51 protein-coding genes and 3 tRNA genes (2 of these 54 only partly in view) are annotated in these 56277 nt (G+C 71.4%); 29 read left to right on the plus strand and 25 right to left on the minus strand.

Translation table 11 applies throughout. The features are described 5' to 3' along the window. From recF to ACZ4SF_RS22285, 6 genes are all read left to right on the plus strand, one after another. On the plus strand, positions 1-635 hold the 3' portion of the coding sequence (gene recF, locus ACZ4SF_RS22260; RefSeq protein ID WP_468387092.1) for a DNA replication/repair protein RecF. Its footprint begins 487 nt before the window's first position; only the last 635 of its 1122 coding nucleotides appear in the window; its start codon lies beyond the left edge, outside the window; its stop codon occupies positions 633-635. Next, positions 632-1189 (plus strand): DciA family protein, encoded by a 558-nt coding sequence (locus ACZ4SF_RS22265; RefSeq protein WP_468387095.1) that lies wholly within the window; start codon positions 632-634, stop codon positions 1187-1189. Before recF ends, ACZ4SF_RS22265 begins: the two co-directional genes overlap by 4 nt. A 440-nt stretch (positions 1190-1629) precedes the next feature. Further along, positions 1630-3711 carry a DNA topoisomerase (ATP-hydrolyzing) subunit B gene (gyrB, locus tag ACZ4SF_RS22270; RefSeq protein ID WP_468387098.1) on the plus strand — a complete coding sequence of 694 codons (2082 nt, stop codon included), beginning with the start codon at positions 1630-1632 and terminating at the stop codon, positions 3709-3711. A 42-nt stretch (positions 3712-3753) separates the two neighbouring features. After that, the gene (gene gyrA / locus ACZ4SF_RS22275; RefSeq protein ID WP_468387101.1) at positions 3754-6348 is read left to right on the plus strand and encodes a DNA gyrase subunit A; all 2595 of its coding nucleotides are present in this window, start codon (positions 3754-3756) and stop codon (positions 6346-6348) included. Between the two features lie 18 nt (positions 6349-6366). After that, entirely contained in the window at positions 6367-7101 is a 735-nt protein-coding gene (locus ACZ4SF_RS22280) for a DUF3566 domain-containing protein (RefSeq protein ID WP_468387104.1), read from the plus strand. A 123-nt stretch (positions 7102-7224) separates the two neighbouring features. After that, positions 7225-7301: transfer RNA gene (locus ACZ4SF_RS22285), tRNA-Ile, on the plus strand. A 269-nt stretch (positions 7302-7570) separates the two neighbouring features. On the opposite strand, the gene ACZ4SF_RS22290 is transcribed toward ACZ4SF_RS22285, so the two are convergent. Further along, positions 7571-11740: an nSTAND1 domain-containing NTPase gene (locus tag ACZ4SF_RS22290; protein WP_468387107.1), complete on the minus strand. Its 4170-nt coding sequence runs from the start codon at positions 11738-11740 to the stop codon at positions 7571-7573. Positions 11741-12158: 418 nt separating this feature from the next. After that, positions 12159-12650: a hypothetical protein gene (locus ACZ4SF_RS22295; protein ID WP_468387109.1), complete on the minus strand. Its 492-nt coding sequence runs from the start codon at positions 12648-12650 to the stop codon at positions 12159-12161. 235 nt (positions 12651-12885) lie between these two features. Between ACZ4SF_RS22295 and ACZ4SF_RS22300 the strand changes: the two genes are divergently transcribed. Further along, a complete protein-coding gene (locus ACZ4SF_RS22300) occupies positions 12886-13299 on the plus strand; it encodes a hypothetical protein (protein WP_468387111.1) in 414 nt (137 codons plus the stop codon). A 213-nt stretch (positions 13300-13512) separates the two neighbouring features. Here the strand turns inward: ACZ4SF_RS22300 and ACZ4SF_RS22305 are convergent, their stop codons facing one another. Together ACZ4SF_RS22305 and ACZ4SF_RS22310 are read right to left on the minus strand one after the other, a co-directional pair. Continuing rightward, a complete protein-coding gene (locus ACZ4SF_RS22305; RefSeq protein WP_468387113.1) occupies positions 13513-14313 on the minus strand; it encodes a glycosyltransferase family 2 protein in 801 nt (266 codons plus the stop codon). 177 nt (positions 14314-14490) lie between these two features. Then, the gene (locus ACZ4SF_RS22310) at positions 14491-14832 is read right to left on the minus strand and encodes a DUF6344 domain-containing protein (RefSeq protein ID WP_468387116.1); all 342 of its coding nucleotides are present in this window, start codon (positions 14830-14832) and stop codon (positions 14491-14493) included. A 348-nt stretch (positions 14833-15180) separates the two neighbouring features. Here ACZ4SF_RS22310 and ACZ4SF_RS22315 point away from each other — a divergent pair, with 348 nt between their 5' ends. Together ACZ4SF_RS22315 and ACZ4SF_RS22320 are read left to right on the plus strand one after the other, a co-directional pair. Further along, positions 15181-15309, plus strand: a complete 129-nt coding sequence (locus tag ACZ4SF_RS22315) for a DLW-39 family protein (RefSeq protein ID WP_003999697.1) — start codon at positions 15181-15183, stop codon at positions 15307-15309. A gap of 448 nt (positions 15310-15757) precedes the next feature. Further along, entirely contained in the window at positions 15758-17026 is a 1269-nt protein-coding gene (locus ACZ4SF_RS22320) for a hypothetical protein (RefSeq protein ID WP_468387119.1), read from the plus strand. On the opposite strand, the gene ACZ4SF_RS22325 is transcribed toward ACZ4SF_RS22320, so the two are convergent. Continuing rightward, positions 16990-18471, minus strand: coding sequence for a serine/threonine-protein kinase (locus tag ACZ4SF_RS22325; protein ID WP_468387122.1), 1482 nt, complete (start codon positions 18469-18471; stop codon positions 16990-16992). The two genes, ACZ4SF_RS22320 and ACZ4SF_RS22325, sit on opposite strands and share 37 nt — an antisense overlap. A gap of 194 nt (positions 18472-18665) precedes the next feature. Beyond that, positions 18666-19217, minus strand: a complete 552-nt coding sequence (locus tag ACZ4SF_RS22330) for a DNA-binding protein (RefSeq protein ID WP_468387124.1) — start codon at positions 19215-19217, stop codon at positions 18666-18668. Positions 19218-19398: 181 nt separating this feature from the next. Between ACZ4SF_RS22330 and ACZ4SF_RS22335 the strand changes: the two genes are divergently transcribed. Then, positions 19399-19471: transfer RNA gene (locus tag ACZ4SF_RS22335), tRNA-Ala, on the plus strand. A gap of 97 nt (positions 19472-19568) precedes the next feature. Here the strand turns inward: ACZ4SF_RS22335 and ACZ4SF_RS22340 are convergent. Both ACZ4SF_RS22340 and ACZ4SF_RS22345 read right to left on the minus strand, forming a co-directional pair. Beyond that, positions 19569-19880, minus strand: a complete 312-nt coding sequence (locus ACZ4SF_RS22340) for a hypothetical protein (protein WP_468387127.1) — start codon at positions 19878-19880, stop codon at positions 19569-19571. A gap of 96 nt (positions 19881-19976) precedes the next feature. Next, the gene (locus tag ACZ4SF_RS22345) at positions 19977-20675 is read right to left on the minus strand and encodes a DUF5324 family protein (RefSeq protein ID WP_468387129.1); all 699 of its coding nucleotides are present in this window, start codon (positions 20673-20675) and stop codon (positions 19977-19979) included. A gap of 273 nt (positions 20676-20948) precedes the next feature. On the opposite strand from ACZ4SF_RS22345, the gene ACZ4SF_RS22350 reads away from it, so the two are divergent. Both ACZ4SF_RS22350 and ACZ4SF_RS22355 read left to right on the plus strand, forming a co-directional pair. Further along, positions 20949-21479 (plus strand): peptidylprolyl isomerase, encoded by a 531-nt coding sequence (locus ACZ4SF_RS22350; RefSeq protein ID WP_468387132.1) that lies wholly within the window; start codon positions 20949-20951, stop codon positions 21477-21479. A gap of 262 nt (positions 21480-21741) precedes the next feature. Continuing rightward, entirely contained in the window at positions 21742-22626 is an 885-nt protein-coding gene (locus tag ACZ4SF_RS22355) for a rhomboid family intramembrane serine protease (RefSeq protein WP_468387134.1), read from the plus strand. A 282-nt stretch (positions 22627-22908) separates the two neighbouring features. Here ACZ4SF_RS22355 and crgA read toward each other — a convergent pair whose 3' ends face one another. Then, positions 22909-23163, minus strand: a complete 255-nt coding sequence (gene crgA / locus ACZ4SF_RS22360) for a cell division protein CrgA (RefSeq protein ID WP_468387137.1) — start codon at positions 23161-23163, stop codon at positions 22909-22911. 152 nt (positions 23164-23315) lie between these two features. Between crgA and ACZ4SF_RS22365 the strand changes: the two genes are divergently transcribed. The 6 genes from ACZ4SF_RS22365 (at position 23316) to ACZ4SF_RS22390 (ending at position 27568) form a co-directional block, all read left to right on the plus strand. After that, entirely contained in the window at positions 23316-24167 is an 852-nt protein-coding gene (locus ACZ4SF_RS22365) for a DUF881 domain-containing protein (RefSeq protein WP_468387140.1), read from the plus strand. A 21-nt stretch (positions 24168-24188) separates the two neighbouring features. Further along, complete coding sequence (locus ACZ4SF_RS22370) at positions 24189-24878, plus strand: class E sortase (protein ID WP_468387143.1); 690 nt, start codon at positions 24189-24191, stop codon at positions 24876-24878. A 61-nt stretch (positions 24879-24939) separates the two neighbouring features. Continuing rightward, positions 24940-25101, plus strand: a complete 162-nt coding sequence (locus tag ACZ4SF_RS22375) for a hypothetical protein (protein WP_468387145.1) — start codon at positions 24940-24942, stop codon at positions 25099-25101. Continuing rightward, a complete protein-coding gene (locus ACZ4SF_RS22380) occupies positions 25098-25736 on the plus strand; it encodes an aminodeoxychorismate/anthranilate synthase component II (protein WP_468387147.1) in 639 nt (212 codons plus the stop codon). Before ACZ4SF_RS22375 ends, ACZ4SF_RS22380 begins: the two co-directional genes overlap by 4 nt. Then, on the plus strand, positions 25667-26785 hold the full coding sequence (locus ACZ4SF_RS22385; RefSeq protein ID WP_468387150.1) for a class E sortase: 1119 nt from the start codon (positions 25667-25669) through the stop codon (positions 26783-26785). The genes ACZ4SF_RS22380 and ACZ4SF_RS22385 overlap by 70 nt, the downstream gene beginning before the upstream one ends. A 27-nt stretch (positions 26786-26812) precedes the next feature. After that, the gene (locus ACZ4SF_RS22390) at positions 26813-27568 is read left to right on the plus strand and encodes a class E sortase (RefSeq protein ID WP_468387153.1); all 756 of its coding nucleotides are present in this window, start codon (positions 26813-26815) and stop codon (positions 27566-27568) included. Positions 27569-27678: 110 nt separating this feature from the next. Here the strand turns inward: ACZ4SF_RS22390 and pknB are convergent, their stop codons facing one another. The 6 genes from pknB to ACZ4SF_RS22420 form a co-directional block, all read right to left on the minus strand. After that, on the minus strand, positions 27679-29682 hold the full coding sequence (gene pknB / locus ACZ4SF_RS22395; RefSeq protein ID WP_468387156.1) for a Stk1 family PASTA domain-containing Ser/Thr kinase: 2004 nt from the start codon (positions 29680-29682) through the stop codon (positions 27679-27681). 195 nt (positions 29683-29877) lie between these two features. Beyond that, positions 29878-31362 carry a peptidoglycan D,D-transpeptidase FtsI family protein gene (locus ACZ4SF_RS22400; RefSeq protein ID WP_468387159.1) on the minus strand — a complete coding sequence of 495 codons (1485 nt, stop codon included), beginning with the start codon at positions 31360-31362 and terminating at the stop codon, positions 29878-29880. Next, the gene (locus ACZ4SF_RS22405) at positions 31359-32798 is read right to left on the minus strand and encodes an FtsW/RodA/SpoVE family cell cycle protein (protein WP_468387161.1); all 1440 of its coding nucleotides are present in this window, start codon (positions 32796-32798) and stop codon (positions 31359-31361) included. Before ACZ4SF_RS22405 ends, ACZ4SF_RS22400 begins: the two co-directional genes overlap by 4 nt. Before the next feature lie 27 nt (positions 32799-32825). Further along, positions 32826-34490, minus strand: a complete 1665-nt coding sequence (locus ACZ4SF_RS22410) for a Stp1/IreP family PP2C-type Ser/Thr phosphatase (protein ID WP_468387591.1) — start codon at positions 34488-34490, stop codon at positions 32826-32828. A gap of 140 nt (positions 34491-34630) precedes the next feature. Beyond that, positions 34631-35158, minus strand: coding sequence for an FHA domain-containing protein FhaB/FipA (locus tag ACZ4SF_RS22415; protein ID WP_468387164.1), 528 nt, complete (start codon positions 35156-35158; stop codon positions 34631-34633). Between the two features lie 10 nt (positions 35159-35168). Then, on the minus strand, positions 35169-36035 hold the full coding sequence (locus ACZ4SF_RS22420) for an FhaA domain-containing protein (protein ID WP_468387167.1): 867 nt from the start codon (positions 36033-36035) through the stop codon (positions 35169-35171). A gap of 442 nt (positions 36036-36477) precedes the next feature. Here ACZ4SF_RS22420 and ACZ4SF_RS22425 point away from each other — a divergent pair. Continuing rightward, positions 36478-36561, plus strand: a tRNA-Leu gene (locus tag ACZ4SF_RS22425). Between the two features lie 154 nt (positions 36562-36715). Here the strand turns inward: ACZ4SF_RS22425 and ACZ4SF_RS22430 are convergent. From ACZ4SF_RS22430 to ACZ4SF_RS22440, 3 genes are all read right to left on the minus strand, one after another. Continuing rightward, on the minus strand, positions 36716-37180 hold the full coding sequence (locus ACZ4SF_RS22430) for a hypothetical protein (protein ID WP_468387170.1): 465 nt from the start codon (positions 37178-37180) through the stop codon (positions 36716-36718). Between the two features lie 41 nt (positions 37181-37221). Next, entirely contained in the window at positions 37222-38406 is a 1185-nt protein-coding gene (locus tag ACZ4SF_RS22435; protein WP_468387173.1) for an amidase domain-containing protein, read from the minus strand. A gap of 112 nt (positions 38407-38518) precedes the next feature. Further along, positions 38519-39160, minus strand: a complete 642-nt coding sequence (locus tag ACZ4SF_RS22440) for a TetR/AcrR family transcriptional regulator (RefSeq protein WP_468387176.1) — start codon at positions 39158-39160, stop codon at positions 38519-38521. A gap of 91 nt (positions 39161-39251) precedes the next feature. Between ACZ4SF_RS22440 and ACZ4SF_RS22445 the strand changes: the two genes are divergently transcribed. The 5 genes from ACZ4SF_RS22445 to ACZ4SF_RS22465 all read left to right on the plus strand — a co-directional run bounded on the left by ACZ4SF_RS22445 (position 39252) and on the right by ACZ4SF_RS22465 (position 44155). Next, positions 39252-39692, plus strand: coding sequence for a nuclear transport factor 2 family protein (locus ACZ4SF_RS22445; RefSeq protein ID WP_468387179.1), 441 nt, complete (start codon positions 39252-39254; stop codon positions 39690-39692). A 107-nt stretch (positions 39693-39799) separates the two neighbouring features. Continuing rightward, positions 39800-40627, plus strand: coding sequence for an NAD(P)H-binding protein (locus ACZ4SF_RS22450; RefSeq protein WP_468387593.1), 828 nt, complete (start codon positions 39800-39802; stop codon positions 40625-40627). A 457-nt stretch (positions 40628-41084) separates the two neighbouring features. After that, complete coding sequence (locus ACZ4SF_RS22455; RefSeq protein ID WP_468387182.1) at positions 41085-42530, plus strand: DUF2252 domain-containing protein; 1446 nt, start codon at positions 41085-41087, stop codon at positions 42528-42530. 433 nt (positions 42531-42963) lie between these two features. Continuing rightward, positions 42964-43776 carry a hypothetical protein gene (locus ACZ4SF_RS22460; RefSeq protein ID WP_468387185.1) on the plus strand — a complete coding sequence of 271 codons (813 nt, stop codon included), beginning with the start codon at positions 42964-42966 and terminating at the stop codon, positions 43774-43776. Between the two features lie 49 nt (positions 43777-43825). Further along, positions 43826-44155 carry a rhodanese-like domain-containing protein gene (locus tag ACZ4SF_RS22465; protein ID WP_468387595.1) on the plus strand — a complete coding sequence of 110 codons (330 nt, stop codon included), beginning with the start codon at positions 43826-43828 and terminating at the stop codon, positions 44153-44155. A 38-nt stretch (positions 44156-44193) separates the two neighbouring features. On the opposite strand, the gene ACZ4SF_RS22470 is transcribed toward ACZ4SF_RS22465, so the two are convergent. The 6 genes from ACZ4SF_RS22470 to paaA form a co-directional block, all read right to left on the minus strand. Beyond that, on the minus strand, positions 44194-45336 hold the full coding sequence (locus ACZ4SF_RS22470) for an acyl-CoA dehydrogenase family protein (protein WP_468387188.1): 1143 nt from the start codon (positions 45334-45336) through the stop codon (positions 44194-44196). 328 nt (positions 45337-45664) lie between these two features. Beyond that, positions 45665-46729, minus strand: coding sequence for a 2Fe-2S iron-sulfur cluster-binding protein (locus tag ACZ4SF_RS22475; RefSeq protein ID WP_468387190.1), 1065 nt, complete (start codon positions 46727-46729; stop codon positions 45665-45667). Then, the gene (paaD, locus tag ACZ4SF_RS22480) at positions 46729-47262 is read right to left on the minus strand and encodes a 1,2-phenylacetyl-CoA epoxidase subunit PaaD (RefSeq protein ID WP_468387193.1); all 534 of its coding nucleotides are present in this window, start codon (positions 47260-47262) and stop codon (positions 46729-46731) included. Before paaD ends, ACZ4SF_RS22475 begins: the two co-directional genes overlap by 1 nt. Further along, positions 47256-47957, minus strand: a complete 702-nt coding sequence (gene paaC / locus ACZ4SF_RS22485) for a 1,2-phenylacetyl-CoA epoxidase subunit PaaC (protein WP_468387597.1) — start codon at positions 47955-47957, stop codon at positions 47256-47258. The genes paaD and paaC overlap by 7 nt, the downstream gene beginning before the upstream one ends. Positions 47958-47983: 26 nt before the next feature. Next, a complete protein-coding gene (gene paaB / locus ACZ4SF_RS22490; RefSeq protein WP_046418297.1) occupies positions 47984-48271 on the minus strand; it encodes a 1,2-phenylacetyl-CoA epoxidase subunit PaaB in 288 nt (95 codons plus the stop codon). Continuing rightward, positions 48268-49284 (minus strand): 1,2-phenylacetyl-CoA epoxidase subunit PaaA, encoded by a 1017-nt coding sequence (gene paaA, locus ACZ4SF_RS22495; RefSeq protein WP_468387196.1) that lies wholly within the window; start codon positions 49282-49284, stop codon positions 48268-48270. Before paaA ends, paaB begins: the two co-directional genes overlap by 4 nt. 409 nt (positions 49285-49693) lie before the next feature. Between paaA and ACZ4SF_RS22500 the strand changes: the two genes are divergently transcribed. Genes ACZ4SF_RS22500 through ACZ4SF_RS22510 form a run of 3 tightly spaced genes read left to right on the plus strand, consistent with a single transcriptional unit; the run spans position 49694 to position 52592 of the window. Continuing rightward, positions 49694-50632 (plus strand): DUF5819 family protein, encoded by a 939-nt coding sequence (locus tag ACZ4SF_RS22500; RefSeq protein ID WP_468387598.1) that lies wholly within the window; start codon positions 49694-49696, stop codon positions 50630-50632. Further along, positions 50629-51840, plus strand: coding sequence for an HTTM domain-containing protein (locus ACZ4SF_RS22505; protein WP_468387199.1), 1212 nt, complete (start codon positions 50629-50631; stop codon positions 51838-51840). The genes ACZ4SF_RS22500 and ACZ4SF_RS22505 overlap by 4 nt, the downstream gene beginning before the upstream one ends. Then, positions 51837-52592, plus strand: coding sequence for a TrmH family RNA methyltransferase (locus ACZ4SF_RS22510; RefSeq protein ID WP_468387202.1), 756 nt, complete (start codon positions 51837-51839; stop codon positions 52590-52592). Before ACZ4SF_RS22505 ends, ACZ4SF_RS22510 begins: the two co-directional genes overlap by 4 nt. 52 nt (positions 52593-52644) lie before the next feature. Here the strand turns inward: ACZ4SF_RS22510 and paaN are convergent, their stop codons facing one another. Beyond that, complete coding sequence (paaN, locus tag ACZ4SF_RS22515; RefSeq protein ID WP_468387204.1) at positions 52645-54336, minus strand: phenylacetic acid degradation protein PaaN; 1692 nt, start codon at positions 54334-54336, stop codon at positions 52645-52647. 159 nt (positions 54337-54495) lie between these two features. Here paaN and ACZ4SF_RS22520 point away from each other — a divergent pair, with 159 nt between their 5' ends. Beyond that, positions 54496-56010: a 3-hydroxyacyl-CoA dehydrogenase gene (locus tag ACZ4SF_RS22520; protein ID WP_468387207.1), complete on the plus strand. Its 1515-nt coding sequence runs from the start codon at positions 54496-54498 to the stop codon at positions 56008-56010. Continuing rightward, positions 56007-56277: the 5' end (the start) of a TetR/AcrR family transcriptional regulator gene (locus ACZ4SF_RS22525; RefSeq protein ID WP_468387209.1), read on the plus strand. It continues 317 nt past the right edge of the window; the window shows 271 of its 588 coding nt (coding positions 1-271); it begins with the start codon at positions 56007-56009; its stop codon lies off the right edge, out of view. Before ACZ4SF_RS22520 ends, ACZ4SF_RS22525 begins: the two co-directional genes overlap by 4 nt.

A 56277-nucleotide genomic window follows, 5' to 3' on the forward strand; every position in this document is an offset into this window, starting at 1 on the left:
CCCTGCTGAAGACGGCCGCACTGGCCCGTCGGCACGGTGGCAGGTCCATGGACCTGTCCACGCTCGACGTGTGGGACCAGCACCTCGCCCGCGCGGGTGCCGAGCTGCTCGCCCAGCGGCTCGACCTGATCGCCGCGCTGCAGCCGCTGGCCGACAAGGCGTACGAGCAGCTGGCCCCCGGCGGCGGGCCGGTCGCGCTGGAGTACAAGCCGTCGGCGCCCGGTGAGGCCCACACGCGCGAGGACCTCTACGCCCAGCTGATGGCGGCCCTCACGGAGGTGCGCAAGCAGGAGATCGAGCGTGGTGTCACGCTCGCCGGACCGCACCGGGACGACCTGCTGCTCAAGTTGGGGCAGCTTCCGGCGAAGGGGTACGCCTCGCACGGCGAGTCCTGGTCGTACGCCCTCGCCCTGCGGCTGGCCTCCTACGACCTGTTGCGTGCCGAGGGCAACGAGCCGGTGCTGATCCTGGACGACGTCTTCGCCGAGCTGGACGCCCGCCGCCGGGAACGGCTGGCGGAGCTGGTCGCGCCCGGCGAGCAGGTGCTGGTCACCGCGGCCGTGGACGACGACGTACCGGATGTGCTGGCCGGCGCCCGGTACGTGGTGGCCGACGGGACGGTGGAGCGGGTATGAGCACCGGGGAACCCACCCCTGCCCGGGACAAGAGGGACAAGCAGGGCAAGAAGGAGCCCTCCGGTGTCGACCTCGCGCGCGTGGCGCTGCGCGCCGCGAAGGAGCAGGCACGCGCGCGTGGGGACGCGGCGCGACAGAAGAAGCAGGCGCGGCGCGGCGGAGGCCTGCGCTCCGGCGCGGGCGCCGACGGCCGTGATCCGATGGCGCTGGGCGCTGCGATCAACCGGCTGATCACCGAGCGCGGCTGGGAGACCCCCGCGGCGGTCGGCGGAGTGATGGGCCGCTGGCCGCAGATCGTCGGCGAGGACCTGGCCAAGCACTGTGTGCCGCAGCGCTACGACGAGGACGAGCGGGTGCTGACGGTGCAGTGCGACTCGACGGCCTGGGCGACCCAGCTGCGCGTGCTCGCCCCCACGCTGGTGGCCCGGCTCAACGAGGACCTCGGGCACGGCAGCGTACGGATGATCAAGGTGCTCAACCCGGGCGGCCAGAGTCGCCGCTACGGCCCGCTGCGCGCCCCGGGAAGCACCGGGCCCGGCGACACCTACGGCTGACGGGCGGGCCCGGGGCGGGTGTGAAGGGGCCGGGAGACGGCCGCGAGGCTGTTGTTGCGCAGGTGACGTACCTCACGTCTCGGAGATCGTCCCGGCATGCCGTCGTACCTGCGCACACGGCTGTGGATCACCACCCGATCGCCACCGAACCGCCATCCGACCCCCGAGTAGCCAAGGGTTGACGGCTCGAAGCGCTGAGTGCCGCTGTGAGCCCCTCGGAGCCCCCATCCGTATATCGGGACCCGGCCGAGACCGGTTGAGGGCGGCACATGGGGACTCAGGTACCGGCAAACCCCCATCGATGTCGGCGCTACCGGTAGACTGGAAGACAATCCCGCCCCAACGTGGGGACCGCCCGGGAAAAGCTGAGCAACGCTGATCAAGGCTTACCACCGCAACATGCCGCAGCCGCTCCGGCAACCTGCCGACGAGCCCGGCTCGTGCTGTGCCAGAAAGGGCGCTTCGTGGCCGATTCCGGCAACCCCAACGAGAACATCCCGTCCACCGACGCCGGCGTGAACGCCGAGGCCACGGAGTCCGCCGCGGCCTCCGCGTCCTACGACGCCAGCGCCATCACCGTGCTCGAAGGGCTGGACGCGGTCCGCAAGCGGCCCGGCATGTACATCGGCTCCACGGGCGAGCGCGGTCTGCACCACCTGGTGTACGAGGTCGTCGACAACTCGGTCGACGAGGCGCTGGCGGGTTACGCGGACACCATCGACGTGACGATCCTCGCCGACGGCGGGGTGCGCGTCGTCGACAACGGCCGTGGCATCCCGGTGGGCATCGTGCCCTCCGAGGGCAAGCCGGCCGTCGAGGTCGTGCTCACCGTGCTGCACGCGGGCGGCAAGTTCGGCGGCGGCGGGTACGCCGTCTCCGGCGGTCTGCACGGTGTGGGCGTGTCCGTCGTGAACGCGCTGTCCACGAAGGTCGCCGTCGAGATCAGGACCGACGGTCACCGCTGGACGCAGGACTACAAGCTCGGCGTCCCGACGGCCCCGCTCGACCGGCACGAGGCGACGGACGAGACGGGCACCTCGGTCACCTTCTGGGCCGACCCCGACATCTTCGAGACCACCGAGTACTCCTTCGAGACGCTGTCGCGGCGTTTCCAGGAGATGGCGTTCCTCAACAAGGGCCTGACGATCAAGCTCACCGACGAGCGCGAGTCGGCGAAGGCGGTGGCCGGCGCGGACGAGGCGGGCGCCGACGAGAAGGCCGAGGTCAAGACCGTCACGTACCACTACGAGGGCGGCATCGTCGACTTCGTGAAGTACCTCAACTCCCGCAAGGGAGAGGCGGTCCACCCGACGGTCGTCTCGCTGGAGGCCGAGGACAGGGACAAGAGCCTGTCCCTCGAGGTCGCCATGCAGTGGAACAGCGGCTACAGCGAGGGCGTGTACTCCTTCGCGAACATCATCCACACCCACGAGGGCGGTACGCACGAGGAGGGCTTCCGCGCGGCCCTCACCAGCCTGATCAACAAGTACGCGCGCGACAAGAAGCTGCTGCGCGAGAAGGACGACAACCTCACCGGTGACGACATCCGTGAGGGTCTGACCGCGATCATCTCGGTCAAGCTGAGCGAGCCGCAGTTCGAGGGCCAGACGAAGACCAAGCTGGGCAACACGGAGGCCAAGACCTTCGTGCAGAAGGCGGTCTACGAGCACCTGAACGACTGGCTGGACCGCAACCCGGTCGAGGCCGCGGACATCGTCCGCAAGGGCATCCAGGCGGCCACCGCGCGCGTGGCGGCCCGCAAGGCCCGCGATCTGACCCGCCGCAAGGGCCTGCTGGAGAGCGCGTCCCTGCCGGGCAAGCTGTCGGACTGCCAGTCCAACGACCCGACCAAGTGCGAGATCTTCATCGTCGAGGGTGACTCCGCCGGCGGCTCGGCCAAGTCCGGCCGCAACCCGCAGTACCAGGCGATCCTCCCGATCCGCGGCAAGATCCTGAACGTGGAGAAGGCCAGGATCGACAAGATCCTGCAGAACCAGGAGATCCAGGCGCTGATCTCGGCCTTCGGCACGGGTGTGCACGAGGACTTCGACATCGAGAAGCTCCGCTATCACAAGATCATCCTGATGGCGGACGCCGACGTCGACGGCCAGCACATCAGCACCCTGCTGCTGACCTTCCTGTTCCGCTTCATGCGGCCGCTGGTCGAGGCCGGGCACGTGTACCTGTCCCGCCCCCCGCTGTACAAGATCAAGTGGGGCCGCGACGACGTGGAGTACGCCTACTCGGACCGCGAGCGCGACGCACTGATCGAGATGGGCCGCCAGCGCGGCAAGCGCGTGCGCGAGGACTCGATCCAGCGCTTCAAGGGCCTCGGCGAGATGAACGCCGAGGAACTGCGCGTGACCACCATGGACCAGGAGCACCGCGTTCTCGGCCAGGTCACCCTGGACGACGCGGCCCAGGCCGACGACCTGTTCTCGGTCCTGATGGGCGAGGACGTCGAGGCTCGCCGCGCCTTCATCCAGCGCAACGCCAAGGACGTCCGCTTCCTCGACATCTGAGTCGGTCTCAGCTGACCGCACAGGGAAGGATCTTCACCAGCAATGGCCGACGAGAACACTCCCGTCACCCCTGAAGAGGGCGGCGAACTCGTGATGCGTGTCGAGCCCGTCGGGCTCGAGACGGAGATGCAGCGCTCGTACCTGGACTACGCGATGTCCGTCATCGTGTCCCGCGCGCTGCCCGACGTCCGGGACGGTCTCAAGCCCGTCCACCGCCGTGTGCTGTACGCGATGTACGACGGCGGCTACCGCCCCGAGCGCGGCTTCTACAAGTGCGCCCGTGTCGTCGGCGACGTCATGGGCAACTACCACCCGCACGGCGACTCCTCCATCTACGACGCCCTGGTGCGCCTCGCCCAGCCGTGGTCGATGCGGATGCCGCTGGTGGACTCCAACGGCAACTTCGGCTCCCCGGGCAACGACCCGGCGGCCGCCATGCGGTACACCGAGTGCAAGATGGCGCCGCTGTCGATGGAGATGGTCCGCGACATCGACGAGGAGACCGTCGACTTCACGGACAACTACGACGGCCGCTCCCAGGAGCCGACCGTCCTGCCGGCCCGTTTCCCGAACCTGCTGATCAACGGCTCCGCCGGTATCGCGGTCGGCATGGCCACCAACATCCCGCCGCACAACCTGCGCGAGGTCGCGGCCGGCGCCCAGTGGTACCTGGAGAACCCCGAGGTCTCGCACGAGGAGCTGCTCGACGCGCTCATGGAGCGCATCAAGGGCCCCGACTTCCCGACCGGCGCGCTGGTCGTGGGCCGCAAGGGCATCGAGGAGGCGTACCGCACCGGCCGCGGCTCCATCACGATGCGCGCGGTGGTCGAGGTCGAGGAGATCCAGGGCCGTCAGTGCCTGGTGGTCACCGAGCTGCCGTACCAGGTGAACCCGGACAACCTCGCGCAGAAGATCGCCGACCTGGTGAAGGACGGCAAGATCGGCGGCATCGCCGACGTCCGCGACGAGACGTCGTCCCGTACCGGCCAGCGCCTGGTGATCGTCCTCAAGCGGGACGCCGTCGCCAAGGTCGTGCTGAACAACCTGTACAAGCACACCGACCTGCAGACGAACTTCGGCGCCAACATGCTGGCGCTGGTCGACGGCGTGCCGCGCACGCTGTCCCTGGACGCGTTCATCCGCCACTGGGTGACGCACCAGATCGAGGTCGTCGTCCGCCGGACCCGCTTCCGGCTGCGCAAGGCCGAGGAGCGCGCGCACATCCTGCGCGGCCTGCTGAAGGCCCTGGACGCCATCGACGAGGTCATCGCGCTGATCCGGCGCAGTGAGACCGTCGAGATCGCGCGCACCGGCCTGATGGGCCTGCTGGAGATCGACGAGATCCAGGCGAACGCCATCCTCGAGATGCAGCTGCGGCGCCTGGCGGCACTGGAGCGGCAGAAGATCGTCCAGGAGCACGACGAACTCCAGGCGAAGATCAACGAGTACAACGAGATCCTCGCCTCGCCGGTCCGCCAGCGCGGGATCGTCAGCGAGGAGCTGGCCGCGATCGTCGACAAGTACGGCGACGACCGCCAGACCAAGCTGATCCCGTACGAGGGCGACATGTCCATCGAGGACCTGATCGCCGAGGAGGACATCGTCGTCACCGTCACGCGCGGCGGCTACGTCAAGCGGACGAAGACGGACGACTACCGGGCGCAGAAGCGCGGCGGCAAGGGCGTGCGCGGCACGAAGCTGAAGGAAGACGACATCGTCGACCACTTCTTCGTCTCCACCACGCACCACTGGCTGCTGTTCTTCACGAACAAGGGCCGGGTGTACCGGGCGAAGGCGTACGAGCTGCCCGAGGCGGGCCGGGAGGCGCGGGGCCAGCACGTGGCGAACCTGCTCGCCTTCCAGCCGGACGAGGCCATCGCCGAGATCCTCGCCATCCGTGACTACGAGGCGGTGCCCTACCTGGTGCTGGCCACCAAGTCCGGCCTGGTCAAGAAGACGCCTCTGAAGGATTACGATTCGCCTCGCTCCGGCGGTGTCATCGCCATCAATCTGCGAGAGCGCGAGGACGGTACGGACGACGAACTGATCGGTGCCGAACTGGTCTCGGCCGACGACGATCTCCTTCTGATCAGCAAGAAGGCACAGTCGATCCGGTTCACCGCCTCCGACGACTCCCTCCGCCCGATGGGCCGCGCCACCTCCGGCGTCAAGGGGATGAGCTTCCGGGAGGGCGACGAGCTGCTCTCGATGAATGTTGTTCGACCCGGTACGTTCGTGTTCACTGCCACCGACGGTGGGTACGCGAAGCGGACCGCCGTCGACGAGTACCGCGTCCAGGGCCGCGGCGGCCTCGGCATCAAGGCCGCCAAGATCGTGGAGGACCGTGGTTCGCTCGTCGGCGCGCTGATTGTCGAGGAGAACGACGAGATCCTCGCCATCACCCTCTCCGGCGGTGTGATTCGTACGCGAGTCAGCGGGGTCAGGGAGACGGGCCGTGACACCATGGGCGTCCAACTGATCAACCTGGGCAAGCGCGATGCCGTGGTCGGTATCGCACGTAACGCCGAGGCCGGACGCGAGGCGGAGGAAGTCGACGGCGACGTGGCCGTGGACGAGTCCGCCGAGGGTGCCGTGACCACCGGCACGGACGAGGGTGAGGCGCCCTCGGCCGAGTAGCACGAGGAGTGAGTCATCGTGAGCGGAGCCACGGGCGCCGGATCGGCCGGTACCTCCATGGGTACGGAAACGGACGGCGGCGGCCGTGGCTCCGCCGCGAACGGGACGGGTGCGGGCAGTACGACCGATCCGCACACGACCAACCTGAAGCCGGTGAAGGTGTCCGAGGCGGACTCTTCCCGTACGTCTGGATCCCAGGGGGGAACTGTGACGGACACCCGAGGCCCGGCCGCGGCCGGTGAGGCGCAGGCCGGCTCGCCGCTGCCCGGCGAGCGGCGCCCGGAGCAGTCCGCGGGTCCGTACCACCCGCCGCAGGCCTATCCGGCGCAGGGCCCCGCGAGTGCGGTGCGCAAGCCGCGTACCGGTGCGCGGACGGCGCCGCGGACCCGTAAGGCGCGGCTGCGGGTGGCCAAGGCCGATCCGTGGTCGGTGATGAAGGTCAGCTTCCTGCTCTCCATCGCGCTCGGCATCTGCACGGTCGTCGCGTCGGCGGTGCTGTGGATGGTCATGGACGCGATGGGCGTGTTCTCGACGGTCGGCGGCACGATCTCCGAGGCCACGGGCTCCAACGAGGCGAACGGCTTCGACCTCCAGGCGTTCCTGTCCCTCCCCCACGTCCTGATGTTCACGACGATCATCGCGGTCATCGACGTGGTGCTGGCCACGGCGCTGGCGACGCTGGGCGCGTTCATCTACAACCTCTCCGCGGGCTTCGTGGGCGGCATCGAGCTGACACTCGCGGAGGACGAGTGACGGCTGGCGGACACCCCCGGCTGCCCTGTCCCGACGGTCCCCCGACAACCGATTTTGGGACTGCCGTGGTCGTGCGCTAATCTTCAGGAGTCAGCGCGCGGGACACACACCGCAAAGCGCGGCGGGGCTATAGCTCAGTTGGTTAGAGCGCATCCCTGATAAGGATGAGGCCACAGGTTCAAATCCTGTTAGCCCCACCAGTACGAAGACCCCCAGCCGATCATGGTTGGGGGTCTTTGGCATCTACGACCGGCATCAACCGGCCGGACGAGGTGTGATGACTGCTGACGCGAGGCCGCCCACGAGGAGGCGTGCGGAGGAAGTGACGGGCCCCTACCACTCGGTCCGGCAATGAGAATGCCCGACCGCTGGCGACGGGGGATGCACCAGCGATCGGGCTATGGCCAAGGGTAACAAGGTTGCCGCTCCCGTGGGGCGAAGTCCGGGGGGAATCAGGCATGTTGGCCGATCATCGACTACACGGGGGATCGTAGGAGAGCCGGGGAAGGTACTCGTGCCACCGCTGCGGGGTCAGGACGTTGCGGGTGACCGCGCAGATGTGGCGGATCGCAGTGTCGGCGTCCAGGCTCCACAGGCGGACCGTGTCGGCGCCGCTGGAGACGCCGAGGACGTGGCTGTTGGGGCTGAAGGACAGAAAGCTGCCGATCTTGGCGTTGGGGCTCATCGACTGGCCGATCGGGGTCGCCCCGGCGGGGTCGGTGACGTTCCACAGCCGGACGGTGTTGTCGTTGCCGCCGCTGGCCAGGGTGCGGCCGCCGGTGCCGAAGGTGAGCGAGGTGACCGCCTCGGTGTGGCCGGTGAGCGGGGCACCCGGCGAGCTTGCCGGGGCCGGTCCTGTGACGTCCCACAGGCGGACGGTGTCGTCGTCGCTGCCGCTGGCCAGGGTGTGGCCGTCGGGGCTGTAGGCGAGCGCGTTGACGGGGCCCGAGTGCTTGGTGAGCGCTCCCCCGAGGGGAACGGTGCGGGCGGGGTCGGTGACGTTCCACAGCCGGACCGTGCTGTCCGCGCTGCCGCTGGCCAGGGTGTGGCCGTCCGGGCTGAAGACGAGGGAGTTGATGAAGCCCCGGTGGCCGGTGAGCGGCTTGCCCAGGGGTACGGCACGGGCGGGGTCGGTGACGTTCCACAGCTGGATGGTGCGGTCGTCGTAGGCGGTGGCCAGAGTGCGGCCGTCCGGGCTGTAGGCCAGCGCCTCGGGGCCCATGAAGCGGGTGCGCAGGCGCAGCGGCGGGCCGGCGGAGACCGGGTGGGCGGGGTCGGAGACGTTCCACAGGTGGGCGGTCTTCGCTCCCGTGAGGACCGCGAGGGTGCGGCCGTCAGGGGAGAACGTCAGGGAGCGCTGGTCGCCGTCCGCCTGCATGAACGGTTCTCCCAGCGGCACGGGCCGGTCGGGCCGCGCCACGTTCCACAGCCGCAGTCTGCCGTCCCGGGCGGCCGTGGCCAGAACCCGCCCGTCCGGCCGGAACGCTCCGTTCCGGCCGATCATGTCCGAGGTCGGGACCGACCACAGACGCACCTTGCTGTCCCCGCTGCCGGTGGCCAGGGTCCGGCCGTCGGGGCTGAAGCCCAGCGCGTACATCTCGCCGCTGCCGCCCGCGAGCGGCTCGCCGACCTGGGACGGGGACGCCGGATCGCTGATGTTCCACAGGCTCGCCGTGCTGTCCGCGCTCGCCGCGGCCAGCCGGCCGCCGTCCGGGCTGAACGCCACGGACCAGATCGGACCGGTGTGGCCGGTCAGCGGTGAGCCGATCGACTGCGCGCGCCCGGGATCGGTGACGTCCCACAGCCGGATGGTGTCGTCCGCACTGCCGCTGGCCAGGGTGTGGCCGTCGGGGCCGAAGGCCACCGAGTGCACCAGGTCCGTGTGCCCGCGCAGCACCTTGAGCGGCTCGGCCCGCCCCGGGCCCGCCGTGCGCCACAGCCGGATCGTGTTGTCGTCGCCGCCCGTCGCGAGCGTCCGCCCGTCCGGGCTGAACGCCACGCACCGCACCGCGGCGTCGTGGCCGCGCAGGGCGGAGCGCTCGGTGGGCCGGCTCCGGTCGCTCATGTCCCACAGCCGCACGGTGCGGTCCTCGCCGGCCGAGGCCAGCGCCTTGCCGTCCGGGCTGAAGGCGACCAGGTAGATCGTGCCCTGACGGGCGTCGAGCGGTCTGCCGAGCGGCACCGGGTGCGCGCGGTCGGTGACGTCCCACAGCCGGATCGTCCCGTCGTCGCCGGCCGAGGCCAGGGTCCGTCCGTCCGGGCTGAAGACCGCGCTGCTCACCCAGCTGGTGTGCCCCAGGAGGGGTTTGCCGAGCGGGGCCGGGCGGTTCGGATCGGACACGTCCCACAGCCGGACCGTGCGGTCGTAACCGGCCGTGGCCAGGGTCTTGGCGTCGGAACTGAAGGAGGTGAGATAGACGGCACCGGTGTGACCGGACAGCGAGGTGGCCAGCGGCGAGTTCACGATCGAGATGAGCCTGCTGTAGGTGCCCTCGTCGCCGGGGCGCAGCCGGTGGGCGACGAGATCGAGCTGGGCGGCCAGTGACGGGTCCGTGTGCTGCACCCGGTCGGCCTCGGCGAGGACCTGCTCGAACACGGCGTCGTCGCGCTGCTTCCAGGCGATCACCGCGGTACCGGCAGCGAGCACGGCCAGCACCACCAGCGCCGCCACCGCCGCCCGGCCCAGCCACACCGTACGCCGGCGCAGCCGTGTCGAGGCGGCCAGGAACTCCACCGCGCTGCGGGTCAGGTGCCGGTGCCCGGCCTCCCGCGCCCAGTTGCGGGTCTTCTCCAGCCGCGTGCCGCGGTACAGCAGCGAGTTGTCCCGGTTGGTGCTCTCCCAGGCCCGGCTGTCCTCTTCGAGCCGCTGGCGCACGAGATGGTCGCCGCGGCCCTCGTCGATCCAGTGCCGCAGCCGTGGCCAGGCGTGCAGCAGCGCCTCGTGGGTGATCTCGACGGTCTCCGCGTCCAGCGTCACCAGCCGGGCCTGGACCAGTGCCTCGAGGGACTCCTCCGTCTTGCCCGGGTCCGCCGCCTCCTCCGCCAGCTGCCGCCGGGTGCCGCGCCGGCGGGTGGTCTGGGTGTCCTCGCCGAGCCGGACCAGGCGCAGCAGGAGCAGCCGGGCGGCGGTGCGGGCCGCGGGGTCCAGGCCGGACCAGGCGCGCTCGGCGGTCGCAGCCACCGCACCCTGGATGCCGCCCGCGGCGCGGTAACCGGTCAGCGTCAGCCGCCCGGCCTTCCGGCGCTGCCAGGTGGCGAGCAGGGCGTGTGACAGCAGCGGGAGCACGCCCGCGTCGTGGGCCCCGCGCGGGCCGTCGGCGCTCACCTCGCGCACGATCAGCTCGGCGAGGCCGGGCTCCAGCTCCAGGCCGACGGCCTTGGCCGGGCCGGTCACCGCCTCGCGCAGCTCGGTGCTGGTCAGCGGGCCGAGCACCATGTGGCGGTGCTGCAGTGCGTCGGCGAGTTCGGGGTAGCCGAGGCACTGCTCGTAGAAGTCGGCACGGATGCCGACGACGACGAGGACGGGCGCGGGCTCGCGGGAACCGGCGGGCGGGGTGCAGGCGGCGTAGAGCAGCTGGATGAAGGTGCGCCGCTCGACCTCGTCGGCGCAGAGGGTGAACGCTTCTTCGAACTGGTCCACGATGACGACGGGCCGGGTGCCCCCGGGGATCTCGCGGCGCGCCCAGGCGGTGACCGCCTCGTGGGCGGCCCGGGCGAGATGCGGGGCGTCGGAGCCGGGCGCCGCCGGATTGTCCGTCGCCTCCTGCTCGGCCTTGCGGGCGTCGGCGGCGACGGGGGCGAGGTCCGGGATGCCGCGGATCAGCTCGGCCAGCGGATCGGCACCCGGGACCAGATGCAGGACGGGGTCGGCGGGAGCGTCCTGGGGCGGGGCCGCCGTCGAGGACCGGGGCGGGGCGGCCTGCGGAGCCGGTGCCGCGGTGCCGGCCCCGGCCGGGCGCGGGCCGTCGGCCGTCGTCTCCTGGCGGGCGGGGCGTGGGCCGTCGGCCGTCTCCTGGCGGGCGGTGTCCAGGGCGCCGTCGCGTATCGCGGTCACCAGGCCGGCGTTGAGCAGGGACGACTTGCCGGCTCCGGAGGCGCCGACGAGCATCACCAGCCCGCCCGTGCGTTCGGCCGCGCGGAGCTGGGCGACGAGCGCCTTCGTGCTGCGCTCCCGGCCGAAGAACCAGCGCGCATCCTCCTGCCGGTACGGCGCGAGGCCCCGGTAGGGGCACACGCCTCCGGCGACGGGCGGGGCCTGCGCCGGTGGCCGCCGGTCGTCCTCGGCGTCCGGCGCGGGCCGGTCGCCGGCCGGGTCGGCCAGCGCGCGTTCCCACAGCCGCTGCCAGTGCGCGAGGTCGTACAGGCCGGTGGAGACCGGCGCGGGACGCAGGCGCCGCGCCTCCGGTATCAGGATCTGCAGGACCGCGGCGAGGGCGGCGAACTGGGCCGGTACGTTCCTGGCCCGGCGCCAGTCGCTGATCCGCTGCGCGGACACCCGTACGGGCCGGCCGCGCTCGTCGACCCGCTGCAGCCGTACGACCGACTCGGAGACCGTCTTGAGGGGAGGGTTTCCGGCCTCCTTGTACAGCAGCGCGAGGCGTTCGGCGAAAGCTGTGCGTGCCCCTGAGTCGGAACTCAAGGCCCCACCCCTTACTTCCCCCGTGGCTGGACGTCCGGACCGGAAAACCCACCTTATACGCCTGACCTGCGAAGAAGGGCTGGTTCGCAGACCGGAACCTCCTCGGCGACGACAACAGGTGGCAGGATCCGAACCCGTCAGCCGACGCATCACGATCCGTCCGGACAGGCCACCGGCACAGTGCCCGGAGAGACAGCCCATGCCGTCGAACGTTCTCGGTCAATCTCCGCCGCAGGCAGGGAGCGGCGACCGCACCGCACAGTGAGCCCCCGCGCATCCCGCGAACGGGCTCCCGGCTTCAGCCCGCGCCGCACGCCGTAGCGGCACGGGTTGACACCCTGCACCGTTCGGCACCGGTCCCCACGAGGGGAGGGACCGGTGCCGGGCGGGCAGGGACCCCCGACTTCCGCCGCCGGCCTCAGACGAGCCAGCCCGCCTCCCGGGCCGCGGCGACGGCCTGCCGCTCGGCCTCCTCGGCAGTGGCGTTCAGCGACGCGTCCCTCCCCTGCGCCATGCCGCCGGCCGCAGCCGCGGCGGCCCGGGACGCCGACAGCGCCGCTCGCAGGGCGGCCGCCGACACCGGGCCGCCCCCGGCAGCGGCCAGCTGGGCGGCGAGCGCGGCGGTGGCGGCGGTGTTGCGGGCGCAGCGGGCGTCCGCCGCGGGGTCCGGCGCGCTCTCGGCCAGGGCGGCCAGCGAACCGGCCGACAGCCGCACTGCGTTGGCCGCCCGGCCGGCCGAGTCCTTCGGCACGATCTCGGCCGCGTCCCGGGCGACGCCGGCGTACCGGCACGCGGCGATCGCGCGGTCGTGGGCGCTGTGGGCGCGGGCACCGTGGGCCCGGCGCAGTTCCTGTGCCCGCAGTTCCGCCTGCGGGTCCCTGTCGGTCGCCGTCGTTTCCCGTCCGTTCATCTCCGGCCTCCGTCTGCCTGGACGACACCGCGGGCAGGGTGCCACGGCGCCCGCGAAGAGACCAGAAGCACAGGGGTATCCCCCGGACACGGGAGCCGGAGGGCGGCCCGGGACGGCCTGGAAAACTGATGGAGTGTCAGATATGGTCGGGCCGGCCGTTTCCGAAGGGGTGAGTGCCATGCAGGAGCAGCGTCCCCGGTGCCCGCTACCGCCCGGTGAACCGCGGTGGGTCGCGATGTTCCACCAGCCCGCCCGGGACACCTGGACGGTGGGCGCGCAGTCGCCGTACCGGGCCCCGGTGCTGTACGCCGTCGGGGACATGACCCAGACCCTGCGGGCGCGCGGGGACGAGGTGACGGTCGCGCTCTGGGGACCCCGGGACGGCGAGTGGCACCTGTTCGACACGCCGTCCGCCAAGGCCCCCGCCGCCCCGGGGCGGCCCGTGTCCGGTGCCGCCGAACCGGAGCGGCTCGCCGAACGCATGACGGACCGCCGGCACCAGGTGCTCATGGCCGGTCTGAGCAAGGCGGGTCTGTACGACCTGGACGACGAGGACGGCGAGGCGGTGCGGGCGCTGGCCGACCGGCTCGACGAGCCCACCGTCCGCCGGGTCGCCCACTGGCTCTCCAGCGCGGCCGGACAGCGGTAGCGGCAACCTGGTGACCGGCCCGGTCGGCCGGGCGTGCCGCCCGCCGGGCAGTGACCCGCTGGAGAAGCCGTGAGCGTTCTCCCCGTGTTCGTGGTGTTCTCGCGGAGCGGTGTGCCTGCACCGTGTTCGTGGTGTTCTCGCGGAGCGGTGTGCCTGCACCGTGTTCGTGGTGTTCTCGCGGAGCGGTGAGCCTGAACCGTGGCCGTGGCGTTCTCACGGGGCCGCGGGAGCGGGGGCGGCGGGCGGGGCCGGTGAGACCGTGGCCGGCGGGTAGCTCCAGCCGAAGCCGGCCAGCGCGCGGGCGCGAGCCTCCGCGACCGCCGACCTGTCCGCCCGTTCGGCCGGGTCGACGTGGGCCGCCTGGCCCGTGAGCTGCCCTTCCCACTTGCGGTACAGCAGGCCGGTCTGCGCCGAGAACCAGCCCCGGCTCACCGCGTCCAGCGCCAGCAGCAGACCGGTGTCCTCGGAGGCCGGCAGCGCCATCCAGCCGCCCAGGGCGGCGAGCAGTTCCCTGCGGACGCAGAGGGTCGCCGGATGGACCGGTGCGCGGAAGCCGTTCCGCTTCCAGTGCTCGAGGACGGTACCGCGTTCGAGCGGACCGTCGTCCGGGTCGCCGGGGAAGCCGGCCGTGGAGCCGTCGGGCAGCAGGTCGAGGACGCGCGAGGCCGTCCACCCGATGCCGGGGTCCGCCTCCAGCACGGCGATGTCGCGGGCCAGCGCGCCCGGGGTGAGCCGGTCGTCGGCGTCCAGCACCTTGACGTACACGCCCTCGGCGCGGGCCAGCGCGATCGTCCGGGCGACTCCGGGCCCGCCGGCGCGTCCCTGACGGAAGGACACGCGCGCGTCGTCCGGAACGTGCGGGCGGACCTGGTCCGTGGTGCCGTCCTCCTGCACGACCCACTGCCACGACCAGCCCTCGGGAAGCCGCTGAGCGCACAGGGACGCGTACGCCTCCGGCAGGAAGCGGGCGGACGGGCCGTGGACAGCGGTGACAACGGTGATGCGCCGGCTCACGGCAGCACTCACCACCTTTCCGGGGCGGGGGGCTTCTCGCTGCCAGCATGGCTTAGCCCTGTCCCGCAACAGCGCGAGACCCCCGGCCGGTACCCGGCCGGGGGTCTTTCCGTTTCGACTGGTGCGTACGCAAGTCGCCGTGTGTCGAGACGTCGCGGTACTGCGGTGGGGGAGGGATCAGCAGTCGAGGGATTCCGAGGCCTGCGCGGCGGACGTCATCTCGCTCTGGGTCTCGGTGCCGAGACGGTGGCGGCATCTGGGGGTCTTCCCGTGGGCCTCGGCCCCGATCCGCTGCTTCATCGTGGGGGGCAGTGCCTTGCCATTGGACCAGGCCCAGAGGTTCGCCGGGATCGTCGGGACCGTGCGCTGGGCGGTGCCGGTGAGGGGGCTGTCGGTCACGGGTCCGTCCGCGGCGGTGGCGGTCGCGGCGGTGGCGGTGGCGAGTCCGAGCGCCGTGCACAGCGCGAGGAAGGCGGTGACGATGGCGGTCCACAGCTTCATGACCTTGTTCTGGGTCATGGCCCCTCACTTTCGGGTTGGGCGATTTGCGTACTTTGTTCATGATGTGTATGGGGATCGCGAAGTGGTGGACCTGCGCCCGTGGCGCGTCGATGTTCAGATGAACACCACTCGAATGGCCGCAAGGGAGCGGAAAAGTCGCAAATCACGGTGAGGGTGAGCGAAGGGGGAGCAAAGTAACCGTGTGTGCGGACATGGTCACCCTCCGGACCGGACGGGCTCCGACCTGGCCTAATGCGCTGCCCGGGGCGGGAGTTGGGCCTCGACGCAGGTCACCGATCGATATCGGCCGGTGTGTATAGTCGGGCGGCAGAGGTCCCCTACGTCAAGGAAAGACGAGGTCGCGCGGTGAAGAAGCTGCTCCTGGTCGCACTGGCCGCCATCGGCGGGCTCCTCGTGTACCGCCAGATCCAGGCGGATCGCGCCGAGCAGGACCTGTGGACGGAGGCGACTGACTCCGTGCCCACGGGTTCCTGAATCCCGATACCCATCTGAACTGACCCCGGCCGCCTCCGCGGTCGGGGTTTTGCGTTGCCCGGCGTCTCGTGTTGCGGGGCTCCGGCGGCTGGGGTAGGCCGGTGCGGTGGGCGGCGCGGCACGGCGGGGGCGATGCCGGGCGTTTCGGACGGCCGTGGCCATTGCCCGGATGACGCAGCGGTGGCCGGTGCAGGATGGGCACGGTCCGCCGTCGGCTGCCGGGGCGCGCGAGCGGACCGGGATCGCGGACGACGAGCGGGGGTGGCGGCACGTGCGGGGGCCAGGACGTACGGCGTGGTGGCGGCACGCGCGAGGGTCAGGACGTACGGCGTGGTGGCGGCACGCGCGAGGGTCAGGCCGTGCGGTCTGGTGGCGGCACGTGCACGGATCAGGCCGTGCGGCCTGGTGGCGGGGTGTCCGCCGCGGTGTTCGCCGGACCGTGTTTCCGGTGCTCTGTGCGGCCCTCGTCGTGACCGCCGTGCAACCGGCCGCAGCCGCGGGCGCGCGCCCGGGGCCGTACGCCTTCGCACCCGGCGCCCGGACCGTCGCAGGCGCGCAGGACACCGCGGGTGCCGCCCCGCTCGACCCCCGCCACACCTACCGCAGCTCACTCCCACGCAACGGCAAGCTCTACTACCGTCTCCACCTCGCCGCGACGGACACGGCGTACGTCCCCGTCACCGCCGTACCGCCGGCGGACGCCACCGTCTCCGCCACCGACGGCATCCGCGTATCGCTCCGGGACGCGCACGGTGCCTCCTGCTCCTTCGCCTCCGCCCGCTTCGGCGCGGGACTCAGCCCGCGCCCGGTCACGGCACTGGCGGAGCGCGAGGCCGGCAAGTCGCTGTGCCAGGGCGCGGGCACGTACTACCTGCTCGTCGAACGCCTCGACGCCGAAGGCTCCGGTACGGCGGCCCGGACCGGTGCCTGGGACCTGGAGATCGCGCCCGTCACGGAACCGGGCCCGGCGCGGGCCGCCCGCACCACCGCCCCCGGAAACTGGAACTCCGCCACCCCCGCACCCCTCACGGCCCAGCCCGCCGACCGCACCGGCGGCACCGGCTTCGCCACGGCACGTCCACTGGGCCAGGGGGTGTGGCGGACCCGCCTCGAGCCCGGGCAGACGCAGTTCTACAAGGTGCCGCTGGAATGGGGCCGGCAACTGTACGCCTCCGCCGAACTGGGCGGCTCCCCCGGCCGCGGCTACGTCGGCGGCGCCCTGAACCTCTCCCTCTACAACCCCGTCCGCGGCTCCGTCGACGACACCGCCCTCGGCTACACCGGAACCCCGAAGCCCACGGCCCTGCGGCCGCTGCCGCCGGTGGAGTACGCCAACCGGTACGCCGTGCCCGCCGCGGTGTCCTCCGTCCGTTTCGCCGGCGACTACTACCTGGTCCTGCACCTCAGCACACACCTCACCGACAGCTTCGGGCCGGGCCCGTTCCGGGTGACCCTGCGCGTCCGGGTGGGCGGACAGGCGCACGCGGGACCCGAGTACGCCGGCCGGCCCGTACCGGAGGACGTCTTCACGGTCACCGCGCAGGACCGGGCGGCCGCGCTGACCGGGAACACCGGGGACGGGGACGGCCTTGCGATGAAACTGGTCGCGTTCGGCGGGATCGGCACGGGGACCGCGCTGCTGCTGGTCCTCGGCGGCTGGACGGTGGCCGCCCGGCGCGGTCAGATGCGGGCCAGCGCCCAGAAACCCACCGCGTAGCAGGCGAGCGCCAGCAGCAGGAGCGGGATCACGGCTTTGGCCGGCGGACCGGGACGGCGCGCCGCACGCCTGCCCCGGCGTCCCCGCGCGGGCGGCGCGGAGGGAGTGGCCGGTGCCCGCAGGGGAGGGGCGGGGAGCGGAACCCGGGGGTCGCGGGAGGTGTAGGGGGCGGTGACGGAGTCGGCGCGCGGCTCCGGTGCCGGGGTCTGGAAGGGAGGGGGGAGACGGAAACTGCCGGTGTCGGAGAGGGTGCCGGTGTCGGGGTCGGACAGGGAGCCGGTGCCGGAGAGGGAGCCGGTGCCGGTGGGCGTCCACTCGCCCGGGCTCGGCCTACCCCTCGTACGGGAACGCGCACTCGCACCCGCACCGGTGGCGTCGTGCCCGCCCGCACCCGCACCCGCACCGGTGCCGTCGTGCCCGCCCGCACCCGCGCCCGTCCCGCCTTCCGGGGCCGCTTCATGGAGCGCTTGCGGGACCGCTTCACGGAGCGCTTGCGGGACCGCTTCACGGAGGGCTTCCGGGACCGTTTCCGAGGCCGGTCCGGAAGCCACTCCGGCGGCCCTGACGAGAGGGCCGTCGGGGCCGAAACCCGGTGGCAGGGGGCCGAGTTGGTCGAAGATCTCGATGAGTTCGTCGTCGGGGCCGGGCTCCGGCAGGAGTTCCACGGCGGCGGCGAGCGCCTTGCGCGCCCCCGTGGCCGTGCGGAACCGGTCCGCGGGGTCGGGCTGCAGCAGCGAGGCGACGACCTGCCAGAGCGGTTCCGGGATGCCCTTGGGCGGGCCGGGGGTGCCGTGCTCCAGGAAGTACTGCACGAGCGCCTTGCTGTCGGGTCTGGCGCCCTCGAGGAGGTACAGCGCGACCAGGCCGGCGGTGAACAGGTCGGCAGCGAAGTCGGGTTCGGCGCCCAGCATCTGCTCGGGGGCGAGATAGCCGGGCGTGCCCACGACGAGGTTGGTCTCCGTCAGACGGGGTTCCCCGAGCCGCATGGCGATGCCGAAGTCGGACAGCCTGAGCCGCGGCCGGCCCGTGCCGGTGGCTTCGAGGAGCACGTTGGCGGGCTTGACGTCCCGGTGGACGACGCCTTCCGCGTGCACCGCGGCGAGCCCGGACAGGAGCTGGTCGAGCAGGGTGCACACGAACGCGGGCGGCAGGGGGCCGTAGTCGCCGACCAGGTGGACCAGCGAGCCGCCGGCGACCAGGTCCATCGTGAACAGCACCTTGTCGTCGTCGGCCGCCCAGCTGGCCGGGGCGAGGACGTTCGGGTGGTCGATGCGCAGAGCCTGCTCGCGGACGAAGCGGAGCAGGGAGTGGGCGTCGCGCTGCTGGAGGACCTTGGCGGCCACGTAACGCCGTCGGCGATGGTCCCAGGCGCGCCACACGGCGCCCACGCCACCGCGTCCGATCGGGTCGGCCAGCTCGTACCGGCCGGCGAAGACCTCACCCATGGCAGCCGCCGCTCCTCCCCCTGGCCCGGTGCGCCCCCCGGCGCTCCCGCGTCCCCTGCTCCCCTTCACTACCCACGTGACGAGAGATACGCCCTCCTGCCCCCGGCTCCCCCTCCGGTCTCTCGGCGGAGTTCCGGCACCTCCAGACCCTCCGGCCGGGCCCCGGGCTCCCTGAGGGAGACCGGGCCGAGAGGTCAGTTCTGGTGGGACTGGTAGTGCGCGACGGCGTCGGAGGTCCGGCCGGCGCCGTAGACGCGGAGGAACTCCGCCAGTTCGGGGTGGCTCGGGGCGAGGGCGTCCGCGGCGTCGATGATGTCGCCCGCGGCGGCCACCGAGCGCAGCAGTGACTGGATCTCGCGGACCACGCGCTTGACCGTGGGTGCGCCCGAACTGTTCGTGGTCTGCGTGGTGTTGTTGCTGAGCACGGAGCCCCCCTGCGACTTCTTGATCTCGTCCATGCGCTCGGTCGCCTCGGCGGCGCTGACGCTGCCGTCCGCGACCTGGGCCGCCAGCTCCTGCAGCAGCTGCACCCGCTGGACCACCGCGGGGTTGCCGATCTTGGCGCGCTGACCGCTCATCAGCTGCGAGAGCATGGGAGCCGACAGCCCCAGGGCCGCAGCGAGCCGGGCCTGGTTCAGCCCGAGATCTTCGATGAGCTTACGGAAGAGCGCCCCCAACGGCTCCCCGTACCAGTTCCGCTGCAGCTCCCGCGCTCTCGCGGTGGCTTCCTGCTGTGCGGCGTCCATTGCGTCTCCCCATCGCTTCCCCTGAAAACCGCGGTTCGCTGTAGCGAACCACGTCGAGCATCTTACGGAGAGTGGTCATCCGCGGGGACCCCCAATCTTTTTGCGGGATACGGGGGGTGACCCGGTACTCTGGTCTGCGGCACCGCCGGAGCATGATTCTTCCGGCCGGTCGCTCCTTTCCGGGGCCTTAGCTCAGTTGGTAGAGCGCCGTCTTTGCATGGCGGATGTCAGGGGTTCGACTCCCCTAGGCTCCACAGCCCGGGAGCCCCTTTGACCTGCGGAAACGTCGGTCAGAGGGGCTCTCTGTGTTCCTGGTGTTCCCGGTGTTCCCGCCCCCGCCTCACTGCCTCGTCAGGCGGTGACGTGGCGGTGCAAGGGCGCGGCGCCTGGGCCGGTGCGATCCAGCCGTACCTGGTGGGGGCGCAGTGCGCCGGGCACCGCTTCGGCGGCGCCCAGAACCGAGGCGGCCAACGTCATGTGCACCGGGGTGCCGGCGTCGGTCTGCCGGAGGACGGTCTGTCGGAAGATGGCCGGCCGGAAGACGGTCTGTCGGAAGATGGCCGGCCGGAAGACGGTCTGTCGGAAGATGGCCGGCCGGAAGACGGCCGAGCCGAACCCGGAGTTCGACGCGGCAGCGACGTTCCACCTGGAACCGTCGCTCATGGACGAAGACCCCTCCGAGCCGCGTTGTCCGCGGATCGGAGGGGTCTTCGTCTCCTGCCAGGGAAGGGTCTGTTACCTGTCAGGAGAACCGGGCGGTCACTGGTCGTCGCGGTCCGCTGCCTCGTCCTCCGCCTGCTTGGCCTGGACCTCGGGGTCGAGGGGAGAGGCGTTCGTGCCGTCCACCGAGGTGATACGGCCGGCGTCGGGGACCTCCGTCGCCGCGGGCGGTTCGACCAGCCAGTCGGGGTTGGCCTGCTTGTCCCACCACTTCCAGGCCGCGAATGCGCCGCCCGCGGCGACGGACAGCAACGCGAACACCTTCATGGCGCGGCCGGTCCGGCTGCGCCGTGCATTGCGCCGGGCCAGCTTCTGGATCTCCTGCGCCGAGACCTGGCCGCGCAGCGCGACCAGGGCGGCGGCGCCGCGTGCGGCGGCCTCGTCGCGCACCGGAGCGGCCGCGGCCATGGCATGCTCGATCTTCGGACGCGAGTACTCGGCGGCCTGCCGGGCGGCCTTGCGGGTACGGACGGCGGCTTCGTGCGCGGCCAGGTCCACCTTCGGCGGGACATGCGCGAGGGCCTGCTCCAGTCGCGGGGCGAGCCGGGCGTCGTACTGTTCGCGGGCCTGTTCGGCGGCCTGCGACATCACGGGCGCCAGCCGTACGCGTGCCTCCTGCGCGTAATGCGCGGCACGCTCCTTGGCCGTGTCGGCGTAGGGCGCCACCACTTCCGCGGCGTGCAGCACGCTGTCCTTCGCCGAGCCGGTCGCGGCGCGCACGCTGTCGATGCGGGTCACGGGTTCCTCCTCCTCGGTGGCGTACGGTATTTCGACTTTCCACCCTTTTACGGATCATGCCTGTCAACGCTCCGGGCGGCATGCGAGGGCGGGCATATGGGTGCCGATCACTCTCTTCGGTGCGGTTCAGGGCAACCGGAGCCCGTTCTCGACCCTGCCACGAATCGCCGCGGCCCGCTGCCCTCCCGGTGGAAGTCATGGCCGCCCGGCGACGCCGGTGCCAGACCGTGCAAGGATCGAAGCGTCGCAGCAGACGACGACGGAAGGCAGACCGTGGGCGAGCAGCTCTACGCCACTTTGAAGACCAGCCTCGGCGACATCGAGGTCCGGCTCTTCCCGCACCACGCGCCCGTCACGGTCGCCAACTTCGTCGAGCTGGCCCGGGGCGAGCGCGAGTGGACACACCCCCGCACCGGAGAGAAGACGAGAAACCCGCTCTACGACGGCACGGTCTTCCACTCCGTCATCAGCGGATTCATGATCCAGGGCGGTGATCCCCTCGGCAACGGCCTCGGCGGCCCCGGCTACGGGTTCGAGGACGAGTTCCACCCGGACCTGTCCTTCGTGGCCCCGTACCTGATGGCCATGGCCAGCGCCGGCCCGGGCACCAACGGCTCCCAGTTCTTCATCACCGTCACCCCGAGCACGTGGCTGAACGGCAAGCGCACCATCTTCGGCGAGGTCACCGGCCCGCCCGGACAGAAGGTCGTCGACGCCATCGCGAGCGTGCCGACCGGACGCAACGACCGGCCGCTGGACGACGTCGTCATCGAGACGGTGGTCATCGAGACGCGCGAGGGCTGAGACAGGCGAGGGCTCGGACGCACACGAGGACCGAGACCCGCGCGAGGACCCGAGTCCCGCGCGAGGGCCGGGACCCGCACCCGGAGAACCGTGGGAAACCGCCCGCCGGAAGCCCTGGGAGACCGCCCGCCGGAAACCGTGGGACTTCGCCACCCGGGGATCACGGAAGAATTGGCAAGGGAACCAAACGCCCCGCTCGTCCGTAAGGATGAGCGGGGCAGGACAGTGCCGCGGGACGGCACACGACGAGCAAGGGGAACCGATGGACCAGGCCGCAGGCAGCACGCAGGACGCCCGGAGCGTGCCCGTGTGCTACCGGCACCCGGACCGCGAGACCGGCGTGCGCTGCACCCGCTGCGAACGCCCCATCTGCCCCGAGTGCATGGTGAGTGCCTCGGTCGGCTTCCAGTGCCCCGACTGCGTCCGCGGCGGCTCCGGCACGGGGCACGCCCCCCAGGCGTCCCGGCCGCGCACGGTCGCCGGCGGCACGGTCGCGGCAGACCCGCGCCTGCTCACCAAGATCCTCATCGGGATCAACCTCGCGGTGTTCGTCGCGATCCAGGCGGACAGCTCGCTCCTGGACCACCTGGTGCTCTACGGCGCCTGGCCCCCGAAGCCGTTCGCGCCCGTCTCCGGCGTCGCGGGCGGCGAGTGGTACCGCTTCGTGACGTCGATGTTCTCGCACCAGGAGTACTGGCACATCGGCTTCAACATGCTGAGCCTGTGGTGGGTCGGCGGCCCCCTCGAACAGGCCCTCGGCCGGGCCCGCTACCTGGCGGTGTACTTCGTCTCCGGGCTGGCCGGCGCCGCGCTGACCTACCTGCTCGTCCCCCCGGCGACCGCCTCGCTCGGCGCCTCGGGGGCCATCTTCGGCCTCTTCGGCGCCACCGCCGTGCTCATGCGCCGGCTCAACTACGACATGCGGCCGGTCATCGCGATGCTGGTGATCAACCTGATCATCACCTTCGGGTTCAGCAACATCGCCTGGCAGGACCACATCGGCGGGCTCGTCGCCGGCGTCGTCACCGGGTATGCGATGGTCCACGCCCCGCGCGAGAAGCGGACCCTGGTGCAGTACGGCACCTGTGCCGCCGTTCTCGCCCTCTCGGTGGCCCTTGTGCTGGTCAGAACCGCTCAGCTCACCTGACGGGGCTGGGGACGGGCCACTTCCGAACCGTTGTCCACAGCGTGTGGCGGATCTTGTGCACGCTGTGCGGGCACAGGTGTGCCCCCTGTCGCTCGGATGCGTTTCCGCAGGTGGGACAGGGGGCGAACGGATGTCTGAAGGGCGCGTGACCAGTCACACCGGCGTCAACATCCCATGGGTTATCCACAGATCGTCGTTCTTTTTCCCCACTGTGGAAAACGGCTGTGGATAACTCAGTGGATAGCCCTGGTCAGAGCTACGCCCAGCGGCTGGCCGGGCCGGTCACTTCCACTGCGTGGAGACGGCGAACCCGGCGGCGATGAAGCCGAAGCCGACCACGATGTTCCAGTTGTCCAGGCTGTCGACCGGCAGCGAGCCGTCGGTCACGTAGAAGACGACGATCCAGGCCAGGCCGATCAGGAACATGGCCAGCATGACCGGCGCGACCCAGGCCTGGTTGGTGAGCCTGATGGCCTGGGCCTGCTTGGCCGCCGGCGGCGTGTAGTCGGCCTTCTTGCGGATACGTGACTTCGGCACGAGGGTCTCTCCTGTCGATGCGCTGCGTGGCCGCGCAGGTAACTGGGTCGGGCTCGGGGCAGCGTACAAGGGGCCAACATGACGACTCTGTGTGCTCCCCCGGGCGTCCGTTAGCGTAGTGCTTCCGTGGCGCCGAAGGAGATAAGGGTACGTTGAGCAATTCTGCCGACTCCCCCGGGACGGGAGCAACGGGCTCCGGGAGAGGATCAACAGGCTCGGGGACGGGATCAACGGGCTCCGGGACGGGATCAACGGGCTCCGGCCCGCTCCGCAGGCTGCGCCTCCGGCCGGTGCGGGTGCTCACGGCCGCCGTCTTCGCCCTCGCCGGGCTCATCTTCTTCACCAGCTTCAACACGGCCAAGGGCACCGACATCCGGCAGGACGGCTCCCTGCTGAAGCTGTCCGACCTGATCCAGCAGCGCAGCCGCAAGAACAAGGGGCTGGACGAGTCCAACGCCACCTTGCGCGACAGCGTGGAGTCGCTCGCCGAGAGCGACGACGGCAGCACCAGGGCCGAGGACGAGAAACTCGGCGGGCTGGAGGAGCGGGCCGGGACACGCAAGCTCACCGGCAAGGCGATCACCGTCACGCTCAACGACGCCCCGCCCAACGCCACCGCCAAGCTCCCCGGCTATCCGGAGCCGCAGCCCGACTACCTGGTGATCCACCAGCAGGATCTCCAGGCCGTGGTGAACGCGCTGTGGCAGGGCGGCGCCCAGGGCATCAAGGTCATGGACCAGCGGCTGATCTCCACCAGCGCGGTGCGCTGCGTCGGCAACACCCTGATCCTCCAGGGCCGCGTCTACTCGCCCCCGTACAAGATCACGGCGGTCGGCGACCCGGACCGGCTCAAGCAGGCGCTGGCCGCGAGCAAGGCCATCCAGACCTACATGGTGTACGTCAACGTCTACGGTCTCGGCTGGAAAGTCGCCGACGACGGCACGGTGACTCTTCCCGGCTACTCCGGCACAGTGGATCTGCACTACGCGAAGCCAGTGGGGTAGACGTCCGTCCGGGAGCCGCCGGTGCGTGTGATCGTCAGGACCGTCAGCGAACTGTGCATCACCCTCGGCGCCCTGACCGTGCTCTTCGTCGTCTATGTGCTGTTCTGGACGGGGGTACGGGCCGAGGGCGCGATGAGCGACCAGATCGACCAGCTGCACCGGCAGTGGTCGACCGGCACCGTGCGGCAGCAGGACCCCCCCGGCGAGCAGCCGGTGAGCGTGGCCGAGCCGGAGCCGTACCGCGAGGGCGAGCCCTTCGCGATCATGTACATCCCCCGGCTCGGTTCCACGTGGAACAAGCCGGTCCTGCAGGGCACCGGCCGGGACGAGCTGGCCAAGGGCCTCGGCCATTACCGGGGCACCGCGCAGCTGGGCCGGGAGGGCAACTTCGCTGTCGCCGGGCACCGGCGGACCTACGGCGACCCGTTCAAGGACTTCCCGACGCTGCGGCCGGGCGACGCTGTGGTGCTCACGGACGGAACGACCTGGTTCACGTATCGGATCGACAAAGGGCCTTACAAAACCGTGCCGACGGATGTTGAGGTGATCGATCCTGTCCCACGTAAGTCCGGGTACACGCGTCCGGGCCGCTATCTGACGCTGACCACGTGCGATCCGGAATGGGGGCACAGTCACCGGCTGATCGTCTGGGCGCACCTGGACTCCACACAGCCTGTGGAGGCAGGCGAACCGAGGGCTCTGCGCCGTTAGTCTGGTGACGTACGGCGTGGGTCTGGTGCCGTAGGGATACGGAAGGGACGGCAAGGACGGCATGTACGGCTGGATCTGGCGGCATCTGCCGGGAAACGCGTGGGCGAAGGCGCTCATCTCGCTCGCACTGGTCCTGGCCCTGGTCTACGTCCTGTTCCAGTACGTCTTCCCCTGGGCCGAACCGCTGCTGCCCTTCAACGATGTGACGGTGGACAACCAGTGAGTGCGCGGATTCTCGTCGTCGACAACTACGACAGCTTCGTCTTCAACCTCGTCCAGTACCTCTACCAGCTGGGTGCCGAGTGCGAGGTGCTGCGCAACGACGAGGTGTCGACGGCGCATGCCCAGGACGGCTTCGACGGTGTACTGCTCTCGCCCGGCCCCGGCACGCCGGAGGAGGCGGGCGTGTGCGTGGACATGGTCCGGCACTGCGCCGCGACCGGAGTGCCGGTCTTCGGGGTCTGCCTCGGCATGCAGTCGATGCAGGTGGCCTACGGCGGTGTGGTCGACCGGGCGCCCGAGCTGCTGCACGGCAAGACCTCGCCGGTCGAGCACGAGGGCAAGGGCGTCTTCGCGGGCCTGCCCTCGCCCTTCACGGCGACCCGGTACCACTCGCTGGCCGCCGAGCCGGCGACCGTCCCGGCCGAGCTGGAGGTGACCGCCCGCACCCACGACGGGATCATCATGGGCCTGCGGCACCGTGAACTCCCGGTGGAGGGCGTGCAGTTCCACCCCGAGTCGGTGCTGACCGAGCACGGCCACCGGATGCTGGCCAACTGGCTGGCGGAATGCGGCGACCAGGGTGCCGTGGCGAGGTCGGCGGGGCTCGCCCCGGTGGTGGGCAGGGCCACGGCGTGACCGCGCTGCGCCCCGAGCGCGAGGACTTGTACGGCGGCGACAGGCCGTACGAGTCCTCCGGCGGTGCGCGGCCTTACGGCGGACGCCGGCCGGACCCGGCGACGGCGCCGTTGCCTCCCGTGGATGAGGAGACGATGGCGCTGCGGATCCCCGACCTTCCCGGGGACGAGGCCACACGGGCCTCTGCAGCCTCATCTGCCTCTGCTGCCACCGGAGTCACACCGGGCGGCCGTGCGGCCCGCAGAAGGGCCGCCAAGCGGCGTGGCGGGCGGCGACGCGCCGGACCTCGGGAGACGGTGGCTGCGTCGCCCTCGGAGCGGGATCCGCAGCGTCCGCTGACCCGGGTGGAGGCCCGGCGCCAGGCGCGGCTGCGCAAGCCGAGTCCGGCGACCCTCGTGAGCCGGGCGATCGGCGAGGTGTTCATCACCACCGGCCTGCTGATGCTGCTGTTCGTCACCTACCAGCTGTGGTGGACCAACGTCCGTGCGCATGCGCAGGCCGGCAGCGAGGCCAGTCAGCTGCAGGACGACTGGGCCAGCGGGAAACGCAACCCGGGCGCCTTCGAGCCGGGACAGGGTTTCGCCATCCTGCACATCCCCGAGCTGGACGTGGCCGCGCCCATAGCGGAGGGCGTGGACAACAAGAAGGTGCTCGACAAGGGAATGATCGGGCACTACGGCGAGGGCCCGCTGAAGACGGCGATGCCCGACGCCAGGACGGGCAACTTCGGTCTTGCGGCCCACCGCAACACGCACGGCGAACCGTTCCGCTACATCAACCGGCTCAAGGCCGGTGACGCGATCGTGGTGGAGACGCAGGACACCTACTTCGTGTACAAGGTCACCTCGATGCTGCCGGTGACCCCGCCCTCGAACACGAGCGTGCTGGACCCCGTCCCACCGGGTTCCGGCTTCACCGAGCCCGGCCGGTACATCACCCTCACCACGTGCACGCCGGAGTTCACCAGCAAGTACCGGCTGATCGTCTGGGGCAAGATGGTCCAGGAACGCCCGCGCAGCAAGGGCAAGCCGGACGCGCTCATCGAGTAGGGCTCATCGAGTAAGGGCAGAGGAACTGTGGCAGCGACCACCGACGAGACCGAAGAGACCACGGACGCGTCCGAACCGGACCCGGCTCCGCGCCGCCGGCGCCCCGGCCGGATCGCGATGGCGGTCAGCGTCTTCGGCGAACTCCTCATCACGGGCGGCGTGCTGCTCGGCCTGTTCGTCGTCTACTCGCTGTGGTGGACGAACGTGATAGCGGACCGCAAGGCGGACCGGCAGGGCGACAAGGTCCGCGAGCACTGGGCCCAGGAGACGGACTCCGGCCCGGGTGCGCTCGACACCGAGGACGGCATCGGCTTCCTGCACGTGCCGGCGATGGGCAACGGCGAGGTCCTGGTCGAGGAGGGCACGGGCGAGGACGTCCTCAACGACGGTGTGGCCGGCTACTACACGGAACCGGCCAAGGCCACGCTGCCCATGACGGGCAAGGACGGCAACTTCACCCTCGCCGCCCACCGGGACGGCCACGGCGCCAAGTTCCACGACATCGACAAGCTGGAGGAGGGCGACCCGATCGTCTTCGAGACGCGGGACGACTGGTACGTCTACAAGGTCTACTCGATCCTCCCCGAGACCTCGAAGTACAACGTGGACGTCCTCTCCCCGGTCCCCGAGGAGTCCGGCAAGGAGAAACCCGGCCACTACATCACCCTGACGACCTGCACCCCCGTCTACACCTCCCGCTACCGCTACGTGGTGTGGGGCGAACTGGTCCGCGTGGAGAAGGTCGACAGCGAACGCACTCCGCCGAAGGAACTGCGCGGCTGACAAAGGTCCTCGAGCAACTCCGTCACCTGGCACGGCGGATTCGTCGGGCAGACGGCGTGGGCCCCGCCCGGGATGTCCCGGGCGGGGCCCACGCGCGTGTGCCGGAGGCGTCAGCCGCTGGTGCCGCCGAAGATGCTCGTGCCGCCGTTGTCGTTGTTGCCGTTGTTGTTCCCGCCGAAGCCCACGGTCTGCAAGGTGATCGTGGTGCCGGCCGGGTCGTCGACCTGCTGGTTGCCCTTCGGGTCCTGGTCGGCGACGAGCGCGTTGTCGCTGGTGTCGCTGCCCGGGGTGAACTGGATGTTCGTGAAGCCCGCGGCGTTCAGGATCTGCCGGGCCACGGCGACCGTGCGGCCACGGACGTTCGGGACCTGCGTCTTCTGCTGCTGCTGCGCCTTGCCGACGTTGATCACCACGTTGGTGTTCTTGACGACCTGCTGGCCCGCCGCCGGGTTGGTGCTCTGCACCTTGCCGTCCTGGGCGGGGTCGGTGACCGGGGTGTCGTTGCAGGACGGCACCAGGCCCTTGCCCTGCAGCTCGGCCTTCGCCTCGTCACAGGACTTGCCGGTGACGTCGGGGACGGTGATCTTCTCCTCGGCCTTGGCGACCGTGAGGGTGATCGTGGTGCCCTTCTCCTTGCTGGTGCCGCCGTCAGGGTTCTGGGTGATGACGACACCGGGCGTCTGGGTCGACACCTGGGTCTTCTTCTCGACCGTGAAGCCCTTGTCCTCGAGCTGGCTCCTCGCCTGCTCGAACTGGATGCCGCGGACGTCCGGCACGGCCACCTTCGGTGCGCCCGTCGAGATCACCAGGGTGACCGTGCTGCCCTCGTCGACCTTCGTGCCCGGGTCCGGGTTCTGGGTGCATACGTTTCCCGTGGCCTGCTTGTCGCAGGGCTTCTCGGTGACCGACACCTTGAGGTCGACGTTGGTGGCCATCTTCCGGGCCCGCTGCTCCGAGTTGCCCACGAACGCCGGCACGGCCACCTTGCCGTCGTCCGAGTTGCGCCCGTCGAAGGCGAACTTGCCGATCAGAATGGCGCCGACCAGGACCAGCAGGCCCGCGACCACCAGGAGGATCGTGGAGGTGTTGGACTTCTTCTGCTGGCGGCGGCGGTCCGGGCGGTCGTCGTAGCCGTAGCCGCCGTCGTCCGGGTTCATCGGCGGGAGCATGGTGGTCGCTCCGCCGCCCGCGTCCGACCGCAGGGCCGTCGTCGGCTGGTCGTCGGGGTAGCCGCCGTAGCCCGCGGCGCCCATCGCGGCGGTGGCCGCGACCGGCTGGCCGTCCAGGCACGCCTCGATGTCGGCGCGCATCTCGTCGGCCGACTGGTAGCGGTAGTTCGGGTCCTTGACCAGGGCCTTCAGGACGATGGCGTCCATCTCGGGCGTGATCTCGGGGTCGAAGACCGACGGCGGCTGGGGCTCCTCGCGCACGTGCTGGTAGGCCACGGCCACCGGGGAGTCGCCCACGAACGGCGGGCGGACGGTCAGCAGCTCGTAGAGGAGGCAGCCCGTCGAATACAGGTCCGACCGGGCGTCGACCTGCTCGCCCTTCGCCTGCTCCGGCGAGAGGTACTGGGCCGTGCCGATCACCGCGGCCGTCTGGGTCATGGTCATGCCGGAGTCGCCCATGGCGCGGGCGATGCCGAAGTCCATCACCTTGACCTGACCGTTGCGGGTCAGCATGACGTTGGCCGGCTTGATGTCGCGGTGGACGATGCCGTTGCGGTGCGCGTACTCCAGGCCCTGGAGGATGCCGATGGTCATCTCCATCGCGCGCTCGGGCAGCAGCTTGCGGCCGGAGTGCAGCAGCTCGCGCAGCGTGGAACCGTCGACGTACTCCATCACGATGTACGGGATGGAGACCCCGTCGATGTAGTCCTCGCCCGTGTCGTAGACCGCGACGATCGCGGGATGGTTGAGCGAGGCGGCCGACTGGGCCTCCCGGCGGAAGCGGGCCTGGAAGGACGGATCACGCGCGAGGTCCGCGCGCAGCGTCTTCACCGCCACGGTGCGGCCGAGCCGGGTGTCATGCGCGAGGTAGACCTCCGCCATGCCACCGCGGCCGAGCACCTGGCCCAGCTCGTACCGGCCGCCGAGGCGACGCGGCTCTTCCATAGCTACCTACCAGCCCTCTCCGTCGGTCTCGGCCGCGCACGTCCGTGTGCGGCCGGAGGCTGCCGTCCGGGCCTACCGTACCCGGCTCGCTGTGTGTGACCTGGCCAAGCCCGTAACCCGATACAGGACCGGTATCGCAACGTGCGGCGATGTGAAGGTGATGTGAGCGGCGTCACTTCCGGTGATCGGCGGTGGTCACTTCTTGGAGTCGATCACTGCCTTCATGACGTTCTTCGCGATCGGCGCGGCCAGGCCGCCACCGGAGATGTCGTCGCGGTTGGCCGCGTCGTCCTCGACCACCACGGCCACGGCGACCGGCGAGCTGCCGTCACCGAGCTTGGCGTAGGAGATGAACCAGGCGTACGGGTTCTCGCTGTTCTCGACACCGTGCTGGGCGGTACCGGTCTTGCCGCCGACCTTCGCGCCCTCGATCTGCGCCCTCGTACCGGTGCCCTTCTCGACCACCGTCTGCATCATGTCCTGCAGGATCTGCGCGTTCTCCGGCGACAGCGGCCGGCTCAGCTCCTCCGGCTGGGTCTTGGCGACCGGGTCCAGGTTGGAGGACTCCAGCTCGTCGACCATGTACGGCTTCATGAGCTTGCCGTCGTTGGCGACCGCCGAGGCGACCATGGCCATCTGCAGCGGGGTCGCGGCGGTGTTGTACTGGCCGATGGAGGACAGCGCGGTCTGCGACTGGTTCATGTCGTCGGAGAACACCGAGGCGGTGGCGCGGACCGGGGTGAACTGCTCGGAGTCAAAACCGAACTTCTTCGCCTCGGCGAGCATCTTGTCGTTGCCGAGGTCCGAACCGATCTTGCCGAAGACGGTGTTGCAGGAGTACTGGAGCGCGACCCGCATGGTCGCGTCCTTGCACGGGATGTTGCCCTCGTTCTTCAGCTCGGTCGTGGTGCCCGGCATGGTCCACGGCAGCGGCGACTCGGTCTTCTCGTCGGCCGAGGTGTACTTGCCGTTCTCCAGCGCCGCGGCCGCCGTGACCACCTTGAACGTGGAGCCCGGCGGGTAGGCCTCGCGCAGCGCCCGGTTCAGCATCGGGTCGTTGGGGTTGTACTTCTTCTGCAGCTTCTTCCAGGCCGCGGCGTCGTCGTTGGTGTTGCCTGCGAAGGACGAGGGGTCGTACGACGGGTAGGAGGCCAGCGCGAGGATCTTGCCGGTGGCGGGGTCCAGGGCGACGACGGCACCCTTGCCGCCCTGCGCCTTCAGACCGTCGTACGCCGCCTTCTGCGCGGCCGCGTTGAGCGTGGTGACGACGTTGCCGCCCTGCTGCTCCTTGCCGGTGATCATGTCCAGCGTCTTGCGGAAGAACAGCCGGTCGTCGTTGCCTGTGAGGATGCCGTCCTCGAGGGACTCCAGCTGGGTGGCGCCGAAGGCCTGCGAGGCGTACCCGGTGACCGGCGCCCACATGGGGCCGTTCTTGTAGGTGCGCTTGAACTTCAGGTCGTTGATACCGGTCTTGCTGTTCTCGGACGACCCGGTGATCGGGTCGCCGCCGACGACGATGTCGCCGCGCGGGGTGGCGTAGCGGGCGATGGTGACGCGGCGGTTCTCCGGGGCTTCCTTGAGGCTGTCGGCCTTGACGTACTGGAGCCAGTTGTCGCGCAGCAGCAGCGTCAGGACGAGCAGGCCACAGAAGATCGCGATCCGGCGCAGGGGCTTGTTCATGACGGGCGCACCACCTGGGTCATCTCGGCGTCGGGGTTGCTGGCGGGGGCGGGCGCCGGGCGGCGGGCGGTGTCGCTGATGCGGATGAGGATGCCGATCAGCGCCCAGTTCGCGAGTACGGAGGAACCGCCGTACGCCACGAACGGCATGGTCATACCGGTCAGCGGGATGAGGCCCATGACGCCGCCGGCCACCACGAAGACCTGGAGGGCGAAGGCGCCGGACAGGCCGACGGCGAGCAGCTTGCCGAACGGGTCGCGGGCGGCGAGGGCGGTGCGTACGCCACGTTCCACGATGAGGCCGTAGACCAGCAGGATGGCCATGACGCCGGCCAGGCCCAGCTCCTCGCCGAAGGTGGCGAGGATGAAGTCCGAGTTGGCGGCGAACCGGATCAGGTCCGAGTGGCCCTGGCCCCAGCCGCTGCCCAGGGTGCCGCCCGAGCCGAAGGCCCACAGTGCCTGCTGCAGCTGCTCGGAGTGGCCGGGTTGGCCCTGGCGGCTGAGGGTGTACTCCCGCATCGGGTCGAGCCAGGACTGGACGCGGCTCTTCACGTGGGTCTCGACGCTCGCCACGCCGACCGCGCCCGCCGCGGACATCAGCAGACCGAAGACGATCCAGCTGGTCCGCTCGGTGGCGACGTACAGCATGATGACGAACATTCCGAAGAACAGCAGCGACGTGCCGAGGTCCGTCTCGAAGACCAGGATGAGGATCGAGATCGCCCAGACGACCAGGATCGGGCCGAGGTCGCGGCCGCGCGGCAGGTACAGGCCCATGAAGCGGCGGCTGGCGAGGGCCAGGGCGTCGCGCTTCACCATCAGGTAGCCGGCGAAGAAGATGGCGAGGACGATCTTCGCGAACTCGCCGGGCTGGAGCGAGCCCAGCCCGGGCACCCGGATCCAGATCTTCGCGCCGTAGATGTTGGCGCCGAGGCCGGGCACCAGCGGCAGGATCAGCAGGAGCAGGGCGCCGAACATGGAGATGTAGGTGTAGCGCTGCAGGACGCGGTGGTCCTTGAGGAAGATCAGCACGACGACGAACAGCGCGATGCCCAGCGCGGTGTACAGCAGCTGGCGGGGGGCGGCCGTGAAGTAGTCGGGCAGGGACTGCAGCAGCTTCGACTGGTCCAGCCGCCAGATACAGACCAGCCCGAGCCCGTTCAGCAGCGTGGCCAGCGGCAGCAGCAGCGGGTCCGCGTACGGGGCGAACTTGCGTACGCCGAGGTGGGCGACGCCGGCCAGCAGGGCGAGGCCGAAGCCGTAGCTCAGCAGGCCCGTGGGGACCTTGTCGTCGATGGCCAGGCCCACGTTGGCATAGGCGAACACCGGGATGACCACGGCGAAGACCAGCAGGGCCAGCTCGGTGTTGCGACGGCTCGGTGCGCCGATGGCACCGATCGTGGACGTGTGATGCGTGGGCGAGTTCGTACTGCTCATCGTGTGACAGGGCCTCTCACGGCTTGCCTACTGCTTACCGCACAGCGAGACGACCTTCTGCTCATCCTCCGAGAGAGTGGGGCCGGGGCTGGGGGTCGCGGACGGGGTCGTGGACGGAGACTTCGGGGGGGACGTCTGGGGCGGCTTCGAACCCGACGGGCTCGGGGTCGTGTTCGGCGACGGGGAGGCCTTGACGAAGGCGGCCTGGGTGAAGGCGGTGTGGGTGAAGGCGGCGTGCGTGGCGGTGCCCGTGGTGCCGCTGGTGCTGTTGGTACCGCTGGTGCCGCCGGTGCCGGTGCCGCCCGTGCCGTCGGTCTTGCCCTTGTTCTTGTCGTTCTTGTCCTGGTTGCCGGCCTTGTCCCGCGCCTTCTCGGCGGCCCGGTACTCGGTCAGCTTCCGGCAGGCGGAGGCCTGCACCGACAGCTCGTTGACCTTGGTCTCGGCCGCCGTCAGTCCGCCCTCGGCGATCGTGGCCTTGACCTTCTTCTGCTGGTACGGCGGCAGGTACTTGAGTTCGATGCCGGGGTAGTCCTTCTCGACCTTCGACAGCGACACCCAGGCCAGATCCTGGCTGATCCCGCGGTACAGCGCGACGTGCTCGTCCTTGGTGCCGACGTAGTACTGCGTCTGCGTCCAGCGGTAGCCGCCGTACAGGCCGCCGCCGACGACGACGAGGGCCAGGGCGCCGTAGAGCGAGGTCTTGAGCCATCTGCGCTGCCTGCGCGGCTTGGTGAAGTCTCCGTCGGCGTAGTCGTCGAAGCCGCCGGGCGGGACGTACCCGGTGGTGTCGCCGGAGCCGGGCGGGCCGAACTCGCCGCCGCCGTGCCCCTGGCCCCGGCGGCCCAGGTGGGAGGCGCGGCCGGCCGGGGTCTGCATGATGCCGTTGTCGTGCAGGTGGTGCTGGTTCTCGGCGACCGCGCCGACCACGACCGGCTGGTCGGACAGCTGCCCGGCGAGGGTGTCCCCGGTGTCCAGGTCGAGCACGTCGGCGACGATGACGGTGATGTTGTCGGGGCCGCCGCCGCGCAGCGCGAGCTGGATCAGCTCCTGCACGGTCTCCTGCGGGCCCTGGTAGCTGGCGAGGGTCTCCTCCATCGTCTGGTGGGAGACGACGCCGGACAGACCGTCGGAGCAGATGAGGTAGCGGTCGCCGGCCCGGACCTCGCGGACCGACAGGTCGGGCTCGACGTGGTCGCCGCTGCCGAGGGCGCGCATCAGCAGGGAGCGCTGCGGGTGGGTGGTGGCCTCTTCCTCGGTGATCCGGCCCTCGTCCACCAGCCGCTGCACCCAGGTGTGGTCCTGGGTGATCTGGGTGAGCACACCGTCGCGGAGCAGATACGCGCGCGAGTCGCCGACGTGCACCATGCCGAGCCGCTGCCCGGTCCACAGCAGTGCGGTGAGCGTGGTCCCCATGCCCTCGAGCTGGGGGTCCTCCTCGACCATGGCGCGCAGCTGGTCGTTGGCCCGCTGCACGGCGGTGCCCAAGGAGGTGAGGATGTCGGGGCCGGGCACGTCGTCGTCGAGCGTGACCAGGGTGGAGATCACCTCGGAGGAGGCGACCTCGCCGGCGGCCTGGCCGCCCATGCCGTCGGCGATGGCGAGCAGGCGCGGACCGGCGTAACCGGAGTCCTCGTTGCCCTCCCGGATCATGCCTTTGTGCGATCCGGCGGCAAAGCGCAGTGACAGACTCATGCGCACCTCGCCCGTCGGCTCCGGGTACAGCCGGTCGTGTCGAGCCACACTGCCCACCCTCCGGTTGGGAGCGCGCCGGAGACCGGGGTGCGGCCTGCCGCTGCGTGCTCGCTCCGCTCGCGCTTACTCATGACGTAGCACTACTTCCGCAGCTCGATTGCGGTCTTGCCGATGCGGATCGGCGCGCCCAGCGGGATCGGTGTGGGGGTCGTCAGCCGGGACCTGTCCAGGTAGGTGCCGTTGGTGGAGCCGAGATCCTCGACGATCCACTGGCCGCCCTGGTCCGGGTAGATCCTGGCATGGCGGCTGGAGGCGTAGTCGTCGTCCAGCACGATCGTGGAGTCGTGCGCCCGGCCCAGCGTGATGGTCTGGCCCTGGAGCGCGACGGTGGTGCCGGCCAGTGTGCCCTCGGTCACGACCAGCTTGGTGGGGGCGTTGCGGCCCCGCCTGCCGCCGCTCTGCTGGGCGCGCTGCTGCGGCGGCGCGGCCTGCTGCCGGGTCTGCTGGCGGCCGGACTGCTGCGGCCTGGCAGCTTCCCTCCGCGATCCGCGCTGGGTGACGCGCGTACCGAACAGGTCGCTCCGGATGACCTGCACGGCCACGATCACGAACAGCCACAGTACGGCCAGGAAACCCAGCCGCATGACCGTGAGGGTCAGCTCTGACATTGCCCCCGCTTCACCCTTCGGCTTGCCTATAGATAACGGTGGTACTGCCCACGACGATCCGCGAGCCGTCGCGGAGCGTAGCGCGGGTGGTGTGCTGCCCGTCCACCACGATGCCGTTGGTGGAGCCGAGATCCTGGATCGTCGAGGGCGTTCCGGTCCGGATCTCGCAGTGCCGGCGGGAGACGCCGGGGTCGTCGATCCGCACGTCGGCGTCGGTGCTGCGGCCCAGCACCAGCGTCGGGCGGGAGATCTGGTGGCGGGTGCCGTTGATCTCGATCCAGTAGCGGGTGCGCCCGCCGCTCATCGGGGCCGCCGCGGGCCGCTGGGTGGCGGGCTGCGGGTAGCCGTACCCGCCGGGGCGGGTGCCGGGTGGTGGCGCGGAGGGCATGGGGGGTGCGCCTGCGGGAGCGGGCGGGTAACCGTAGCCGCCGGAGGCGCCCTGACCGGAGCGGCCGGCCGCGGGTGCGCCGGGGGCCTGCGGTGCCGCCTGCTGGCTGCTGCTGGAGGACGCCAGGGTGCGCGAGCGCACCCGGTACAGGCCGGTGTCCAGGTCGTCGGCCTTCTCCAGGGTGACCTTGATCGGGCCCATGAAGGTGTAGCGCTGCTGCTTGGCGTAGTCGCGCACCATTCCGGCCAGTTCGTCGCCGAGCTGTCCGGAGTAGGGGCTGAGGCGCTCGTGGTCCGGTGCGCTCAGCTCCACGATGAAGTCGTTGGGCACGACGGTCCGGTCGCGGTTCCAGATGGTCGCGTTGTTGTCGCACTCACGCTGGAGCGCGCCGGCGATCTCCACGGGCTGGACCTCGGACTTGAAGACCTTGGCGAAGGTGCCGTTCACCAGACCTTCGAGACGCTGCTCGAACTTCTTCAGGACTCCCATGGGGCACCTCCTCCGTTCCTGCCGTCGTGTTGCCCTGCTTTGTGCCGCTGCCTTGCCCGGTACTGCTGGTACTGCTCACTGATCGTATCTACGCGCCCGCCAATCAGCCGGTTCCCCCAGCGGCTCCGCTTCGAACTCCTGGCGCGCGTCCTGCTGGCATGGATCGTAGAGGCGGGCGAAGACCAGTGTCCCGCACCTGGCTGTGGACCCGGTCCGCCTCCTGGGGAGACGGCCGGTACCGGTACGAGGTTGATACGTGAACCGCGTCTCCTTGATACGTGCGCCGCAGCGCGTGCGCTGCGCATGTCCAGGGTGCCGGGTCCGGCGTGGTGCCGGGAGGGCGGGGATCAAGCGATGTGAACCCACCCCATGCGACGTGCTAATGTTCTGGGTGTCGGAAGGGGCCGGACCGAAAGGGACGGAGCCGAAAGACACACCCAATGCGCGGGTGGCGGAATAGGCAGACGCGCTGGATTCAGGTTCCAGTGCCCGCAAGGGCGTGGGGGTTCAACTCCCCCCTCGCGCACAGCTGAGACACGGGTCTCTGCTGGTGACGGAAGTCACCGCAGGGGCCCGTTTCTCGTTGCCCGGTTCCCTGTGAGGCATCGCACAGACCGTCAGCTCCCGGGGCGGCCACCGGCCCGTGAACTATCTCACGGGCCGGAAGCACCTGTTGGCCCTCAGGGCGCGCTGGGCCGGACGGTCGAGGCCGGCGTCCTGCCGGGCTCGTGGGGCTGCTCGGTGAAGACGACGACGTGCCATGTGCCCTTGTCACGGGTGACCGTGAACGTGTCGTTCATGGGCGTGCCCGTCTTGTCCTCGGCGAGGAGATGGGCGCTGCCGGTGTCGGGGCCCATGTCGTGGTCGATCTCGAGACTGCTGATCTTCCAGCCCCGGCCGCCCTTGTCGGCGAGGATCTTCGCTGCTTCTTTCCGCGACCAGGGCTCGTCCTTCACTCCGCCGATCCGGATGAGGCCGGTCGTACTGCGCGTGTTGAGAGCGGAGAGGTAGGCGTCGACGGCCTGGCGCGCACCGTCAGCCGGTGAAGCGGACGGCTTCGCCCCGCCCTTGTCCTCGTGGTCCGACGAGCAGCCGGCCAGGGCCAGTAACGCGAGCGCTGCGACGGCCATGTGGCGACGGTTCACGGCAGGGCTCCTTCTTCTCCTGTGAGGGGGGCAGCAGCCTGTCAGGTGCGGTGCGCGTACCACCAGGTGTGCGGGTGGTCGGAGACGATCTTCGCGACGCTTTTGTTGTGGGTGTCCGAGGTGTGGTACGTGAGGTAGGGCACACCCCGGTACTTCTTGGTGACGAACATCGAGTGGTCGACGACGTTGTTGCGGTTCCAGTCGGCCTGGAGCACGTCCGAGGCGACCATGTCGTACACGTTGCGCAGTGCCTTCGTGCGCTTGGAGTGCTTGATGGCGAACCAGTACCAGTTCTCCGCCCCGCCCCAGGTGTACGAGGTCCAGAGGCTGGTGGGCCCGTAGAACCAGTACTTGTTGCTGGTGCGCTGGATGATGGAGCCGCCCGCGGGCTTCCAGCCGCCGGCCAGCATGATCTGCGACAGGAAGTTCGTGCAGTCGTTGCCGCCGTAGGTGCGGTACGCCGAGTTGTGGTGGTCCCAGTACTTGTTCGCGTAGGCGATCATCTTGTTGTAGCTGTACGCGGCCGTCGCGGCGGGCTTGACGGCGCCGGGGCCGGGTTCGCTCCCGGGCAGCGGGGTGGTGCTGGACCCGTCGCCCTTGTCGCCCTCGTCCTCGTCCGCGATGCCGCCGCCGTCCGTCGTCTCCGGTTCGACGTCGACGCCGGAGACCTGTGTGGTCGGCGTGGGGCCGCCCCCGGTGTCGGCCTTGTCGGCGGCCAGCAGCCATGAGCCGTCGTCGGCCTGGGTGAACCTGACGGTGTGGGGGAGGGACAGCTCTTCGTACTCGGGGGCGCCGTCCTCGACTTCCGCTTGCGTGAACGGAAGGTACAGGCGGGTGTGTTCGGTGATCCGCAGGGTGGCCTGCCGGCCGTCGACGGTGGAGTCGTCCACGCTGACGTCGACCTGCGCCTTGGTGTAGCCCCCGTCGATCTTCTCGTACCGCTCGCCCTTGGTGGCCAGCGCGGCGAGGTCGTCCTTGGTCTCGGCGGCCATGGCACGGGTGGTCCTGAGGTGCGCCGCGGCGAACCGGAGGCTCGGCGGAGTAGTCGTGAGCATGTCAGCTCGCTGCTGGAGGTAGCCCTCCGCGAGCTGTGACAGTGACGAGGTGGTGGCCTCCGTGGAGGCGGGGGTGGTGCCGGGGGTGGCGCTCGCCGGTATGTCGACGAGCGCGAGTATCGCCGCCGTGCCGGCGGCGGCGAAGGCGAGTCTGCGCTGCGCAGTGCGCATGAGACCTCCTGATCATGAGCTGACTGGTCGCCGTCAGCCTGCATGAGAGGAGATCAAATCCAGCCGGAGCGTTCCCTTCTGGCCGCTTTCGTGCGCAGGAATGTCTGATTCCTCACTGTGTGTCGCTTGGGTCGCATGTGGTGCCCTCGATCACCGTTCCGGGACACGGTGCCGATGCCGGGGTGAGGGTTCTGGCGGCGAACTGCGCCAGCCGGGCTCGCAGCTCGTCGCGCGGCAGGCCCTTCTCGTCCGCCAGGTGCGCGACGAGGTCGGCCCGGGTGGCGGCGAGCAGGGCGTGCGCGGTGAAGTCGCTGTCGGGCAGATCCGGAATCCCGGCGAGCAGGTCCTGGAGCAGGGTGTGCCAGCGCTCGTAGTGCTCGGCGCGGTACGGACTGTCGCTGCCGGTCTGTTCCAGGGCCAGGGCGAGACGGCGGTTGTCGAGCTTGAAGCACAGGACCGCGTCGAGCACGGCGAGTACGCGCCGGAGCGGCGGTGTCCCGGGCCCGAGCGGCGGCGGGCCCTCCTCGACGCTTCGCCGTACCGGTTCCAGCCGCGCCGCGTACAGGGCCCGGATCAGGCCGGTGCGATCGCCGAAGGCGCGGAAGAGCGTCCCCTTGCCGACGCCCGCCGCCGCCGCGATGTCGGCCATCGTGACGTCGTCGGGGTGTGCGCAGGTGGTGAAGAGGGTGTCGGCGGCGGCGAGGACGGCCGCGCGGTTGCGGGCGGCGTCCTTGCGTGGGCTGCGCTCGGCCACGTGGTTCCTCCGTTGCGATCCGGACCAGCGGTCCGTATTGTCGTCAGTGAAACGGACCGCGGGTCCGTATCGTACTCGAACGGAGAGAGCCATGCCTGCGAACGGCCATGCGAACGCCTCACCGGCCGACCTGTACCGCCACAGTCTGCGGCTGCTGCTGGACAAGGACATCCCCGCCTGGGTCGGGCTGTGGGACGAGGACGGAGTGATGGAGTTCCCCTTCGCCCCGCCGCACTGGCCCCGGCGGCTGGAAGGCCGGGACGCCGTCGCGGCCTACATGCGCGGCTATCCCGACCACATCGACCTGCACGACTTCCCCGAGGTGCGGATCCACCGCACCACCGACCCGGAGACCGTCGTGGTCGAGATGCGCGGGGTCGGCCGCCTGGTCGGGACGGGAGACCCCTTCGACATGACCTACATCGCCGTCGTGTCCGTCCGGGACGGGCGCTTCACCTCGTACCGCGACTACTGGAACCCCCTCGCCGTCCAGACACCCGGACTGGACTTCACCGGGAGGGACGCCCGGTGAACCCGCTCGCCGCTGCCGTGTCCGTCACCGCCGGGTGCGCCGCCGCCGGGTCTGTCACTACCGCGCCCGCCGCTGCCGCGTCCGCCACCGCCCCGTCCGTCACCACCCTGGTCATCGGCGCCACCGGCACGACCGGGAGCCGTACCGCCGCGCGGCTGGTCGACGCCGGACACCGCGTCAAGGCCGCGAGCAGGCAAGCCAGTCCGGTCCGGGGTGCGCAACCGGTCCGCTTCGACTGGTACGACCCCGCCGGCTTCGCCGACGCCCTCGCCGGAGCCGACCGCGTCTATCTCGTGCCGCCCGTGGGCGACCCGGACCCGGCCGCGGTCATGCTGCCCTTCCTCCGGCAGGCCCGCGCCGCCGGAGTACGCCGTGCCGTGCTGCTCGGTTCCTCGGCCATCCCGGCGGGAGGTCCGGGCGTCGGTGCGGTGCACCGGGCCCTGCCCGGGCTGTTCGGCGAATGGGCGGTGCTGCGGCCCTCCTGGTTCATGCAGAACTTCACCGGCACGCACGCCCATGCCCGGAGCATCCGTGAGCACGGCGAGATCCTGACCGCGGCCGGGAGCGGCCGGGTCGGCTTCGTCGACGCCGAGGACATCGCCGCCGTCGCCGTGCACGCCCTGACCGGCGAACGGGCGCCCGGCACCGACCTCGTCCTGACCGGACCGGAGGCGCTCAGTCACGACGATGTCGCCGCCGTCGTCACCGAGGTCACCGGGCGGCCCGTGATCCACCGCCCGCTGACGTACGAGCAGATGCGGGACCGGCTGACCGCTCAAGTGCCCCTGGAGTTCGCCGAGATGCTGGCCGGCATGGACCGTGCCATCGCCGAGGGTGCCGAGGACCACACCACCGACACCGTCCAGCGCCTCACCGGCCGCCCGCCCCACGGTTTCCGCGAGGTCGCCGAGCGGGAGCTGACCCGGGGTGGGTGACTCGCGACGGCGGCGGGCGGAGGTTTCTGAGCGCGGGTTCGGGGCGGCGCCTCCCGGGCTTCGCGCGCGATCGGTTCGAGGCAGCCGAGCCAGTTGCTGCGGGGCCGAGACGAGATCCTCGTGGATCCTGCAGCGCGGCCGAGGATCAGCTGACGGGTTTGTTTCCCACGGGCGATCCGCCCGCCGACGCGTGTAGCCGTCGTGCCCATGCCTACCTGCTTCCTCGGGCCGGACCCTCTTCGGTGCGGATGAGAGAAGTCCTGCACGGCCGGTTCGTCATCGGCGTCCCCAGGGGTACCGGAACGGCGGGGTCGGCCGCGGGGTGGGGTGTTGGAGCGGCGGAGTCGGCCGCGGGGTCTGACGTCTTTCGGCCGCCGGTTGTACGGTCTCCCGAGTTGATGTTCGTACCGGTGCCCGCCGCAGCAGGCGCCCGGGGAGTACGGGGGAGGCGGTCGCGGTGACCGGAACCGGTGTGGGAGTGGCGGACGCGGCGGACGCGGACGCGGTGGACCGGAGCACGCGCCGGCTGCCCCGGGTGAGCGGATTCGGCCAGTGGCCGACGCAGGGTTCACCGAAGGAGGAGGGCAAGGCGCTCCGGCAGAGCGTGCCGCGCAGCGCACACCGCTCCCTCGACCTGGACGCCGCCCGCCCCGACGCGGTCGCCGCGGTGACCGAGTCCAACGCCGGCCGCCTACCGGAACTGACCCCGATACGGGTGGGCCGGATGGCCGCCACCCCGTTCGCCTTCCTGCGCGGCTCGGCCGGGCTCATGGCCCACGACCTCGCCCGTACCCCCATGACCAGGATCGTCACCCAGATCTGCGGTGACGCGCACGCGGCCAACTTCGGCCTCTACGGCGACGCCCGCGGCGACCTCGTCATCGACCTCAACGACTTCGACGAGACCGTGCAGGGCCCCTGGGAGTGGGACCTGAAGCGGCTCGCGGCCTCCCTGGTCCTCGCCGGACGCGAGGCCGGCGCCGACGAGGACACCTGCCGGGCGGCCGCCCGGGACACGGTCGGCGCCTACCGCCGCACCATGCGCCTGCTCGCCAAGATGCCGGTCCTCGACGCCTGGAACGCCATCGCCGACGAGGAACTCGTCTCCCACACCGACGCCCACGACCTGCTGGGCACCCTCCAGCGGGTCTCGGAGAAAGCGCGCGCCAACACCAGCGGCCGGTTCGCGGCGAAGTCGACCGAGGCGGTGGAGGACGGCGGCCGCCGCTTCGTGGACGCCCCGCCGGTGCTGCGGCGGATACCGGACGCCGAGGCCGCCGCGGTCGCCGCGTCCCTGGAGTCGTACGTCCACACCCTCAGCGAGGACCGGCACCCGCTGCTCGGCCGGCACGCGGTGCACGATGTCGCCTTCCGCGTGGTCGGCACCGGGAGCGTCGGGACCCGGTCGTACGTCGTGCTCCTCCTCGACCACCGCGAGCAGCCGCTGGTGCTCCAGGTGAAGGAGGCCCGCCCTTCCGCGCTCGTCCCCCACCTGGTCGCGGCCGGCTTCGACGCACCGGCGGCGGATCACGAGGGGCGCCGGGTGGTCCTCGGCCAGAAGCGGATGCAGGTGGTCAGCGACATCCTGCTGGGCTGGACCACCGTCGACGGGCGTCCCTTCCAGGTCCGCCAGTTCCGCAACCGCAAGGGCAGCGTCGACCCGGCCGCCCTCTCCGCCGACCAGGTCGACGACTACGCCCGCATGACCGGCGCCCTCCTGGCCCGCGCCCACTCCCACAGCGCCGACCCGCGCCTGATCGCCGGGTACTGCGGCAAGAACGAGGAACTGGACGAGGCGATCGCCGCCTTCGCCGTCACCTACGCCGACCGCACGGAGGCCGACCACGCAGACCTGGTGGCAGCCATCAGGGCGGGCCGGATAGAGGCGGAGCTGGGGGTGTAGCCGGATCGGGGCGGGGCTGAAGGTGCAGGTCGGATTGAGGTGGAGCTGGGGGTGCAGGTCGGTTCGGGGCGGGGCTGAAGGTGCAGGTCGGATCGAGGCGGCTGGGGTGTGAGCCCGGAACGAGGCGGGCTGGTGATGCAATGAGGGCGACTGCAGCCCCCTGAGGGGCGCGGGGAACTGCGCGAACGACCACGACGACCCCGCAGTCGGCCCGCGACCCGCAGCGCTACGGCGAGACCCGCAGTCGGCCCACGGCCCGCAGCACTATGGCGAGACCCCTTGGCCGGCCCACGACCTGCAGCGGTATGGCGAGCCGCGGCCGGCCCACGACCTGCAGCACTACGGCGGGACCCCGCAGTCGGCGCCGCCCGCCCCGCTCCGGTGTGGCCAGGTGTGCCCCGGCCGAGCCGAGCGCAGCGGCTACGCTGAGCGGGTGACGCCCCCGAAACCCGATCCGTCCCCGCCGTCCCGCCCCGAGGAACGGCTGGAGCAGGCCGTACGGGCCGCCGAGCAGGCGCTGATCGAGTACGAGATCGCCGTGGAGACCTTCCGCGTCGAGGTCGAGAACTTCTCCCGCCTCCACGAGCAGCGCCTCGGCCCGCTCTACACCCGCATCGAGGAACTGGACGCGGAGATCGCCGAGGCGAAGGCCGCCCGCACCGGCGACCCCGAGGACGTCCGCCGCGCGGCGGAGGCCCGTGCCCGCGTGCTGCCCATGCCGGGCGTGGAGGAACTCCTGCACGGCTGGATGGACGGCGACGGTCTGTTCCCTGAGGCCGCCGCCATGCTCACCGACCAGGCCGTACGGCCCCCGCAGCGCGTGCGGCCCAGCGAGGAGGCCCGCAGGCTCTTCCGCGAGCTGGCCCGCAAGGCCCACCCCGACCTCGCGCAGGAGGAAGAGGAACGCCAGCGCCGCGAGGAGTTCATCACCCGCGTCAACGCCGCCTACGCCCGCGGCGACGAGACCCTCCTCAAGGAGCTGGCCGAGGAGTGGGCGGCCGGTCCGGTGCCGCCCGAGCGCCGCCCGAGCCCCGCCGAGGAGCTGTACGCCCGCCTGGAGTGGCTGGCCCAGCGCAAGGAACTGCTCACCCTCGTCGCCCGCGAGCTGGAGGAGAGCGCGATCGCCGGGATGCTGCGCCTCGCCCCCGACGACCCCGACGGGCTGCTCGAGGAGATCGCCGGCCGGCTGCGCGCCGACATCGTCCAGCGGGAGGCGGAACTGGCCGCCCAGCAGGCGCGGGACTGAGCCACGCCTCGCTTCAGGTAGCGTCGGAACCATGAATTTCGGAGCTGGTGTGCCCACGGTCCCGGTCACGGACCTCAAGGACGGCGACTTCCTGCTGGACGTCCGCGAGGACGACGAGTGGCAGGCGGGCCACGCCGAGGGAGCCCTGCACATTCCCGTCAGCGAGTTCGTGGCCCGCTACGGCGAGCTGACCGAGGCAGCCCCGCAGGACGGCCGCGTCCACGTCATCTGCCGCTCCGGCGGCCGCTCGGCCCAGGTGACCATGTACCTGGTCCAGCAGGGCATCGACGCGGTGAACGTCGACGGCGGCATGCAGTACTGGCACGCCACGGGCCGCCCGGTGATCACCGAGGACGGCAAGCCCGGCTTCGTCCTGTAACCGGGCTTCGTCCTGTAGCCGGAGCCCCTCCGGTCCCGTCAGCCGAGGGGATGGGCGGCCAGCAGGTCGCCGAGCCTCTCCTCGTACGCCGCCGCCGGGCCGAGCGCCAGCTCCAGGTGCTTGGCCCAGGCGTGGTAACGGTGCAGCGGGTAGTCGGTGTCCGCGCCGAACCCGCCGTGCAGATGCTGTGCCGTCTGCACCACCCGCCGTACGCCCTCCGCCGCCCAGATCTTCGCCACGGCGACGTCCCCGGCGGCGGGCAGCGCCCCCGGCGCCCCCGATGCGATCCGCCACGCGGCCTGCCACAAGGTGGCCTCCATGGCCCGCAGATCGATGTACCGGTCCGCGGCCTGCACCGCCACCGCCTGGAACGTCGCGATCGGATGCCCGAACTGTTCCCGCTTGCCGGTGTACTCCCCGGTCATCCGCAGCACGCGCTCGCCCAGCCCCAGCGCCAGCGCACAGGTGCCGGTCACGAGCAGCGCATGCAGCCACTCCCAGGCCCCGTCCGCCTCGATCACCTCGCCGGCCTCGATCCGCACGGACTGCAGCCGCAGTTCGGCCAGCCGCTCGCCGCTGGTGGAGACCTGCTCGGCGAGCAGCAGCCCCGGTGTCTCGCGCGGCACCAGCGCCAGCACGGTCCGGTCGGCCGTCGTGCCCTCGACATGCGCCGGTACGACGATCAGGTCGGCGTCGTACGCCCACGGCACCGCCGTCTGCACCCCGTCCAGCAGCCACACCCGACCGTCCCGCCGCGCGGTGACGGCCAGCTCGGCCGGGTCGTGTCCGGTACGCCCCTGCGCCGCAACGGTCAGCACCAGCTCCCCCCGTCCCGCCCGGGCCAGTAGCCGCTCCGCCTGCTCCTTCCCGCCGTGCGCCTGGACGGCCGCCGCGGCGGCGCTGTGCTCCAGCAGCGGCACCCGGGCGAGCACCTTGCCGGCCTCGCGCAGCACCAGACACAGCGCGATCGCGTCAAGGGCCGCCCCGCCGTGCGCCTCGTCGAGCAGCAGACTCAGCAGGTCCGCGCCGGCCAGCCGCGTCCACAGCTCCCGGTCGAATCCCTCGGCCACGGCACCGGTGGTGAGCGCCGGGCTGGGCACCCCGTCCGGCGCGACACCGGCGAACACCCCCCGCGCCGCCTCGGCCGCCGCCTGCTGCTCCTCGCTGAAGGTGAAGTCCACGGCCTGTCCTCCCGGAGGGTCCGGTCAACTGAAGGGCGATCCACGGCGCCCGAGGTCGTCTGACGGACCGTCAAGATAGAACAGGTTCTAGGAGAAGGGAACGGCCGCGGAGCGCCCGGGTGCTGCGGAGAACGACCGTGCGGCCGGGCGTACCCTCCCCTTGCCGTCGCGGCACGCGGCGCACGGACATCACTCGGGACCACCGCACCGTCGCAGGACCGCCCGGTCCCGTACGACGGCCGGCCCCGCTCCGCCCGGCCGTGCCGCGGGCCACCGGCGCTCCCCCGCCGGCCTCCCGCCGGCCGCCCGTACGCCGGGCGGTCGGACCTCAGCGGTCGAAGTCCAGCTCCACCCTTTCCGTCAGCGGATGCGACTGGCAGGCCAGGACATAGCCGGCCTCCGTCTCCTCGGCCTCCAGCGCGAAGTTGCGGTCCATGCGCACCTCGCCCGAGACCAGGAAGGCCCGGCACGTCCCGCACACCCCGCCCTTGCAGGCGTAGGGCGCGTCGGGGCGGTTGCGAAGAACCGTGTCCAGCAGGGACTCGCCCTCCTGCACCGGCCAGCTGCCGCCGCGCCCGTCCAGCCGGGCGGTGACGGTGCTGTGCGCGGGCGCCGCGGAGGTGGCCGCCGGGGCCGATCCCGCGTCCACGTGGAAGATCTCCTGGTGGATCCGCGTCCGGTCCACGCCCAGCTCGCGCAGCGCCTGCTCCGCTCCCTGCACCAGCCCGTACGGCCCGCACAGGAACCAGCCCGCCACCTGCTCCACCGGCAGCAGCGCGGGCAGCAGCCCGGAGAGCCGCTCCCGGTCGAGCCGGCCCGTCGGCAGACCCGCCTGCTGCTCCTCCCGGGAGAGCGCGGTCACCAGCTGAAGCCGCTCCGGGTAGCGGTCCTTCAGGTCGGCGACCTCCTCCAGGAACATCGTCGAGGCGGCCGTACGATCGCTGCGTATCAGGCAGAACCGGGCCCCCGGCTCGCGCGCCAGCAGTGTGGAGACGATCGACAGCACCGGGGTGATGCCGCTGCCGCCGGCCACCGCCGCGTACAGACCCGGCGCCGGTTCCAGGGTGAAGCGGCCGGCCGGGGTCATGACCTCCAGCTCGTCCCCGACGTTGATCTCCTTCAGCGCGTACGCCGAGAAGGCCCCGCCCTCGACCAGCCGCACCCCCACGCGCAGCGTGCCCGGCCCCTCGCCGGCCGGGTCGGGGGCGGGGGAGCAGATGGAGTAGGTGCGCCGGATCTCCGTGCCGTCGACCCGGCGGCGCAGCGCGAGATGCTGGCCGGGCGCGTGCCGGTACTCCTCCCGCAGCTCGGGCGGGACGGTGAAGGTGAGGGCGACGGAGTCGTCCGTGAGCCGGTCGACCGCGGCCACCGGGAGCGGGTGGAAGCGCGCCATCACAACTCCTTGAAGTGGTCGAAGGGTTCACGGCAGGCCAGGCAGCGGCGCAGCGCTTTGCACGCGGTGGACGAGAACCGGCTCAGCAGCTCGGTGTCGGCCGAGCCGCAGTGCGGGCAGCGGACCGGCTCGGCCGCGGGCCCGGTGGCGTGCGTACGCGTCGGGCCCAGGGTCAGCGGGACCGGCCCGGGGGCGGCGCCCACACGCGGGGGAGCGATACCGAACTCCTGGAGCTTGCGGCGGCCTTCGGCGGTGATGTCGTCGGTCGACCAGGCGGGCGTGAGCACCGTGCGGACGGTGACCTCGCGCATGCCGTGGGCCCGCAGCACCCGCTCGATGTCCAGGCTCATCGCCTCCAGGGCGGGGCAGCCGGTGTAGGTCGGGGTCAGGTCGACCTCCACCGTGTCCGTGCCGTGGACGTGCACCGCACGCAGCACGCCCAGCTCCTGCAGGGTGAGGACGGGCAGTTCGGGATCGGGCACCCCGCCGGCCAGCTCCAGCAGCTCCGCCTCCAGGGCGGTGGCGGTCACCATGCCGCCCCCGGGTGGCTGCGGTGCAGGTGCTGCATCTCGGCGAGCATCCGCCCGAAGGACTCGGTGTGCACGCCCTCCCGGCCGGCACCCGCCGACCAGGCGCCGGTGCGCGGCCCCTCGGGGAGGGTGAGGGTCGCCCGGCCGAGTGCATCGGCGATGTACTCCAGCCAACGGGCCTCCAGGGACGGCCAGTCCACGTCCAGACCCTCCACCGGCTGGAACATCTCCCCGGTGAACCGCCACAGTGCGTCGCAGGCCCGCTGCATCCGCTCGTGGCTGGTCTCCGTGCCGTCGCCGAGCCGCAGCGTCCACTGCTCGGCGTGGTCGCGGTGGTAGGCGACCTCCTTGACCGCCTTGGCGGCGAGCGGCGCGAAGGGACCGTCGCCCGCGGCGAGTTCGGTGTGCAGCAGCTGCTGGTAGGCGGAGAAGTACAGCTGGCGGGCGATGGTGTGCGCGAAGTCGCCGTTCGGCTGCTCGACCAGCTGGAGGTTGCGGAAGGCGCGCTCCTCGCGCAGGAAGGCCAGCTCGTCCTCGTCACCGGCCAGCGACAGCAGCACCCGGGCCTGGCCGAGCAGGTCCAGGGCGATGTTGGCGAGGGCGACCTCCTCCTCCAGGACGGGGGCGTGCCCGGCCCACTCCCCCAGGCGGTGGGAGAGCACCAGGGCGTCGTCGCCGAGGGCGAGTGCGGCGGTCACCGGGACGGTGGCGGGGCCGGTGGCGGTCACAGGTGCTTCACCCCGTCCGGGATCTCGTAGAAGGTCGGGTGCCGGTAGGGCTTGTCGGCGGCCGGCTCGAAGAACGGGTCCTTCTCGTCCGGCGAGGAGGCGGTGATCGCGGTTGCCGGGACTACCCAGATCGAGACGCCCTCTCCGCGCCGGGTGTACAGGTCGCGGGCGTTGCGCAGGGCCAGCTCCGCGTCGGGTGCGTGCAGGCTGCCGGCGTGGGTGTGGGAGAGGCCGCGCCGGGAGCGCACGAAGACCTCCCACAGGGGCCAGTCGGTGGTGCTCATGCTCGAGTCGCTCCCGTCTCACCGGTGCTGCCGGTGTGCTTGGCCGCGTAGGCCGCGGCCGCTTCCCGTACCCACGCGCCCTCGTCGTGCGCGCGCCTGCGCTGGGTGATGCGCTGTTCGTTGCACGGACCGTTGCCCTTGAGGACCTGCCAGAACTCCGACCAGTCGATCGGACCGAAGTCGTGATGTCCCCGCTCCTCGTTCCACCGCAGGTCCGGGTCGGGCAGGGTGAGGCCGAGGGACTCGGCCTGCGGGACGCAGATGTCCACGAAACGCTGCCGCAGCTCGTCGTTGGAGTGGCGCTTGATCTTCCACTCCATGGACTGCGCGGAGTGCTGGGACTCGTCGTCGGGCGGGCCGAACATCATCAGGGACGGCCACCACCAGCGGTCCACCGCGTCCTGCGCCATGGCGTGCTGTTCGGGAGTGCCCTTGCTGAGGGCCAGCAGCAGCTCGTAGCCCTGGCGCTGGTGGAAGGACTCCTCCTTGCAGATCCGCACCATCGCGCGGGCGTAGGGCCCGTAGGAGCAGCGGCACAGGGGGACCTGGTTCGTGATCGCGGCGCCGTCCACGAGCCAGCCGATCGCACCGACGTCGGCCCAGGTCAGGGTCGGGTAGTTGAAGATCGAGGAGTACTTCTGGCGGCCGCTGTGCAGCTTGTCGAGCAGCTCGTCGCGGCCGGTGCCGAGGGTCTCGGCCGCGCTGTACAGATACAGGCCGTGGCCGGCCTCGTCCTGGACCTTCGCCATCAGGATCGCCTTGCGCCGCAGCGAGGGCGCGCGGGTGATCCAGTTCGCCTCCGGCTGCATGCCGATGATCTCGGAGTGCGCGTGCTGGGCGATCTGCCGGACCAGGGTGGCGCGGTAGGCGTCCGGCATCCAGTCGCGCGGTTCGATGCGCTCGTCGGCGGCCACGGCCGCGTCGAAGGCGCGCTGGTAGGCCGTCGTGTCGACGGTGTCCGGGGCGCCGTCCGTCTCCGAACGGGCCGTGCGCTGCGCGGCTGCTGTCGCCATGCGGTCCCCCTGACCTCGGGCTCTGCTGTTGAACACTGTCCCGACCGATCGTTCGGTCCATGCGCATCCATGGTGTGCCGGGCCGCAGTGGGGTGTCAACCGCTGTGGAAAACTCCTCGCGCCGCCTGTGGAGGATCCACGGCTACGGGCCGGGAGGGAGGCCGGGGACGGCGGCCGGGCCGCATGACGTGGCGAGGACCACCGCCGTCGGTCCGCACCCGGGGCTGCGCCCGGGGCCTGTGGCTGAGTACCGTTCCGTGCGAGCGCCGAGACGTGGCGCTCGTGAAGCGTGCGGCGCCTGTGACGTAGGCCGCGCGACGGAGCCGACCCGCCCGGCCGAACCGCCGGCCGGAGCGGCGCGCCGGACGACCGAGCTGAACGCATGAACCGAAACGGGGGACGGGACGGAATGGACGCGTACGACGAGGACTCGCGGGGCCCCCTGGGTCCGGACGGGTCGGCCGGGACGCGTCTCCCGGAAGAACCCCCGGGGCCTTCGGCCACGGGCGCCTCAGGCCTGCCGGGAACTGAGGACGACCGGACTCCGGACGCCACCGGAGCCCCCGGCACCGGAGCCCCCGGCACCGGAGCCCCCGGCACCGGAGCCCCCGGCACCGGAGCCCCCGGCACCGGAACCCCCACCGCGGCGCCCGCCCCGCGGCCGGCACCGTCTCCCCCGGGCACCCCGGCGAACCCACCCCGCACCGGTGTCGCCGCGCTCTCCCTGCGCTACCAGGTCGGTGCGGCGCTGGCGCTCGCGGTGGTCGCCGTCGGCGCCCTCGTGCACGTGCTGATGGTGTTCCTCAGCCTCGCCCCCGCCAACACCGTGACCAAGCAGCACGGCAAAGCGGTCGAGGAATGGGTGTACCCGGAGTTCGAGCAGAACTGGAAGCTGTTCGCCCCGAACCCGCTGCAGCAGAACATCGCCGTCCAGGTGCGCGCCGAGGTGCGGATGCACGACGGCGGCCTGCGCACCACCGGCTGGACCGACCTGTCCGCCCAGGACGGCGCCGCCATCGACGGCAACCCGGTGCCCAGCCACACCCAGCAGAACGAGCTGCGCCGGGCCTGGGACTTCTTCGCGGCCACGCACAGCACCGACAACCGTCCCGTGGGCATGCGCGGGTCCCTGTCCGAGCAGTACCTGCGCCGGATCGTGGTCATGCGCCTGTACCGGGACGACCCGACGAGCCGGGAAGGCCGGATACAACGCGTGCAGGTCCGTTCCAGCACCACCAACGTGCAGCCGCCGGCGTGGAGCCGTGAGCGGGTGTCCGACAAGCCCGTCTACCGGCTGCTGCCCTGGTGGTCGCCGACGGCCGACGAAGCGGCGGGGGGCGTGCGGTGAACCAGCTCTCCCTAGCGCTGTCGCGCGGTGTCGCCCGGGTCACCGAGGCGGCCCTCGGGCCGTACCAGACGGCCGTGGTCCGGATCGGCTTCGCCATGACCTGGCTGCTGTTCCTGCTGCGCGAGTTCCCCCACCGCCAGGAGCTGTACGGCCCCTCCGGCCCGTGGGGCTGGAACCTCGCCCGGCAGCTGACCCGGGACAACCACGCCTTCACGGCGCTGCTGTGGTCCGACGGCCAGCTCTGGTTCGAGTGCTTCTACGCCCTGGCGATCCTCGCGAGCGCAGCCCTGCTGCTGGGCTGGCGCACCCGGACCGCGTCCGTGCTGTTCATGGTGGGCGTGCTGTCGCTGCAGAACCGCAGTGTCTTCATCGGCGACGGCGGCGACAACGTGCTGCACCTGATGTCCATCTACCTGGTGTTCACACGGTGCGGCCAGGTGTGGTCCCTCGACGCCCGGCGTGCGGCCCAGCGCCAGGCGGCACGCGCGCGTGGGGAGCACGTGCCCGCCGACCGGGTCGGGCCGGCGCTGTGGGCGGTGCTGGGGGCGGCTCTCGGCACGGTGACGCTGACCGGCCGCTTCGACAACGGATGGCTGATCCCCACGCTGCTGTGGACGGTCTGGGCGGTGCTCGGCCTGTGGTGGGCCGTCAGCCGCCGGGCGGCCTGGCAGGAGCCGCGGATGATGCTGGACGTCGTCGCCAACGTCCTGCACAACGGCGCCTTGGCAGTGATCATGGCCGAGGCCTGCCTGATCTACGCCACGGCCGGCTGGTACAAGATCCAGGGATCCCGCTGGCAGGACGGCACGGCCGTCTACTACCCGCTCCACCTGGACTACTTCTCGCCCTGGCCGGCCCTCGCCGACCTGATGTCCTCCAGCGGCACCATCATGATGATCGCGGCCTACGTGACGGTCATGGCGCAGGTCGCCTTCCCGTTCACCCTGTGCAACCGGCGGGTCAAGAACGCCCTGCTGGTGCTGATGATGACCGAGCACGTGGTGATCGCGGTCGTCCTCGGCCTGCCGTTCTTCTCGCTGGCGATGATCGCCGCAGACGCGGTCTTCCTGCCGACGTCCTTCCTGCGCAGGCTGGGAGCCCTGGCGGAACGCGCCCGCGGACGGTTCGTGCGGCACGGCGGCCGTACGGTGCCCCCGCCGCGCACCCCGGAGGACAGCACTTCCGGCCGCGTAGGGTTCACCGCATGACCGACCCCCTGATCCGCTGGCGCGCGCACGCGGCCGACGCCGTGCTGCTCGACGGCTTCCACGCGCTGAAGCACGCGCTGCGTTTCGGGGCCGAGGTGCCGGTCGCGGTCGCCACCGACCGGGAGGCCGCGCTCGCCCTCGCCGAGGAGCTGGCAGGGGACGTTCGCGACGCCCTCGACGCCCTCCTGACGGAGGTGCCCCAGCCGGTGTATGCCTCCCTCGTCCCGCGCCCCCATCCGACGGGCGTGGCCGCGCTCGCCGTACGGCCGTCCCGCGCGGCCAACCTGCGGACGCTGGCCCGCACGCCGCGTACCGCCCCCGTCGTGGTCCTCGACAACCCGCGCAACCTCGGCAACGCGGGCGCCGTGATCCGGCTGGCCGCCGGCTTCGGGGCGACCGGGGTCGTCACCACCGGCACACTCGACCCCTGGCACCCGACCGTCGTACGCGGTGGCGCGGGGCTGCACTTCGCCACCGCCGTGGAACGGCTCGACGTCGCCGAGCTGCCCGCGGGGCCGCTGTTCGCGCTCGACCCGGAGGGCGACGACATCCGGGGCGTCGCGCTGCCGGACGACGCCGTGCTGGCCTTCGGCTCGGAGCGCACCGGCCTGTCGGCCGAGGTGCGCGCCCGTGCCGGCCATCTGCTGCGGCTGCCGATGCGCCCCCAGGTCTCCAGCTACAACCTGGCCACGAGCGTGGCCATGACGCTCTACCACTGGAGTGCCGATCCGGGGGCGCACGGCGCCCCGTGAGGGGCGCGGTGCCGTCCGCTGCCGCGGCCGCACGGCGCCCCGCAGGGGAGCGTCACGCCTCCCGGCGCACCTCCACCATCCGGAAGCGGCTGGCCACGAACGCGCCGTCGGTGAGGGCCGCGTTGGCCGCCGGGTTGCCGCCCGAGCCGTGGAAGTCGGAGAACGCGGCCGTCTGGTTGACGTAGACCCCGCCGGTCAGGTTGAGCGAGAGCTGGGCCGCCTCCTCCAGGCAGACCTCCTCGACGGCCCGCTCGGTCTCGGCGTCCGTGGTGTACGCGCCGACCGTCATCGCGCCCTTCTCCCGGACCGTGCGGCGCAGCAGCTCCACCGCGTCCGTCACGGAGTCGACCGCGACGGCGAAGGACACCGGGCCGAAGCACTCGCTCATGTAGGCGGCCTCGTCGTCCGGCTTGGCGCCGTCCAGCTTGACGATGACCGGAGTACGGACCACCGCGCCCGGGAACTCCGGGTTGGTGATCTCGCGGGAGGCGAGGGCGACTTCCCCGAGGCCGGCCGCGGCCTCCAGGCGGGCCTTGACGTCCGGGTTGACGATCGCGCCCAGCAGGGCGTTCGCGCGCGCGTCGTCACCGAGCAGGCCGTCGACCGCGCGGGCGAGGTCGGCGGTGACCTCGTCGAAGGTCTTGGGGCCCTGGTCGGTGCCGATGCCGTCCCGGGGGATGAGCAGGTTCTGCGGGGTGGTGCACATCTGGCCGCTGTACAGCGACAGCGAGAACGCCAGGTTGGACAGCATGCCCTTGTAGTCGTCCGTGGAGTGGACGATCACCGTGTTGACGCCGGCCTTCTCCGTGTAGACCTGTGCCTGACGGGCGTGGGCCTCCAGCCAGTCGCCGAAGGACGTCGACCCGGTGTAGTCGATGATCCTGATCTCGGGGCGGGTGGCGAGGGTCTTGGCGATGCCCTCGCCGGCGCCCTCGGCGGCCAGCGCCACCAGGTTCGGGTCGAAGCCGGCCGCGGCCAGCACGTCCCGGGCGGCCTGGACGGTCAGCGCGAGCGGCAGCACCGCGCGCGGGTGGGGCTTGACCAGGACCGCGTTGCCGGTGGCGAGAGAGGCGAACAGGCCCGGGTAGCCGTTCCAGGTGGGGAAGGTGTTGCAGCCGATCATCAGGGCGATGCCCCGCGGCACCGCGGTGAACCGCTTGGTGAGGGCCAGCGGGTCGCGCTTGCCCTGCGGCTTGGTCCACTCCGCCGTCCCCGGCGTGCGGACCTGCTCCGCGTACGCGTACGCCACCGCCTCCAGGCCGCGGTCCTGGGCGTGCGGGCCGCCTGCCTGGAACGCCATCATGAACGCCTGTCCGCTGGTGTGCATGACGGCGTGCGCGAACTCGTGCGTCCGGTCGCTGATCCGCTTGAGGATCTCGATGCAGACCGCCGCCCGGACCTCGGGTCCCGCGTCCCGCCAGGCCCGCTGCCCCGCCTGCATCGCGGGAAGCAGCACGTCGACGTCCGCGTGCGGGTACGTCACGCCCAGCTCGATGCCGTACGGAGAGACCTCGCCGCCCACCCAGCCGTCCGTGCCCGGCTGGCCGAGGTCGATGCGGGTGCCGAGCAGGGCGTCGAAGGCGGCCTTGCCCGCGGCCGCGTCCAGGCTGCCGTTCTCGCCGTACGCCTTGGGGTGTTCGGGGTGCGGGGACCAGTACGCGCGCGTGCGGATCGCTTCCAGAGCCTGGTCGAGCGTGGGCCGGTGCCTCTCGATCAGCTCGTGCGTGGTCAGTTCGGCGGCCATGCGGGACCAACTCCTCGTCTGGAGAACTCGTCGTCGAGTTCGGGACCTGGCAGAAAGAGCAGCGGGATGAGACGGTCAGAGCTAGAGTAACCGAACGATCGGTCGGGACAAGGGGGTCCGCCGCATCTGTGGAAAACGTCGTGCGGGAGGATCGCGCACATGACAGCACTCGACCTCAGCAGCCCCGTGGCCGTCGTCGGCACCGGCACCATGGGCCAGGGAATCGCCCAGGTCGCGCTGGCCGCCGGCCACCGGGTGCGGCTGTACGACGCCGTACCCGGGCAGGTCCGGGAGGCGGCCGAAGCGATCGGCGCCCGTCTCGACCGGCTCGTGGCGAAGGACCGGCTCACCGCTGATGCCCGGGACGCGGCCCGGGCTCGCCTGGAGCCCGTGGACACCATGGCGGAGCTGGCCGACTCCGGGCTGATCGTGGAGGCCGTACTGGAGCGGCTGGACGTCAAACAGCGGCTCTTCGCCGAGCTGGAGGAGTTCGTCGCCGAGGACTGCCTGCTCGCCACGAACACCTCCTCGCTGTCGGTGACGGCCATCGGCGGCGCCCTGCGCCACCCCGGCCGCTTTCTGGGCCTGCACTTCTTCAACCCGGCGCCGCTGCTGCCGCTGGTCGAGGTGGTCTCCGGCTTCGCCACCGACGTCACGTCCGCCACGCGCGCGTACGAGACCGCCCGCGCCTGGGGCAAGACCCCGGTGGCCTGCGCGGACACCCCGGGCTTCATCGTCAACCGCATCGCCCGCCCCTTCTACGCCGAGGCGTTCGCCGTCCTGGAGGCCCAGGCCGCCGACCCGGCGACCATCGACGCGGTGCTGCGCGAGAGCGGCGGCTTCCGGATGGGCGCCTTCGAGCTGACCGACCTGATCGGCCAGGACGTCAACGAGTCCGTCACCCACTCGGTGTGGCAGTCCTTCTTCCAGGACGTGCGCTTCACCCCGTCCCTGGCCCAGCGCCGGCTGGTGGAGTCCGGCCGGCTCGGCCGCAAGACCGGGCACGGCTGGTACGACTACGCGGAAGACGCCGAGCGGCCCGAGCCGCACACGGCCGACAAGCAGCAGCCGCCCGCCCACGTCGTCGCCGAGGGCGACCTCGGCCCGGCGGCCGAACTGCTCGCGCTGATCCGCGAGGCGGGCATCCAGGTCCGTGCGGAGGACGAGGACAACGGCACCCGCCTGGTGCTGCCCGGCGGCGGCCGGCTGGTCCTCGCCAACGGCCAGATCTCCGCGGAGTTCCGGGACGTCGTCCACTTCGACCTCGCCCTGGACTACCGTGCGGCCGGCCGCATCGCCCTGTCCGCCTCCCAGGACACCTCGCCGCAGACCCTCGCCGAGGCCACCGGCCTGTTCCAGGCGCTCGGCAAGGAGGTCAGCGTCATCGGTGACGTCCCCGGCATGATCGTGGCCCGCACGGTCGCCCGGATCATCGACCTCGCCCACGACGCCGTCGCCAAGGGCGTGGCCACCGAGGAGGACATCGACACCGCGATGCGCCTGGGCGTCAACTACCCGGTGGGCCCCTTCGAATGGGACCGCAGGATCGGCCGGGAGTTCGCCTTCGACGTCCTGGACGAGATGCACGAGCGCGACCCCTCCGGACGCTACGCGCCCTCCCTTGCGCTCTACCGGCACGCGTACGCCATCGACAAGCGGGAGGGCACCTCATGACCACGGCCAAGCGCGACACGTACACCCCCGAGACGCTGCTCTCGGTCGCCGTGCGGGTCTTCAACGAGCGTGGCTACGACGGCACCTCCATGGAGCACCTGTCCAAGGCGGCCGGCATCTCCAAGTCGTCGATCTACCACCACGTCAGCGGCAAGGAGGAACTGCTCCGCCGGGCCGTCAGCCGCGCTCTGGACGGTCTGTTCGCCATCCTGGACGAGGAGCACGCGCGCGCGGGCGCATCCGCGGACCGGCTGGAGCACGTCGTGC

Source organism: Streptomyces sp. NPDC027663, assembly GCF_055566415.1.

Excerpts from the sequence above, each read along its gene's own strand:
- pknB (WP_468387156.1), bottom strand. The coding sequence starts at position 29,682 with ATGGAAGAGCCGCGTCGCCTCGGCGGCCGGTACGAGCTGGGCCAGGTG.
- ACZ4SF_RS22410 (WP_468387591.1), bottom strand. The coding sequence starts at position 34,490 with ATGAGTCTGTCACTGCGCTTTGCCGCCGGATCGCACAAAGGCATGATC.
- ACZ4SF_RS22420 (WP_468387167.1), bottom strand. The coding sequence starts at position 36,035 with ATGGGAGTCCTGAAGAAGTTCGAGCAGCGTCTCGAAGGTCTGGTGAAC.
- paaB (WP_046418297.1), bottom strand. The coding sequence starts at position 48,271 with ATGAGCACCACCGACTGGCCCCTGTGGGAGGTCTTCGTGCGCTCCCGG.
- ACZ4SF_RS22400 (WP_468387159.1), bottom strand. The coding sequence starts at position 31,362 with ATGAACAAGCCCCTGCGCCGGATCGCGATCTTCTGTGGCCTGCTCGTC.
- ACZ4SF_RS22405 (WP_468387161.1), bottom strand. The coding sequence starts at position 32,798 with ATGAGCAGTACGAACTCGCCCACGCATCACACGTCCACGATCGGTGCC.
- ACZ4SF_RS22435 (WP_468387173.1), bottom strand. The coding sequence starts at position 38,406 with ATGCGCACTGCGCAGCGCAGACTCGCCTTCGCCGCCGCCGGCACGGCG.
- ACZ4SF_RS22265 (WP_468387095.1), top strand. The coding sequence starts at position 632 with ATGAGCACCGGGGAACCCACCCCTGCCCGGGACAAGAGGGACAAGCAG.
- ACZ4SF_RS22510 (WP_468387202.1), top strand. The coding sequence starts at position 51,837 with ATGACCGACCCCCTGATCCGCTGGCGCGCGCACGCGGCCGACGCCGTG.
- ACZ4SF_RS22415 (WP_468387164.1), bottom strand. The coding sequence starts at position 35,158 with ATGTCAGAGCTGACCCTCACGGTCATGCGGCTGGGTTTCCTGGCCGTA.
- paaD (WP_468387193.1), bottom strand. The coding sequence starts at position 47,262 with ATGGTGACCGCCACCGCCCTGGAGGCGGAGCTGCTGGAGCTGGCCGGC.
- ACZ4SF_RS22385 (WP_468387150.1), top strand. The coding sequence starts at position 25,667 with ATGCGGCGACCAGGGTGCCGTGGCGAGGTCGGCGGGGCTCGCCCCGGT.
- ACZ4SF_RS22310 (WP_468387116.1), bottom strand. The coding sequence starts at position 14,832 with ATGACCCAGAACAAGGTCATGAAGCTGTGGACCGCCATCGTCACCGCC.
- ACZ4SF_RS22325 (WP_468387122.1), bottom strand. The coding sequence starts at position 18,471 with ATGGGTGAGGTCTTCGCCGGCCGGTACGAGCTGGCCGACCCGATCGGA.
- ACZ4SF_RS22375 (WP_468387145.1), top strand. The coding sequence starts at position 24,940 with ATGTACGGCTGGATCTGGCGGCATCTGCCGGGAAACGCGTGGGCGAAG.
- ACZ4SF_RS22330 (WP_468387124.1), bottom strand. The coding sequence starts at position 19,217 with ATGGACGCCGCACAGCAGGAAGCCACCGCGAGAGCGCGGGAGCTGCAG.
- ACZ4SF_RS22355 (WP_468387134.1), top strand. The coding sequence starts at position 21,742 with ATGGACCAGGCCGCAGGCAGCACGCAGGACGCCCGGAGCGTGCCCGTG.
- ACZ4SF_RS22500 (WP_468387598.1), top strand. The coding sequence starts at position 49,694 with ATGGACGCGTACGACGAGGACTCGCGGGGCCCCCTGGGTCCGGACGGG.
- paaN (WP_468387204.1), bottom strand. The coding sequence starts at position 54,336 with ATGGCCGCCGAACTGACCACGCACGAGCTGATCGAGAGGCACCGGCCC.
- ACZ4SF_RS22445 (WP_468387179.1), top strand. The coding sequence starts at position 39,252 with ATGCCTGCGAACGGCCATGCGAACGCCTCACCGGCCGACCTGTACCGC.
- ACZ4SF_RS22295 (WP_468387109.1), bottom strand. The coding sequence starts at position 12,650 with ATGAACGGACGGGAAACGACGGCGACCGACAGGGACCCGCAGGCGGAA.
- ACZ4SF_RS22475 (WP_468387190.1), bottom strand. The coding sequence starts at position 46,729 with ATGGCGCGCTTCCACCCGCTCCCGGTGGCCGCGGTCGACCGGCTCACG.
- ACZ4SF_RS22300 (WP_468387111.1), top strand. The coding sequence starts at position 12,886 with ATGTTCCACCAGCCCGCCCGGGACACCTGGACGGTGGGCGCGCAGTCG.
- ACZ4SF_RS22520 (WP_468387207.1), top strand. The coding sequence starts at position 54,496 with ATGACAGCACTCGACCTCAGCAGCCCCGTGGCCGTCGTCGGCACCGGC.
- ACZ4SF_RS22340 (WP_468387127.1), bottom strand. The coding sequence starts at position 19,880 with ATGAGCGACGGTTCCAGGTGGAACGTCGCTGCCGCGTCGAACTCCGGG.
- paaA (WP_468387196.1), bottom strand. The coding sequence starts at position 49,284 with ATGGCGACAGCAGCCGCGCAGCGCACGGCCCGTTCGGAGACGGACGGC.
- gyrA (WP_468387101.1), top strand. The coding sequence starts at position 3,754 with ATGGCCGACGAGAACACTCCCGTCACCCCTGAAGAGGGCGGCGAACTC.